The organism is Pararhizobium arenae, assembly GCF_001931685.1.
GTDB lineage: Bacteria > Pseudomonadota > Alphaproteobacteria > Rhizobiales > Rhizobiaceae > Pararhizobium > Pararhizobium arenae.
This window is the reverse complement of the sequence record NZ_MOOY01000008.1, coordinates 285,030-333,581: the sequence shown is the minus strand read 5'-3', so window position 1 is coordinate 333,581 and position 48,552 is coordinate 285,030. Positions and strand designations below refer to the sequence as shown.

Annotated in this window: 36 protein-coding genes and 1 tRNA gene (1 of these 37 cut by a window edge); 12 read left to right on the top strand and 25 right to left on the bottom strand. The window is 60.7% G+C overall.

Annotated elements, in window-relative coordinates; translation table 11 throughout:
• Nucleotides 1-118 precede the first annotated feature (118 nt).
• The 5 genes from BLX89_RS19255 to BLX89_RS19235 all read right to left on the bottom strand — a co-directional run bounded on the left by BLX89_RS19255 (nucleotide 119) and on the right by BLX89_RS19235 (nucleotide 5,398).
• Nucleotides 119-946 (bottom strand): dipeptide ABC transporter ATP-binding protein, encoded by an 828-nt coding sequence (locus tag BLX89_RS19255; RefSeq protein WP_075292559.1) that lies wholly within the window; start codon nucleotides 944-946, stop codon nucleotides 119-121.
• Nucleotides 943-1,797, bottom strand: a complete 855-nt coding sequence (locus BLX89_RS19250) for an ABC transporter ATP-binding protein (RefSeq protein WP_075292558.1) — start codon at nucleotides 1,795-1,797, stop codon at nucleotides 943-945. Before BLX89_RS19250 ends, BLX89_RS19255 begins: the two co-directional genes overlap by 4 nt.
• Nucleotides 1,797-2,687 (bottom strand): ABC transporter permease subunit, encoded by an 891-nt coding sequence (locus tag BLX89_RS19245; RefSeq protein ID WP_075292557.1) that lies wholly within the window; start codon nucleotides 2,685-2,687, stop codon nucleotides 1,797-1,799. The genes BLX89_RS19250 and BLX89_RS19245 overlap by 1 nt, the downstream gene beginning before the upstream one ends.
• A gap of 9 nt (nucleotides 2,688-2,696) precedes the next feature.
• Nucleotides 2,697-3,701: an ABC transporter permease subunit gene (locus BLX89_RS19240; RefSeq protein WP_075292596.1), complete on the bottom strand. Its 1,005-nt coding sequence runs from the start codon at nucleotides 3,699-3,701 to the stop codon at nucleotides 2,697-2,699.
• Between the two features lie 101 nt (nucleotides 3,702-3,802).
• Nucleotides 3,803-5,398, bottom strand: a complete 1,596-nt coding sequence (locus tag BLX89_RS19235) for an ABC transporter substrate-binding protein (RefSeq protein WP_075292595.1) — start codon at nucleotides 5,396-5,398, stop codon at nucleotides 3,803-3,805.
• Nucleotides 5,399-5,880: 482 nt separating this feature from the next.
• Here BLX89_RS19235 and BLX89_RS19230 point away from each other — a divergent pair, with 482 nt between their 5' ends.
• Nucleotides 5,881-6,591: a helix-turn-helix transcriptional regulator gene (locus tag BLX89_RS19230; RefSeq protein ID WP_075292556.1), complete on the top strand. Its 711-nt coding sequence runs from the start codon at nucleotides 5,881-5,883 to the stop codon at nucleotides 6,589-6,591.
• A 99-nt stretch (nucleotides 6,592-6,690) separates the two neighbouring features.
• Nucleotides 6,691-7,059, top strand: coding sequence for a response regulator (locus BLX89_RS19225; protein WP_083637693.1), 369 nt, complete (start codon nucleotides 6,691-6,693; stop codon nucleotides 7,057-7,059).
• Between the two features lie 69 nt (nucleotides 7,060-7,128).
• Here BLX89_RS19225 and rirA read toward each other — a convergent pair whose 3' ends face one another.
• On the bottom strand, nucleotides 7,129-7,593 hold the full coding sequence (rirA, locus tag BLX89_RS19220) for an iron-responsive transcriptional regulator RirA (protein WP_075292554.1): 465 nt from the start codon (nucleotides 7,591-7,593) through the stop codon (nucleotides 7,129-7,131).
• 262 nt (nucleotides 7,594-7,855) lie between these two features.
• Here rirA and BLX89_RS19215 point away from each other — a divergent pair, with 262 nt between their 5' ends.
• Nucleotides 7,856-8,890, top strand: coding sequence for a Fe(3+) ABC transporter substrate-binding protein (locus BLX89_RS19215; protein WP_075292553.1), 1,035 nt, complete (start codon nucleotides 7,856-7,858; stop codon nucleotides 8,888-8,890).
• 136 nt (nucleotides 8,891-9,026) lie between these two features.
• Here BLX89_RS19215 and BLX89_RS19210 read toward each other — a convergent pair whose 3' ends face one another.
• Entirely contained in the window at nucleotides 9,027-10,523 is a 1,497-nt protein-coding gene (locus BLX89_RS19210) for a CoA-acylating methylmalonate-semialdehyde dehydrogenase (protein ID WP_075292552.1), read from the bottom strand.
• A 107-nt stretch (nucleotides 10,524-10,630) separates the two neighbouring features.
• Between BLX89_RS19210 and BLX89_RS19205 the strand changes: the two genes are divergently transcribed.
• Nucleotides 10,631-10,966 carry a putative quinol monooxygenase gene (locus BLX89_RS19205; protein ID WP_075292551.1) on the top strand — a complete coding sequence of 112 codons (336 nt, stop codon included), beginning with the start codon at nucleotides 10,631-10,633 and terminating at the stop codon, nucleotides 10,964-10,966.
• Nucleotides 10,967-10,975: 9 nt separating this feature from the next.
• Nucleotides 10,976-11,857, top strand: a complete 882-nt coding sequence (locus tag BLX89_RS19200) for a LysR family transcriptional regulator (RefSeq protein WP_075292550.1) — start codon at nucleotides 10,976-10,978, stop codon at nucleotides 11,855-11,857.
• A gap of 2 nt (nucleotides 11,858-11,859) precedes the next feature.
• Here the strand turns inward: BLX89_RS19200 and bcsN are convergent, their stop codons facing one another.
• From bcsN to BLX89_RS19165, 7 genes are all read right to left on the bottom strand, one after another.
• Nucleotides 11,860-12,819: a cellulose biosynthesis protein BcsN gene (gene bcsN, locus BLX89_RS19195; RefSeq protein ID WP_075292549.1), complete on the bottom strand. Its 960-nt coding sequence runs from the start codon at nucleotides 12,817-12,819 to the stop codon at nucleotides 11,860-11,862.
• Nucleotides 12,816-14,921, bottom strand: a complete 2,106-nt coding sequence (locus tag BLX89_RS19190) for a tetratricopeptide repeat protein (RefSeq protein WP_075292548.1) — start codon at nucleotides 14,919-14,921, stop codon at nucleotides 12,816-12,818. The genes bcsN and BLX89_RS19190 overlap by 4 nt, the downstream gene beginning before the upstream one ends.
• Nucleotides 14,914-17,253 carry a cellulose biosynthesis cyclic di-GMP-binding regulatory protein BcsB gene (locus tag BLX89_RS19185; protein WP_075292547.1) on the bottom strand — a complete coding sequence of 780 codons (2,340 nt, stop codon included), beginning with the start codon at nucleotides 17,251-17,253 and terminating at the stop codon, nucleotides 14,914-14,916. The genes BLX89_RS19190 and BLX89_RS19185 overlap by 8 nt, the downstream gene beginning before the upstream one ends.
• On the bottom strand, nucleotides 17,246-19,510 hold the full coding sequence (gene bcsA, locus BLX89_RS19180) for a UDP-forming cellulose synthase catalytic subunit (RefSeq protein WP_083637691.1): 2,265 nt from the start codon (nucleotides 19,508-19,510) through the stop codon (nucleotides 17,246-17,248). Before bcsA ends, BLX89_RS19185 begins: the two co-directional genes overlap by 8 nt.
• A 225-nt stretch (nucleotides 19,511-19,735) precedes the next feature.
• Nucleotides 19,736-20,641 carry a GGDEF domain-containing protein gene (locus tag BLX89_RS19175; RefSeq protein ID WP_075292546.1) on the bottom strand — a complete coding sequence of 302 codons (906 nt, stop codon included), beginning with the start codon at nucleotides 20,639-20,641 and terminating at the stop codon, nucleotides 19,736-19,738.
• Between the two features lie 173 nt (nucleotides 20,642-20,814).
• Nucleotides 20,815-20,891: transfer RNA gene (locus BLX89_RS19170), tRNA-His, on the bottom strand.
• Nucleotides 20,892-21,060: 169 nt separating this feature from the next.
• Nucleotides 21,061-21,507: a phasin gene (locus tag BLX89_RS19165; RefSeq protein WP_075292545.1), complete on the bottom strand. Its 447-nt coding sequence runs from the start codon at nucleotides 21,505-21,507 to the stop codon at nucleotides 21,061-21,063.
• 244 nt (nucleotides 21,508-21,751) lie between these two features.
• Here BLX89_RS19165 and BLX89_RS19160 point away from each other — a divergent pair, with 244 nt between their 5' ends.
• Together BLX89_RS19160 and BLX89_RS19155 are read left to right on the top strand one after the other, a co-directional pair.
• Nucleotides 21,752-25,450, top strand: a complete 3,699-nt coding sequence (locus BLX89_RS19160) for a sensor histidine kinase (RefSeq protein ID WP_075292544.1) — start codon at nucleotides 21,752-21,754, stop codon at nucleotides 25,448-25,450.
• Nucleotides 25,451-25,593: 143 nt separating this feature from the next.
• Nucleotides 25,594-27,228 carry an ABC transporter permease gene (locus tag BLX89_RS19155; RefSeq protein ID WP_075292594.1) on the top strand — a complete coding sequence of 545 codons (1,635 nt, stop codon included), beginning with the start codon at nucleotides 25,594-25,596 and terminating at the stop codon, nucleotides 27,226-27,228.
• 292 nt (nucleotides 27,229-27,520) lie between these two features.
• Here BLX89_RS19155 and BLX89_RS19150 read toward each other — a convergent pair whose 3' ends face one another.
• Nucleotides 27,521-29,473: an acetoacetate--CoA ligase gene (locus BLX89_RS19150; protein ID WP_075292543.1), complete on the bottom strand. Its 1,953-nt coding sequence runs from the start codon at nucleotides 29,471-29,473 to the stop codon at nucleotides 27,521-27,523.
• A 172-nt stretch (nucleotides 29,474-29,645) separates the two neighbouring features.
• Between BLX89_RS19150 and BLX89_RS19145 the strand changes: the two genes are divergently transcribed.
• Complete coding sequence (locus BLX89_RS19145; RefSeq protein ID WP_083637688.1) at nucleotides 29,646-31,475, top strand: AsmA family protein; 1,830 nt, start codon at nucleotides 29,646-29,648, stop codon at nucleotides 31,473-31,475.
• Nucleotides 31,476-31,478: 3 nt separating this feature from the next.
• On the opposite strand, the gene BLX89_RS19140 is transcribed toward BLX89_RS19145, so the two are convergent.
• The 4 genes from BLX89_RS19140 to BLX89_RS19125 form a co-directional block, all read right to left on the bottom strand.
• The gene (locus BLX89_RS19140) at nucleotides 31,479-32,297 is read right to left on the bottom strand and encodes an ABC transporter permease (protein WP_198935173.1); all 819 of its coding nucleotides are present in this window, start codon (nucleotides 32,295-32,297) and stop codon (nucleotides 31,479-31,481) included.
• Entirely contained in the window at nucleotides 32,294-33,205 is a 912-nt protein-coding gene (locus BLX89_RS19135) for an ABC transporter permease subunit (protein WP_075292540.1), read from the bottom strand. The genes BLX89_RS19140 and BLX89_RS19135 overlap by 4 nt, the downstream gene beginning before the upstream one ends.
• Nucleotides 33,206-33,209: 4 nt before the next feature.
• The gene (locus tag BLX89_RS19130) at nucleotides 33,210-34,352 is read right to left on the bottom strand and encodes an ABC transporter ATP-binding protein (protein ID WP_075292539.1); all 1,143 of its coding nucleotides are present in this window, start codon (nucleotides 34,350-34,352) and stop codon (nucleotides 33,210-33,212) included.
• Nucleotides 34,353-34,447: 95 nt separating this feature from the next.
• The gene (locus BLX89_RS19125; RefSeq protein ID WP_075292538.1) at nucleotides 34,448-35,542 is read right to left on the bottom strand and encodes a polyamine ABC transporter substrate-binding protein; all 1,095 of its coding nucleotides are present in this window, start codon (nucleotides 35,540-35,542) and stop codon (nucleotides 34,448-34,450) included.
• Nucleotides 35,543-35,887: 345 nt separating this feature from the next.
• On the opposite strand from BLX89_RS19125, the gene BLX89_RS19120 reads away from it, so the two are divergent.
• A complete protein-coding gene (locus tag BLX89_RS19120; protein ID WP_075292537.1) occupies nucleotides 35,888-36,841 on the top strand; it encodes a fatty acid desaturase in 954 nt (317 codons plus the stop codon).
• On the opposite strand, the gene BLX89_RS19115 is transcribed toward BLX89_RS19120, so the two are convergent.
• Complete coding sequence (locus tag BLX89_RS19115; protein ID WP_075292536.1) at nucleotides 36,835-38,244, bottom strand: helix-turn-helix domain-containing protein; 1,410 nt, start codon at nucleotides 38,242-38,244, stop codon at nucleotides 36,835-36,837. The genes BLX89_RS19120 and BLX89_RS19115 overlap by 7 nt on opposite strands.
• A 230-nt stretch (nucleotides 38,245-38,474) precedes the next feature.
• Between BLX89_RS19115 and aceA the strand changes: the two genes are divergently transcribed.
• Nucleotides 38,475-39,764 (top strand): isocitrate lyase, encoded by a 1,290-nt coding sequence (gene aceA / locus BLX89_RS19110; protein WP_075292535.1) that lies wholly within the window; start codon nucleotides 38,475-38,477, stop codon nucleotides 39,762-39,764.
• A 223-nt stretch (nucleotides 39,765-39,987) separates the two neighbouring features.
• A complete protein-coding gene (locus BLX89_RS19105; RefSeq protein WP_075292534.1) occupies nucleotides 39,988-40,239 on the top strand; it encodes an SMc00767 family acetate metabolism repressor in 252 nt (83 codons plus the stop codon).
• A gap of 85 nt (nucleotides 40,240-40,324) precedes the next feature.
• Here BLX89_RS19105 and BLX89_RS19100 read toward each other — a convergent pair whose 3' ends face one another.
• Both BLX89_RS19100 and BLX89_RS19095 read right to left on the bottom strand, forming a co-directional pair.
• Nucleotides 40,325-41,650 carry a calcium-binding protein gene (locus tag BLX89_RS19100; protein WP_075292533.1) on the bottom strand — a complete coding sequence of 442 codons (1,326 nt, stop codon included), beginning with the start codon at nucleotides 41,648-41,650 and terminating at the stop codon, nucleotides 40,325-40,327.
• A 74-nt stretch (nucleotides 41,651-41,724) separates the two neighbouring features.
• On the bottom strand, nucleotides 41,725-42,600 hold the full coding sequence (locus BLX89_RS19095; RefSeq protein WP_075292532.1) for a LysR family transcriptional regulator: 876 nt from the start codon (nucleotides 42,598-42,600) through the stop codon (nucleotides 41,725-41,727).
• A 112-nt stretch (nucleotides 42,601-42,712) separates the two neighbouring features.
• Between BLX89_RS19095 and BLX89_RS24665 the strand changes: the two genes are divergently transcribed.
• The gene (locus BLX89_RS24665; RefSeq protein ID WP_158025969.1) at nucleotides 42,713-42,865 is read left to right on the top strand and encodes a hypothetical protein; all 153 of its coding nucleotides are present in this window, start codon (nucleotides 42,713-42,715) and stop codon (nucleotides 42,863-42,865) included.
• Nucleotides 42,866-42,934: 69 nt separating this feature from the next.
• On the opposite strand, the gene BLX89_RS19090 is transcribed toward BLX89_RS24665, so the two are convergent.
• The 3 genes from BLX89_RS19090 to BLX89_RS19080 all read right to left on the bottom strand — a co-directional run.
• Nucleotides 42,935-44,782 (bottom strand): methyl-accepting chemotaxis protein, encoded by a 1,848-nt coding sequence (locus tag BLX89_RS19090; RefSeq protein ID WP_075292531.1) that lies wholly within the window; start codon nucleotides 44,780-44,782, stop codon nucleotides 42,935-42,937.
• Nucleotides 44,783-44,928: 146 nt separating this feature from the next.
• The gene (locus BLX89_RS19085; RefSeq protein ID WP_075292530.1) at nucleotides 44,929-47,457 is read right to left on the bottom strand and encodes a methyl-accepting chemotaxis protein; all 2,529 of its coding nucleotides are present in this window, start codon (nucleotides 47,455-47,457) and stop codon (nucleotides 44,929-44,931) included.
• 393 nt (nucleotides 47,458-47,850) lie between these two features.
• A protein-coding gene (locus BLX89_RS19080) for a BaiN/RdsA family NAD(P)/FAD-dependent oxidoreductase (RefSeq protein ID WP_075292529.1) crosses the window boundary here: on the bottom strand, nucleotides 47,851-48,552 show its 3' portion. It continues 483 nt past the right edge of the window; only the last 702 of its 1,185 coding nucleotides appear in the window; its start codon lies beyond the right edge, outside the window; its stop codon occupies nucleotides 47,851-47,853.

Genomic DNA, 48,552 nt, shown 5'->3' with positions numbered 1-48,552 from the left:
GCTGAGAAGGTGACGATCCGACAACCAGCTGCCGGGCGGGTGGCCGCCCGCCCGGCAGAAACAACTATCTCATAGTTTGATCATCCAAGAAGGGACGACCTCTTCCCATTCCAGCAGCTTATGCTGCGTTCTTCTTCGCAAGCCGCGCCTTGATACTCTCGACATCGGCGCGCGGCGTCGCGGCAAACAGCGTCTTGGTGTAGCTGTGCTTGGGGTCTGCGAAGACCTCTTCGCGGCTGCCGTACTCGACCGCTTCGCCGTAGTACATGACCATCACGTCATCGGCGATGTAGCGCACCACCGAAAGGTCGTGGCTGATGAAGACGTAGGTCAGTTGGAACTCGTCCTGCAGGTCGGCGAGCAGGTTGAGAACCTGTGCCTGCACCGAAAGATCGAGCGCCGAAACGGGTTCGTCCAGAACCAGAAGCCGCGGATTGAGCATCAGCGCGCGGGCGATCGCCACACGCTGGCGCTGGCCGCCGGAAAACATATGCGGGTAGCGCCCGTAATGCTTCTCCTCCAGCCCGACCTTCTTCAGCATGGCCATCGCCTTGTCCTGACGATCAGCCGCCTTCATGTCGGTGTTGATGATCAGCGGCTCGGTCAAGATATCGCCGATCTTCTTGCGCGGATTGAGCGTGCCGTAGGGGTTCTGAAACACGATCTGAACCTTGCGGCGCATGTCGGACGTCAGCGTCTCGCGCGCGATGTCCACCTTCTGGCCGTCGATCAGCATGTCGCCCGAGGTTGCCGGATCGATCATGGTGACGATACGGGCAAGCGTGGACTTGCCGCAGCCGCTTTCGCCGACGATGGCAAGGGTCTTGCCCTGTTCTACGGAGAAGCTGACGCCCTTGACGGCGTGCACGGTGCGGGCCTTTTTGAACAGGCTGCCGGGGATGTGATAATCGCGCTTGAGGTTGCGCGCTTCGAGCACGGGGGTCATCGCACGGCTCCTTCAAAGATCTGCTGGTCGGTGAGGAACTCCGCAATCGTCGGCAGGCGGTCGCCGGTCGCATTGTCCGGCAATGCCGAAAGCAGCGCCTTGGTATAGGCGCTCTTCGGGCTTTCGAACAGCGACAGAACGTCTGCCTCTTCGATCTTGCGGCCCTTGTACTGCACGATGACACGATCTGCGGTTTCCGCCACCACGCCCATGTTGTGGGTGATGATGATCAGGCCCATGTTGTGCTCGGCCTGCAGCCTCATCAGCAGATCAAGAATCTGCTTCTGGATTGTCACGTCGAGCGCGGTCGTCGGCTCATCGGCGATCAGGAGCTTCGGATTGCAGGCAAGCGCAGTCGCGATCATCACGCGCTGGCATTGACCGCCCGACATCTGGTGCGGGTAATGGCCGAGGCGCTCTTCCGGGTTCGGAATGCCGACAGCATTGAACAGTTCGATGGCGCGATCGCGCCGCGCCTTCTTGCCGAGATCGGTGTGGAAGCGCAGAACCTCCTCGATCTGGAAGCCGACCGTGAAGCACGGGTTGAGGCTCGCGACCGGCTCCTGAAAAATCATGGCGATATCCTTGCCGATGATCTTGCGCCGGTCGTTGTCGGACATGGCCAGCATGTCGCGACCGTTGAAGGTCAGCTTGTCGGCCGTCACCTTCGCGGTCCAGGGCAGAAGGCCCATGGCGGCGAGCATGGAGACGGACTTGCCCGAACCGGATTCGCCGACGATCGCCAGAACTTCGCCAGCGTTCACCTTGAGCGAGACGCCATCGACGGCGCGGAAGGGGCCAGAGGCCGTCTGGAATTCGACGACCAGGTTTTCAACTTCGAGAAGGGACATCACGACCTCTTCAGCTTGGGATCGAGCGCGTCGCGCAGGCCGTCGCCCATCAGGTTGATGGCGAGAACGGTGATGAGAATGGCCAGACCGGGGAAGGTCACCACCCACCAGGCGCGCTGGATGAATTCACGGGCTTCGGCGAGCATGGTTCCCCATTCCGGCGTCGGCGGCTGGGCGCCCATGCCGAGGAAGCCAAGAGCCGCCGCATCGAGGATCGCCGCGGAGAAGGCGAGCGTTGCCTGGACGATCAGCGGTGCAAGGCAATTGGGCAGGATGGTGAGGAACATCAGGCGAAGCGTGCCGGCACCGGCAACCTTGGACGCGATGACGTAGTCCTTGGCGCGCTCCGTCATGACGGCGGCGCGCGTCAGGCGCACGAAATGCGGCAGGTTGACGAGCGAGATCGCGATCATCGCATTGACGAGGCCCGGGCCGAGAACGGCAACCAGCACCAGCGCCAGCAGCAGCGACGGAAACGCCAGGATGATATCCATGACGCGCATGATCACGGTATCGACCTTGCCGCGGAAATAGCCGGCGACGAGACCGACCAGAACGCCCGAAATGACCGACAAAGTGACGACGATCACGCCGATGAACAGCGAAAAGCGCGCGCCGTAGATCAGGCGGGAGAAGATGTCACGGCCGACGGCATCCGTACCGAGCAAGTAGCTCGCTTGCCCGCCTTCGGACAAAACCGGCGGCAGCAGCAGCATCTCGCGGTTCTGGATGCTGGGATCATGCGGCGCCACGAAGGGCGCAAAGACCGCCATGAAAAGGATGATCAGAAAGACCGCAAGACCGATCACCGCACCCTTGTTGCGGGAGAAATAGAACCAGAACTCGGCAATGCCGGTCGGCGGGTTTTTCGTTGTTTCGACAACAGTCATGTGCGCCTCCTAGTGCCGGATACGCGGATTGACGAGCCCGTAGAGCACATCAACGAGAAGATTGACCAGCATGATCATGCCGGCGATGAGCATCAGGCCGCCCTGTACGACCGCGTAGTCGCGCTTGAAGACGCTATCGACCATCCACTTGCCGATACCCGGCCAGGAGAAGATCGTTTCCGTCAGGATCGCGCCGGCAAGCAGGACGCCGACCTGCAGGCCGATGGTGGTGATGACCGGGATCAGCGCATTGCGCAGTGCATGGACGCCGATGACGCGGAAGGGCGACATGCCCTTGGCGCGCGCGGTTCGGACATAATCCTCGCCGAGCACCTCGAGCATCGCCGAGCGGGTCTGGCGGGCGATGACCGCCAGCGGAATGGTCGCCAGCACGATGGTCGGCAGGATGAGATAGGTAAGCGCCGATTTGAACGCTCCCGCCTGCCCCGAGATCAGGCTGTCGATCAGCATGAAACCGGTCACCTGCGGGAAGAAATACATGAGCGAGATGCGGCCCGAAACAGGGGTCCAGCCGAGGTAGCCGGAGAAGAAGATGATGAGCAGCAGCCCCCACCAGAAGATCGGCATCGAATAGCCGACCAGTGCCGAGCCCATGATCGTCTGATCGAGCCAGGTACCGCGCTTGACAGCTGCGAGAACGCCGGCCGGAATGCCGAGGGCGACGGCAAGGATGATCGCACAGAGCGACAGTTCCAGCGTTGCCGGGAAAAGGTTTACGAAGTCATCGAGCACGGGCCGTTTGGTGACGATCGACGAGCCGAAGTCGCCGGTCAGGAGACCGCCGAGATAATCGAAATACTGGACATACATCGGGCGATCGAGACCAAGCTGGTTCATCAGCTCGGTATGGCGTTCCGGTGACATGACGCGCTCGCCCGACATCAGCATGACCGGATCGCCGGGCAGAAGTCGGATGAAGGAGAACGCGATCAGCGAGACCCCGAGGAACGTGGGGATCAGGACGGCGAGCCGTCCGAAGATAAAGCGCAACATGGGAGCCAATCCCTTCTTTCTTTGAAAAACCGGCGGCCCGAATGTCTTCGAGCCGCCGGTCATGACACGCTCTTTGCGGCGTGCCTTTTTCGTCGTTAGTTTTACTCGGCGATATCCACGCCTTCGAACACGAAGTCACCCAGCGGCGACTGAACGAAGCCGGAAACCTTCTTGCTCATCGGAACGACGGCAAGCGAGTGGTCCAGCGTGTTCCACGGCGCTTCGCGCTTGAAGACGACCTGCGCCTGTTCATAGAGCTTGGTGCGCTCGGCGATATCGGACGTTTCCTTCGCCTTGGTCACCAGCTCGTCGAACTCCTGGTTGCACCACTGCGCGCGGTTGTTGCCGCCTACGGCATCGCAGCCGAGCAGGGTGTCGAGGAAGTTGTCCGGATCGCCGTTGTCGCCCGTCCAGCCGAGGATAGCCGCGCCGTCGCGGTCCTTGGCGGACGACAGCTTCAGGTACTCGGCCCATTCGTAGGAGACGATCTCGACGGTGACGCCGATCTTGGCAAGGTCGGCCTGCATCAGTTCAGCTGCACGGCGCGCGTTCAGCATGTACGGACGGGCAACCGGCATGGCCCAGATCTTCATCTTGAGATCGGAGACGCCAGCGTCGGCGAGCATCTTCTTGGCCGCTTCCGGATCGAACTTGTCATCTACGACGGCGTCGTTATACGACCACATTGTCGGCGGGATCGGGTTCTTGGCAACGGTGGCCGCACCCTGGAAGACCGCATCGACGATCGCCTGACGATTGATCGCCATGTTGAGGGCCTTGCGGACTTCAACCTTGTCGAACGGAGCAATCGTCGTGTTGTAGGCGAGGTAAGCAACGTTCAGACCGGCCTGCTCGGAAACCTGCAGGTTCGGATCAGCCTTCAGTTCAGCAACGTCGGCAGCGTTCGGATAGGACATCAGGTGGCATTCGCCGGCCTTCAGCTTCTGGGCGCGAACGGCAGCATCCGTGGTGATTGCGAAGACCAGATCGTCGATCGCCTGCTTGCCACCCCAATAGTCCGGGTTGGCCTTGTAGCGGATGGCCGCATCCGGCTGATAGGCGACGAAGGTGAACGGACCGGTGCCCAGCGGCTGCTGGTTCATCAGTTCCATCTTGCCATCAGCCTGCAGCTTGTCGGCATATTCCTTGGAAACGATCGAGATGAACGGCATGCCGAGGTTGGCGAGCAGCGGCGCTTCCGGGCGCTTCAGGGTGATCTTGACCGTCAGGTCATCGATCTTCTCGATCTTGTCGAGAACGTCCGGCAGGCCCATGCCCGAGAAATACTCCCAGGACGCGCCCGGAACATACTTGTTCCACGGATTGTCGGCCTTGTACTGGCGCTCGAACGAGAAGATGACGTCGTCTGCATTCAGTTCGCGGGTCGGGGTGAAATAGTCGGTCGTCTGGAATTTCACGCCCGGGCGCAGCTTGAAGGTGTATTCCTTGCCGTCAGCGGAGATTTCCCAGCTCTCGGCCAGCGCAGGCTCGATTTCGGTCGTGCCGCGCTTGAATTCCACCAGACGGTTGTAAACCGTGTGGGCAGCCGCGTCGAAGGTCTGGCCGCCGGTGTAGAGACCGGGATCGAAGCCTTCCGGCGACGCTTCCGAGCAATAAACGAAGGTCTTAGACCAGGCGGCTGTCGCCATCAGCGAGGCAAGCGCCGTCGCCGCGATCAGAGTAGTCAGCTTTTTCATAGTGAGCTTCCCAGCTTTGTTCTTTGTTCTCGTGTTTTTTTGACGCTGAACGACGTTGCGTCCGGTCAAGGCCGGATGGAACGACATTTAACGACCCTTTGCAATAAGGCTCTCAGATTATTTGTCCAGTTGGAAAATTCTTCTCAAAACGACTTGATCGACGCTATACACGACTTTTTGCCGTGAACGTAAGCGGGAGAAAACCGAATCGATGAAAACTTGATTTAAAAGTCAATCCCAAACTACACGGATGGAGCGGAAATGCCGGTTGTGACATAAGCATTCTCGCGGGGCCGGGAGGACTGGCCGGCTTGCACGTACCAGGCGGGGAACTTGCAAACCTTCTACAACGGTCCTCCCACTCCCTCTCCCGCACCTCCTGCAAGATTCACCTTCTGGTTTAACCCCATGAAGCAGTTGCATATGGCTGATCGCAAGCTAAACTGGCTCTGAGAATTACGGGCTGGGGGAGCTTTCGATTCGTGGCAAATCTGGTGAAAAACCATCGGCGTTACGACTTCGACAGCGATCTTGAGAAGGCGCTGAACCGCGTCGATTTTTTCCGAATATTTCACACCATGACGCTGCGGTTCGGTTTCGAGCATTTCGGCATCCTGCAGTTGGGAAGCGAAGCGGATGCCTGCATGCTCTCCAACCGCCTCGTCCTGCACGATCTGCCCTCCGGGCTTGCGGAGGAATACGACAAGCGTCACCGGTTCGGCGATTCCGTCGTGTTTCGTAGCCTGCATAAATCGGTCATTTCTTCCGTCTGGCGTGCGGATGACCCGCATCTCGGCAATGGCAGCAATCTGCTGGCTCAACTTGGCTTCGACATATTGCTGTGCGTGGCGGTCCACGGGACCAACGGAGCGCGATATGCGGTGCTATTCCTCGGCGACATCGAGGACATTTCCCGCCAGGAGCATTTTGAACTCTGTTACGACGCAACCTGCGCCTTCGACTACTTTTACCGGCAGGTGCTGTCGAACAAGACGGGACTTGGGCTCACGCCGCGCGAAACCGAAATTCTTCGCTGGATTTCCCATGGCAAGACCGCAAGCGAAATCGCACTGATCGTTTCCGTCTCCGAACACACGGTCAATTCGCACACGGCGACCATTTTGAAGAAACTCGATGTCGTCAACCGCACCCAGATGGTCGCGAAGGCGATCCGGGAACAGATTATTCAATAATCGAGAGCCGCGAGGCCTAAAACCCGACACAAAGCTTAGATTTCAGATTCGTCAGCAACCCCGAACAGTCAAGATCAGATGTTAGAACCAATTCACATATTGCTCGTAGACGATGATCCGGCTGAAAATCTTATCCTGCGTGGTTTGATCAGGAAGATCACCGGCCTGAAAATCGAGTTGCACTACTGCGAAACGATCGACGATGCGCTGGCTTTCATCACATCCGGCAAGACCGTGTCGATGGTCTTGATGGACAACCGGCTTCAGCCGCAACGTGATTTTCGCGAGACAGTTCCGGCGATGCGCCAAAGCGGCTTCATCGGCCCGATCGGCGTCATCTCGTCCTCGCTCGCTGATCCCTACTTCCAGAAATTCGAGGATTACGGGGTGGACTTCCGTCTGGACAAGGCAGAGATGGACCCGACCGCCATCGAATTTATCCTGCGGGAATATCTGACCCGCGCGTAATCAAACTTAGAAACAACAAAGGGCCCGACATTCTCTGCCGGGCCCTTTGTTGTTTTAACCGCGTACCGTTCAGGCCGCTGCGATCTGGGTCTTGGGATTAGGCTCGAGCCCCAGCAGGAAGTTGATCTGCGGACGGGCCTTGACGAGATCGTCGATCGTGTACTGCTGCAGGACTTCGAAAAAGGCGTTGAGCGCCTTGCGCAGGGCCGCATTCAAGCCGCAGCTGTCGACGAGCGGACATTCGATTTCACCGGCCTCGAAGCATTCCGCCATCGCAAAGCTGTCTTCCGTCACCTTGACGATATCAAACAGGGTGATCTGGTCGGCGGGGCGAGGCAGGCGCACGCCGCCGTTACGACCGCGAACGGTTTCCACAAGGCCGGCCTTGTTCAAAGGCTGGAGGATCTTGAAGAGGAAAAGCTCAGAAACACCGTAGGCCCTGGCGATCTCCGGGATGCGGCTCAGGTTGCCGTCGTTGGCGGCACAATACATCAGCATGCGGATTGCGTAGTTCGTCTGCTTCGTCAGGCGCATCATATACTCCGGCTCTGGACGATGATCCCGCCTTAGGCCATGCGCCCGCGGTCACAATCCGTTTTGCTGCTGCGCGCGAGAGGTTTCGGCGCGAAGACCTCCCACACATATAGGGCTTATTGCAGTTTGGAACAATTCCAAAAAACGGCAAAGATCATATTCCCGTGATTCTCCCCCCTTTTCATCTTGACGACAAACGGAGCGCCGGTCAAAAGGTGATTAATTAGGTTAGGTTTAAAAACAACTGGGAGAGGCAACAACCATGAACCCAATTCGCTCCACCATTCTGTCCGTGCTTCTTGCAACGGCCTCCGCCACGGCGGCCTACGCCGATGGCGAGGTCAACATCTATTCCTACCGGCAGCCGGAGCTGATCCAGCCGCTGCTCGACCAGTTCCAGAAGGAAACCGGCATCACGCCGAATGTTCTTTTCCTCGACAAGGGGCTTGTAGAGCGCATCCAGGCAGAGGGTGCCAACTCCCCCGCCGACGTGATCCTCACGGTGGATATCGCCCGCCTCACCGAGGCCAAGGAAGGCGGCGTCACCCAGCCGGTTTCCAGCGAGATCATCAACAAGGACATTCCGGCCACTTATCGCGACCCGGATGGCAACTGGTTCGGGCTGACCACCCGCGGCCGCGTCGTCTACGCCTCCAAGGAGCGTGTGGCCCAGAACGACATCACCTACGAGGAACTTGCCGATCCGAAGTGGAAGGGCAAGATCTGCACCCGCGACGGTCAACACTCCTACAATATCGGCCTGTTTGCCTCGATGATCGCCCATCACGGCGAAGCCTATACCGAAAAGTGGATAACCGATCTGAAGAACAACCTTGCACGCAAGCCGGACGGTGGTGATCGCGACCAGGCCAAGGCCATCTTTGCCGGCGAATGCGATCTCGCGCTCGGCAACTCCTACTATGTGGGTCTGATGATGACCAACGAGAAGGAGCCGGAGCAGAAGGAGTGGGCCGGCGCCATCAAGGTGCTGTTCCCCAACAGCAAGGATCGCGGGACCCACGTCAACATCTCCGGCGTCGCGCTCGCCAAGAACGCTCCGAACAAGGACAACGCCATCAAGCTGATGGAATTCCTCGCGTCCGGCGAAGCACAGAAGATCTATGCCGAACAGGTCTTCGAATATCCGGTAATGCCGGGCTCTGAACCTTCGGAGATCGTGAAGTCCTTCGGCCAGATCAACCCAGACCCGCTTCCGCTCGCCGACATCGCCGGTAACCGGAAGAAGGCGTCCGAGCTGGTGGACAAGGTCGGGTACAACGACGGCCCGGCGATGTAAGCCAAGACATTACCGCTTAAGCAAAAGGCAGCGTCCGCGAGGGCGCTGCCTTTTTTGTTTAACCGTTCCTTGAATGCTCAGGCCGGCTTGAGGCATTGGCGTTCCTACTCCCCGCGCGCGGGGAGTAGGAAACAGCTTACTTCATCGTCGGCATGACAAACTCGGCGCCGTCCTTGATGCCGGACGGCCAGCGGCTGGTGACCGTCTTGGTGCGGGTCCAGAACTTGATCGAATCCGTGCCGTGCTGGTTGAGGTCGCCGAAGGACGAGGACTTCCAGCCGCCGAAGGAGTGATAGGCGAGCGGAACCGGGATCGGAACGTTGACACCGACCATGCCGATGTTGATGCGGCTGGCGAAGTCACGGGCAGCGTCACCGTCGCGGGTGTAGATCGCAACGCCGTTGCCGTATTCATGCTTCATCGGCAGATCCAGCGCTTCCTCGTAGTTCTTCGCGCGAACGACGGAGAGAACCGGGCCGAAGATTTCGGTCTTGTAGATGTCCATGTCCGGCGTGACGTTATCGAACAGGCAGCCGCCGACGAAGTGGCCGTTTTCATAACCCTGTAGCTTGAAATCGCGACCGTCAACGACGAGGTTTGCGCCCTCTTCCACACCCTTGTTGATGAGGCCGAGAATACGCTCCTTGGCTTCCTTGGTGACGACCGGGCCCATGTCGGCCTTTTCGTCCGTATAGGGACCGATACGCAGGCTTTCGACCATTGGCGTCAGCTTGGCGATCAGGCGATCGGCGGTTTCCTGGCCGACCGGAACGGCAACCGAGATTGCCATGCAGCGCTCGCCTGCCGAACCGTAACCGGCACCCATCAGAGCGTTTGCCGCCTGATCGAGATCGGCATCCGGCATGATGATCATGTGGTTCTTGGCGCCACCGAAGCACTGGGCGCGCTTGCCGTTCATCGCCGCCGTGCCATAGACATAGCGGGCAATCGGCGTCGAACCGACGAAGGAGACGGCGGAGATATCGGGATGCGTCAGGATCGCATCGACCGCGCCCTTGTCGCCGTTGACGACGTTGAGGATACCGGCAGGCAGGCCCGCTTCAATCATCAGTTCGGCAAGGCGCATCGGAACGGACGGGTCGCGCTCGGAGGGCTTCAGGATGAACGCATTGCCGCAGGCGATGGCCGGCGCAAACATCCACATCGGGATCATGGCCGGGAAGTTGAACGGCGTGATGCCGGCACCGACGCCGACGGCCTGGCGGATCGAATACATATCGATGTTCGGGCCGGCGCCTTCGGTGAACTCGCTCTTGGCGAGATGCGGAATGCCGATGACGAATTCGCAGACTTCGAGGCCGCGAATGATATCACCCTTGGAATCCTCGATGGTCTTGCCGTGCTCGCGGGAGAGGATTTCGGCAAGCTCATTCATGTTGTCGTTCAAGAGCTGAACGAACTTCATGAACACACGGGCGCGGCGCTGCGGGTTGGTAGCGGCCCAGGCCGGCTGTGCGGCCTTGGCATTGGCAACGGCAGATGCGAGTTCCGCGTCGCTGGCCAGCGCAACCGTGCCCTGCACGTCACCGGTTGCCGGATTGTAGATATTGCTGGTGCGTCCGCTCGTGCCGGCAACGCGCTTGCCGCCGATGAAATGACCGATCTCGTACATGGGTGTTCCTCCGTGTTGTTGGCGCGGATTTTACGCTTCAATTTGCACAAAGCAATGGAATGGAATAAGCATCCGTTGTGCAGAAATTAAAGTCACGAGGCGCGATAATGGGTGATCAGGTCGTCAGAATTGCGGAACTGGACATCGACGTTTCACAACTCGACGCCTACCGCACAATGCTTACGGAAGAAATCGAGGCATCCGTCGACACCGAGCCGGGCGTGCTGATGCTGCATGCTGTATCGGACAGGGATCGCCCCGAGCATATCCGCATCCTCGAAGTCTATGCAGACCGGGCAGCCTATGAAGCCCACCTACAGACGCCGCATTTCCTGAAATACAAGACGGGCACGGCTGAGATGGTGAAGGCGCTGAAGCTTGTGGAGGTCGATCCGGTGATGATGCGCGGCAAGGCCTTGGACCGGCTCACATCCTTCTTCTGAGACATTACCATGAACTGGGATGACGTCCGCATCTTTCTCGCCGTTGCCCGCTCCGGGCAAATACTCGCTGCCTCGAAACGGCTCGGCGTCAATCACGCTACCCTCTCCCGCCGGCTGACGGCACTGGAAGAGGCGCTGGCGACACGGCTTTTCGTGCGCCGCACCAATGGCTGCGAGCTGACGGCGGAAGGCGAAGTTTTTCTCGGTTCGGCAGAGCGCATGGAAACGGAGATGCTGGCGGTGCAGGCCAATCTCGGCCGCACGGACACGGCCATTGCCGGCACCGTGCGGATCGGCGCACCCGACGGCTTCGGCGTGTCGTTTCTTGCCCCACGGCTGGGCAAACTCACGGAGCGCTATCCCGAACTGCGCATTCAGCTCGTTCCCGTCCCCCGCTCCTTCTCGCTGTCGCAGAGAGAAGCCGATATCGCGATCACGCTGGAACGGCCGGAACAGGGCCGGCTCGTTTCTTCGAAACTCACGGACTACACGCTCGGCCTCTATGCCTCACGCAGCTACCTTGCGGAAAACGGAACGCCTGAAACCGTGGAAGACCTGAAGGTGCATCGACGGATCGGCTATGTCGAGGACCTGATCTTCACTGCCTCGCTCAATTTTACCGGCGAGGTCATGCGCAGTTGGGATGCGAGCTTCGAAATCTCAAGCGCCACCGGCCAGACCGAGGCCGTTCGGTCCAGCGCCGGGATCGGCATCCTGCACGACTATATCGCCCGGCAGGCCCCGGAACTTACCCGTGTCCTGCCGGACATCAAAATCCGCCGCGCCTACTGGACGACCTATCACGAAAGCGCCCGCGATCTCGTCCGCGTCCGCACCGTCGCCGATTTCATCCAGGAACTGGTGGCGGCGGAACACGCGATGTTCTTGTAGCTCTATTTGGTCGTCGCAATCAGCAGCTTGCCGGGTAAGGGCACCTGCGCGCTTTCCACAACCTCGGCCGACGGCGGGCTGCTTTCGTCCTCTGCTTCAGCAAGGGCCGCTGCATCTCCCGGCATCGGAACCTTCACCGGGTTGGCAACGACCACAGGCTTTTCAGCCGGTTGCTCGACAGCAGCCGCTTTGGTTTCCATCGGCTTCGGTTCGTGGACGATGGCCGTGACCGGCGTGGCCGCCTCCTCCTCGACAACAGCCGCACGAGCAATCTCCCGGCGTGCGCCACGCGGAGGTACGGGCGTTTCAGCCGCAAACATCTCGATATCGCCGATACCGGTTCCGGCTGCCATCTGCAGGCCATCAATGGTGTCGGCGTCGATCGATCTGAGGCGCAAGCCGCGCATCAGGCCGACGATCTTTTCTTCCGAACTGGCCGTGCTGCAATATCTCAGGCGGATGCTTGCGGCGCGTTCGCTGCTCGACAGGGAGGGTTTTGCCCGCTGCGGCGTCACCTGCCAGGCATAGAGGCAGCTGCCATTGCCCGGCAAGACACCGGTGGCATAGCCGAAGACGCCATAGCTGTTTTCACCGATGGCCGGATTGATGGACATGCGCACGCCCGGCAAGACCTTGCGCATCTCGGCCATCAGCACATCGCGCGACGGGGCACGGCGCGCCTTGGCTGACGATCCGGCTGAAACCGTAAGCAGGTTTTCACCCGGGATGGTCGTGGCGTTCGGATAGACGATGAGTTGTTCCGCCTCGCCGTCCCGCACGGTCTGGCGCACTGCAGAAGCTCCGCCGGCAACCGGCAGCGAGGCAAGTGCGACCTCCCGCGACGCTGACGTCGAAAGAGCAGGCCCTCCCGCGCTGGGAGCAGTGGCGTTCAGGAAAGGATCATCGACGCTGGTGCAGCCAATCAGAACCAGTAGCAGCAGGCCGGAATAGAGGTGTTTCATTGGCCGCGTTCTCCCGTCCTGCTGGTTGCGGCGAGACCGCGGGCCACGCCCGCATCCGCCATATGCTCGCTCAGGCGGCGGAACACCTGATTGGCGACACCGCGATTTCCGAGATGATAATAGGCCCAGCCCCGCAACTGGCTGAGATCGGCAGGTTCGGCGATCAAGCTCGCACGGGCATTCAGCGCATCCAGTGTCTTCTGATACTGTTTGCTGTCGAAAGCCGCGCGGGCACGCTGCACGTAGATTTCCGCACGAACTTCACGATCCCGTGCCGGGGTCATCTGATAGGTCGCAAGGATGGCATCGGCATCATCCGTCAGCTTGGCGCGCAGCAGCGTCAGCGCCGTGCCGTAAGCCGCATCGGCCTCCGCCTTGCCTCCGCTTTTCAGCGCGACGCCGAAGGAGGCGCGCGCTTCGCTGAGACGATCGAGGCTCAGATAGCACCAGCCGCCGATCAGGGCAGCATCGGGCGTCAGCTGGCCACGCGCCTGCAGGTTCATGATATCGGCCACGCAATCGCCGTAGCGCTTGGCCTGGAAGTTGCGCAGATAATTTGCCTGGATGACGGCGCGCGGGCGCGTGACATCCGCCGCCTGACGGCCCTTGGGTGGTACCGCCACCTTGATCTCGGCCCAGATATCGGGATAGGCGGCGGCGTATTTTTCCTGAAGCGCCGCATAGTCCTTCTTTTCCGAAAGCCGGAGATAGGAAAGCGCCAGCCCCTTCACACGCGCAGCGGCCGGCTTCCAGTCCAGCGACTTCTGGAACCAGGCGGCGGACGCTTCGTACTGCTTCGAATTATAGGCATACCAGGCGAGGATTTCGGCATGATCGGCATTCAGTGTCTGGAGAATGGTCGTCGAATAGGAGGCGACGATCTTCTCATCGATCGCCGCCGTATCCGGCTTCGCGAACCGCAGCGACAGCGCATTCATCAGGAACTCGGGATCGGCCGAGAGGTCCTGCAGATGCCTGGCAGCGACCTCATAGGCCTCTTCCTCGAGATTCTGCCCGGCGAGGCTGAGATACAGCCCCTTGGCGTTTTCCGCATCGGCCTTCTTGTCGAGCGCCTTCTGAAACCAGTCGGCAGCGACTGCAGGCTGCTTGATCTTCAGGTAGTACCAGCCGAGCAGCGCCATGTCCTCGCTGCGCGGAGCCTTGTCCGTTGCTTCGACGAGTGGAGCCAGCACATCCTCGGCAAGCGGCTTGGTCTGATCCGCATCGGCGTTGAAATCGGCGACCGACTTGCGCAGGAGATCGAAGGAAACAGGCTGCAACGCGATCTGTAGCGACGGCGTGGTCGCGAGGCGATCGATGACAGCCTTGACCTCCGCCGCTGGAAAGTCCCGCACGGCCTTCTGCAGCGTCGTGACCAGCACGGCATCGGGCAGCCGCGCCTCGTCGCTGCGCAGCAGGATACCGCGGTAGACGTCGGCAAGCTGCTTCTTCATGCCGGTTGCCGCATAGGCATCGATCAGGGTCCAGAGAAGGTCGATTTCCGTTTCGCTTGCCGGATCGATGGCCGCGCCGGCGTTGATAACCCCCGTCCAATTCTTCTGCCCTGCCGCTTCCGTCATCAGCACCCGCTGCTTTTTGCGGGCAAGCTTTGACGAAAAATCGGTCGTCGGCTCCCAGTCGGGGGTTGCGGTCTTGCGGCGGATCATCTCCGCGTCGATGCCGGTGAAATCGCCCTTATCGTAGAGCGCCCACAGGGAGCTTTCGTCCGTGCCGCGCGCCGCCTTCGGCAGAAAGACATCTTCGGGAAGCTCGAAGCTCGGATACTTGAAGCGCAGGCGTTCCGTCTCCGCCGTTACCCTCTCCTGCTGGCCTTCATCCGCGTAATAATAGAGAGCCGCAAGCTCCACTTCGTCCGGCTGCGTCGGATCGTCCGTGACGGCCGGTTCGGAAGAAGCCTGATCGGGCTCGCGCTCAATGGAGCCGGAGGTGGCGGTATCGATGGCCTGATCGACAAGGCGAAACGAGCCGGCAGCCTCGGTCAGGAGAGCCGTGGAATCTGCCGCCCGTGCCGTCATCGGCACCAGCAGGCTCGCGGCGGAGAGCAAGACGAGCAGATGAGCAGCCTGTCTGGACTTAGTCATTGTCGGACTGCGCTCCCTTGCGCGGAATGAGCCAGCCGAGCCAGAGGGCGAAGAGCCCCATCGCGGCAACGATCAGCAGGACGTAGAACTGGAAATTATCGGAGAACCATGCGGCTGCGAGGCGGCGCAGATTGCCGGGGCTACGATCATCGACACCGGTGATGAAGCGGGTTGCCGCCGGCAGCGCGCGGACATCGAGGCTCGCCGTTTCGACTGCGACCGAGCCTCCATCCAGCCCGTTCCAGACCGACGGATCGACCAGACGTTGGACACCGGCTGCGAGATCGGACGGCGAAGGTGCGCGCAACACCGTCCAGGTTGCCTCCCCTGTCGTCGAAGGCTGCTGCGACAGGGTGACGAGATCATCCGTCGCGCCGTGGGAGGCGAGCGAATTGTCATTGTCCTGATAATTGAGCCAGGTGCCGAAGCGGCTGGCAGCACGCGCCGCCCATTCGCCAACCAGTGTCGTAGCAGAGCGTTCGCTGCTCGGCACCGCCGTCGACTTGTGGAAGGCATCGAGCAACTCGGATGAATTGTCGGTGCTGTCAGTGGCTGAAGCGATGGTCTCGGAGGTATCGTCAGCGATCGCCGCTGTTCGGAACGGATCAAGTCCCGTCTCATCGAAGTTTTCCGAAAACGCAGTCTTGCCGGACGCGCCGAGATCGGCAAAGGCGTTGTCAGTCGTAATCAGAAGGGCGTTACGCGATGGCGAAGCCTTGCCCTTGCCCATCTGCATATCCGCCGACAGCGGGCTGCCGGCAGCAACAGCCAGCCGCGACAGCACGGTCAAGGCAGCGCCGACGGATTGGCCATCCGGCCGCTCGATCACGACATCAAACGGCTTTCCTTCCGCGAAGGGATAACCATTGCCGGTGAGGGCTGCGATATCCGGGAGCCTGCCGACACGGGCGAGCGCCGGCACCGTGATTTCCGTCTTGTCGAGAAGAACGAAACGCGGCTGGTCATCCTTGCGCGCATCCGGTGCACAGGCCGCATCCGCCTCGATCGGCAATTCGGCGATAAGTTCGACCTTGTTGATGCCCGGCCGGAAGGCGCGCAGCGGCAGTTCGATCAGCTTGCCATCAAACTGCTCACCCTCCGACTTGCGGAACGGATAGCTGGTGACGACACGGTCATTCACCCGCACGAGGAACTGGGCGGTGTAGTTGAGGCCCGGCGATGTCGCCGCATGCAGTTTCAGCCCAATGGTCGCATAATCGCCCGGATAGAAATCGGACGGCATGACCATGTCGAAACCGGTGCGCGACAGGCGGCCGGCGAAGACACGGCTTTCATAACCGGCATCGGCGAGACGATAGGTGGTCGATGGTTGAACGGTGATGCGTCCATGGTTCGCGGCTTTCAGGCTGCCATCAAGGCTTGCCTTCATCGGACCACGGATGGCGGCGAGCAGGCGGCTTTCCATATCGGCATGGGTTGCGCCGTGAAGGGTCACTGATGCGCGGCCGGGCTCGGCAGCCTTGCCAACGAAGAAACCGTAACCGAGCGAGCGGGTCGCCTCCGGCATCAGCCGGCGATTGCGATCTGAAAAAGCGTAGAGATCGATGCCCGGGCCTGTGCCCGGCTTGTCGGAGATGGTGACGGCAATATCGTCACGTCCAAGGAACAGCGCCAATGTCTGCAGCATCGGCGCTGCATCATTGAGGATTTCGGCGTTCAACGTCTGCGGTACGACCAGACGGATATCCGTACGGCCCTGGGCATTGCGCGATACGGTCAGGAGATCGTCCGGTGTCTTGAAGCTAGGCGCGCCGCTGGCAACAAAACCGGTTTGAACAGGCGAAAACTCGGTCCAGAGTTCGTAGGTCGCCTCCAGCGAGCAATCGACGCGGTGATGTTGGCGTGCCCGGATATCGACCTGATTGCGCCCAGCGACCAGCATCTGCGGATCGAGCGCGATGTCGTTGCGCTTGAAGCCATTGGGCGCTGCGATCGGGAAACTTCCAGCCGGCTTTCCATTGACGGTAATATCCACGACGGAGCTATCCGGCAGCACAGAAACGGCGTTGCGATAGGAAAGCGCCAGCTTACCACCCGCGGCGGCCTGTGGCTGCGACAGGAAGAAGGTGAAACGGCCGTTGTCATCCTCGCCCGAGAGCTTGAAGGATGCCGAGGATTGCTCGAAAGGGACGAGACCGGGCTGGCGCTGGTCTGCGACCGGAGATGCCGCCGGGCGTGTCGAGAGAATGCTTTCGCTCTCCCCCGGCTGGGCACCAACGGCAATCGGCGCGTCATCCAGCAGGCTCTGTGCCTGAGCCGAGACACTGGCGAGCAGCGACAGGGCCATGACGGTGGTGATGAGCTTAGCCATAGAGCTGGCCTCCCTGAAGAACGGGTGCCGTTTCTTCCGGCCGGGGTGCCGGGGGCAAGGGCATGACCTTGTTGTCGTTCAGCACCAGCGGCGCATCCTCGAAGGACTTCACCATAGTCTCGCGGACGAGGCCGGCGCTGTACTGGATGGCGCGCAGCGATTCCGTGATGCTCCAGAGGGCGAAGCGGCTGGTGCCCCAGAAGAAGTTGCGACGGATCTGGCGGCGCACGAGGCGATCCTGCAGCACCGATTGATCGGAATACATCAGCTCTGCAATGGCCATGACGGTCTTCGGTGTGCGCTCGCTATAGGCAAAGCCGGCAACCGTCGTTCCGTTCGTCACCCGGCGCGAGCGGCAGACGACATCGAACAGAATGGCCTGGCCGCCGCGACGCAGCTCCACCTTCGCTTTGGTGGCAGCGGAAGCGTCCAGCTTCGGCGTGCCATCGACGAACTCGACGGAGATGCCGCCGCTGGAAGCATCCTGAATGATGACGGTGTGGTGCTCTTCGCCGATATGCATCAGCGCGTGGCGCTTGACCGGCAGGCGCTGGTTCCGGCGCAATTCGCGACGCTCTGCAATCGCGCCAAGCGCTGCACCGGCAAGGCCGAGATTGATGAGGTTCCACATGGCGACGATCATCAAAAGCTCGCCTGCTACCGGCTCCGTCAGCAGCCGGTAGCCGGAATAGAGGGCGGCGGCGAGCAGCAGGAAGAAGATCGCGAAATAAGGGGCGGCCAGCGGCGACAGCATGCTCTTGTCCAGCGTCTGGCCTTTGGCGGTGACATTGAAGGTCGGCTTGCGCGGGTTTCTGACCACGCTGATGATGCTGCCGAACAGGAAGACGGCCTGCACATACTCATAAAGTTCGGAAATCCACGGCCAGCGCACCCGGCCATAGAGATAGCTCTGCATGGCGAACGAGCTGATCAGATAGGTCACCGCATAGGAGGCGAACTCCAGGATGTTGGCGCGGTAAATTTCCAGCGAGAAGAAGATGTAGAGCAGCGGCGAGAACATGAAGGCCAGCCGCGAGATCGGGAACAGCCAGAACATGTTGATGCCGGCATAGCAGATACGCTGCGGGATCGTCAGGCCCTTCGCAAGGAACGGCCGCTTCAGGATGAGGATCTGCAGCATGCCCTGGCACCAGCGAGCGCGCTGGCCGATGAAGGAAACGAAGGTTTCCGGCTGCAGGCCGGCGATCAGAGGCTTGTCGACGTAAACGCTGTGCCAGCCCTGGCAATGCAGCGACAACGCTGTCTCGCAATCCTCGGTGATCGACTGGCCGGAGAAACCATCCGTCGTTTCCAGCGCCGAGCGACGCAGAACGGCAGCGGAACCGCAGAAGAACGAGGCGTTCCATTTGTCGAGCCCGCGCTGCAGGATCGAGTAGAACATCTCGTTTTCCGACGGCATGCGCGCGAAGGTCTTGAGGTTCTTTTCCAGCGGATCGGGATTGAGGAAGTAGTGCGGCGTCTGGACGAGGAACAGTTTTTCGTCCTTGGCGAAGAAGCCGACGGTCTCGCGCAGGAAGTCGCGCACCGGCGCATGGTCCGCATCGAAGACGACCACGAGTTCGCCGGTCGAGATCTTAAGGCCCTCGTTGAGGTTGCCGGCCTTGGCGTGATCGTTCCGCTGGCGGGCATGGTAGGTCACGCCCATGGCATTGCAGAGCGCTTTCAGCTGCTCATGGCGGCGGATCGCGGCGACGGAAACGCGCGGGTCCTTGTGATTGCGCTTGGCATCGGTGCCGCCATCGTCCAGCAGGAAGATGTTCAGCTTGTCCTTGGGATAGGCCATCGACTTCGCGGCGGCGAGCGTGATGGCGAGAAGCTCGGCATCCTCGTTATAGCTCGGGATGAAGACATCGACGGTCGGCAGGCTGGACGCCTCGCCCATGTCCGGCGTCTTGCGCTTGACCGGCTCGATGACCATGAAAAAGCTGATCGCCAGCATCGCCAGGCAATACATTTCCGCGAGATACAACAGGAAGCCCGGAATGAAGTTCAGCGGCTCGGAAATGTCCGGCAGCGTTTCGGTCGTGCGCCAGAAGCCGTAGCGCAGCGCGATGATGCCAGCGAAGACGAGCGTGACGACGCGGAAGGTTGCGCTCTCGGGACGGGTCATGCCGATAAACATGACACCCAGCACGGCGCAGCTGAGCATGAGCTGGGCCTGCAAACTCATCGGCAGCAAAATAAGCAGCAAGCCGAGTGCTCCGGCGGGAACCGCCAGAAATTTGATGCACTTCATGTGCCCTATTCCCCATAGTCATGTCAGGCGGCGCTTCATCGAGCCGGTTCTACATCGAACAGCCTGAACCTAGGGGCCAAGGGTCAACAGAATCCTAATGGCGAGTGCATGTGCGAAAAGCACACAGGATGAGGTAAATATAAGGTTTACAACCCGCTTCAAGATTTGAGGGGTTCAGGAGACTATTTTCAGCCTCTTTCCCCTGAAAATCCGGGGTTGTCCACCTCACCGCTGATTGCGAAGCGATCCATCCTTGGGATTGGCGGTACCCCAGAAGACGGTATTGCGCCCGGCTTTCTTGGCGGCATAAAGCTGCTTGTCGGCAGCCGCCATCATGTCCTCCAGCGTCTCGTTGCGGGCATCGCCGCAATAGACGCCGAAACTTGCCGTGACCCTCCCCGCCGCCAGCGGCGGCACGGTCTGAATGGCGAGGCTGAGGCGCAGGCGATCCGCGATCGCAACCGCATCTCTCGCTGGCGTCCGTGGCAGCAGCACACAGAACTCCTCGCCACCGATCCGGGCGGCCGCATCATAGGGCCGCAGGTTCTGTTCGATAACGGCGCCGGCTGCGATCAGCACACGATCCCCGACCTCGTGACCGAACTCGTCATTGATGGACTTGAAATGATCGAGATCGAAGACAATCAGGGATACGACCTGATTTTCCCTGGCGGCGCGCACCACTTCGAGCGTGCCGATCTCCTTGAACCAGCGGCGGTTGCCAAGGCCGGTCAGCGTGTCTGTCGAAGCCTGGACGCGCAGTTGCGCAAGCGTGCCGTCGAGATCGGCGATCAACTTGGTGACGCCGTTGGCGACGACGCCGACTTCATCCTTGCGCCTGCTCGACAATTGCGGAATGGCGCCGACCGCGCGATATTTCTGCACGGCTTCCGAGACATCATGCAGCGGTCTCAGCATCAGCCAGAGCGTGACGAGGCAGAAGATCGTGCCGATCAGGGTCGCGGCAAGAATGATTCCAAGCACGGGTGCCGGATTGCTATCGAACCCGAGCAGCAGGAAGACCACAAGGGCGATCAGGGGAATGTGGGTGGAGGCGAAGCATACCGCGAAAATCTTGAAGGTGAGAGACGATAAAAGCCGGGTCTTGGTCGCCGAAATTTTAGAGCTCATAACATTTCCCTTGCAGTCTTGCCGCCAGACACTCACCAACCAGAACGAAAATTTCCCTAAATTTTTCCGCGGGATTTTAACGAATACAAGCTGGAGTAGATGCCTATGGGTAAGATGGAGCATCCAGGGTCGAATTCCACGCCCAAAGGCAGGGATTTTCTTTCAGGGAGAAATGGTACGGTTGGGGGGTCTCGAACCTCCGACCTCAGGTGCCACAAACCTGCGCTCTAACCAACTGAGCTACAACCGCACGATCGAAAAACGCAATGCGCTTTCGGGGGGTGAAATAGAAGCAGTCCGGATTTTTTGCAAGCCTTAACTTGCACGGGACTGTGAAAAACCTGACGGCAAGCGTCCTCACAAACGTCAAAGGCCGTCGCGGAGAGCGACGGCCGTGAATTTCAATCCCTGGGGAAGGCTTACTTCTTGAAGTTCGCCATTGCCTTTTCGGCGGCTTCCTTGCTGGGCTTTGCGACGTTTTCAGCGACCTTCTTGGTCGCTTCCTGCATCGACTTCGCCTGCTCCATGGCAAGCTCGGCCTGCTTGCGGATGAACGCGGTCTGCAGTTCGAAGAGTTCGGACAGCGACTTGACGCCAAGAAGCGCTTCCATGTGGGACAGCGAGCTTTCGGCATTGGTGCGGAGCGCGTCGATCGCCTTCAAGCTGATTTCGACCGTGCCGGACTGGGCGCTTTCAAGCGTCGCTTCAACGGTCTTGGTTGCATCTTCGGCAGCGGTTTTCATCTTGGCGTACGCTTCCTTGGACTGAACGGCGCCCTTCTCCGCGAACTCGCGGAATGCGTCGCTGATCTTTGCGGGGTCGAAGGCATTGAGGGAAAATGCGTCTTCGGTCTTCTTGATAGCCATGTCTGCGCTCCTTGGTGCTTGGCCTCGTTCGAGGCTCCTGTTTCGTTGATGGCTAAGATATAATATAAAATATTGTGCAATGCAACATTTTGTGCATTGCACAATATGCAAGGCAGCCACGTTAACCTTGCGGGACGAAAGGCTGTGCCGGGCGGCCGGAAAGCTGGACCCTACCCCCGCCTGCCGCTATTAATACACTGTTAACAATCCCGGCCAAAGGACGGCTCCGCCGACAGGTTTGCTGATGCCCGCGAAGTTTTATCCTTTTATCGATATCGCCGTCCATGAACGGGTGCGGGAGCATTTCACCCGCGGGGATGCAGCCGTGCTCTTCTCGCCGGATATGAGCAGCATTCTGTGGTCGAATGGCGCGGGGGCTACTCTTTTCGGCTTCAATTCCGTCTATGATTTCATCGATCTCGGCGCCGAACGCGGCGACGTCGCCTTCCGACAGCTCACGGCCGCGGCCCGGCAACTCGGCCGCAGCGGCGATCGCAGGACCTTCCTGATGCGGCTTGCCTCCGGCTTTCGCAGTGTGCCGGTGAATGCCGCCGTCGAAATGATCACCGTGCAACCGGGGGAGACAGCCGTCCTCTTCTCCGCCCCCAGCATCGGCAAACGCCTGTCCCTCGCCGAAAGCGCAAGCCGAATGATCTCAGGGCTGGATGATCCCGATACCCATATGGCGGTGCTGGACGCCGACGGTGCCGTGCTTGCCGCCTCGGCGGGCTTCGCGGACCTCGCCATGACGACGCAGACCTGCCAGTCATTGGTCTCCGCCGTCTCGCGCGATCCCGATTGGCTGATCAAGCGCCCGGTGGCGACCGGCAAGGGCCACCTGCCGGCGGCGATCGGCAAGCTTTCCGACAATCCCGCCCTGCACCTGCTTTTCGCGGTCGAGACGATCCTCGGCAATCTCGATCCGGAAGATCGGGGTGAGCCGGCGGCTGCGGCAACGGCCGTTCCCATCGTGGTGGAAGAACCGACCGTTCACGCCGACGACGTCCCGGAAACGGCAGAGTATGCGCCCGAGGCGGAGATTGCCGTCGAAGCAGAGGTTGCCGAAACACCGGACGTCGCTGTGGCCGTAGCGGAAGCGATCACGGAAACGGAATCCGATCCGGAACTCTTCGAGCTGCCGGAGGCCGAAGCCGCGATCGGTGAAGCCCCCTCTGAGCCAGATGCCGAAGGCGAAGACGCGCAGAATGTCCCGGACGAGACGGAATCCGCCGAGATCCCATCCGAGGAGACCGCTTCAGACCTTCCGCCTCCCGAGGAATCGATTGCAGACACGCCGGCTGATGAAGGCGAACCGCATCCGGAGACCGATCTGGCCGAAACGTCCGAAGCCGCCGCAGATGTCCCGCTGATTGCCGATACGGAGCCAGGCGTCGATACCGACCCGCTCGCCGATGACCTCCTCAGCGAAGAGCAGCAGCCGGAAGCCGCCTTGGATCTCAGCTCCACGACGGAGATCGAGACCAACCCGGCGGACGTCGACACCGCGGATGAAGCTTTTCACTTCGACAGCAAGGGACGCGCAATTCGCTTTGTCTGGAAGATCGATGCCGATGGGGTTTTCAACGAAATCTCCGAGGAGTTCGCCAGTGCGGTCGGACCACGCTCGGCCAACGTGGTGGGCAGGCGCTTTGCCGACCTTGCCGAACGCTACGGGCTTGATCCGGAAAACACGATCACCGATCTTCTGAAGCGGCGCGACACTTGGTCCGGGAAAACCGTTTTCTGGCCGGTCGAGGGGGAGGCTCTGGTGGTGCCGGTCGATCTGGCGGCGCTGCCGACCTATTCGCGCAACCGTTCGTTCGACGGATTCCGGGGTTTCGGCATCGTGCGCGTTGCCGATGCCGTCGCCAGCGATCGCGTGATCGACCGGGATATTCCTACGATCCGCGAGGGCAGCACCGAGCTACCGGACACAAGTGGCGAGGCGCCGTTCGCACCCGATACGCCGGAGGCGGAAACCATGCCGACGCCGGTGGACACCCGGCAATCCGAGCGCGGCAATGGCGATCTTTTTGCAGACCTGAGCGCCCCCCCTGCCGAGGAACCGTCAATCGAGGACCCGTTCCGCGGGGAATTGCCTGCTCTCAGGATTGTCGACACGCCCGGTCGCCGCGAGAGCGACAAGATCGTTGTGCTCGACTCCCACCGCAAATCGCCATCCGAGGCGCTGACCCGCAATGAGCAGGCCGCCTTCCGGGAAATCGCCCGCCAACTCGGGGAAGGATTGGAAGCCGCCAACACGGAACAGGAGCCGACCACGGCCGACACCGCTGAGACGGATCCCTTCACCGGCATGGAAAAGCCGGTGAGCCCGCGGATCGATTCCGACGAATTTGCCGGTATCGACGATCATACCGCCGTGATCGAGGACGACGAAGCGGAAGACGCCCCCATCCCGGAACCTCCCCTCGTCGTGACCCAGACCGGGGAGAGCGGTGGGCTGACCCCGGATTTCGTCGATTCGCTTCCTGTGGCGCTTCTTATTCACAGCGGCGACACGCTTTACCATGCCAATCCGGAGTTCCTGGCGCTGACCGGTTACGACAGTCTGGCTGCGCTGGATGCCGAGGGCGGTATCGACGCCCTGTTTGCGGGTGATGACGAGGGCTTTTCCGATCTTCCGGCCGGCACCATGATGCTGCTGCGCAACGACGGGCGCCTTGTGAACGTGACCGCCCGCCTGCAATCCGTACGCTGGCAGGACAAGAGCGCCCTGATGCTGGCGCTCGCCCAGGCTTCGCCTCTTCCGGCGCCGGTCGAGGAGCCTGTCGATGCGGAGAAAGCGCTGCCGGAAACCGCGGCGCTGCACATGCAGATCGAGGAATTGCAATCCATTCTGGAGACCGCGACCGACGGTGTCGTGGTGATCGGCGCTGACAACGAAATCCGCTCGCTGAACCGCTCGGCCAGCGCGCTCTTCAATTATGATGACGAGGAAATCCGCGGCAAACCTTTTGCCTCACTCTTTGCCCATGAAAGCCAAAAGGCGGTTCTGGATTATCTCGCCGGCCTCTCCGGCCATGGCGTCGCCAGCGTCCTGAACGACGGTCGTGAGGTGATCGGCCGCGAAGCATCCGGCGGATTCATCCCGTTGTTCATGACCATGGGCAGGCTGGCGTCGTCCAACGGTTACTGCGCCGTCATCCGCGACATCACCCAGTGGAAGCGGACCGAGGAAGAACTGCGAAGCGCCAAGCGCGCCGCCGAAACGGCCAACGCCCACAAGACGGAATCGCTTGCCCGCATCAGCCACGAAATCCGCACCCCGCTCAACGCGATCATCGGTTTCTCTGACATGATGGCGTCGGAACATTTCGGACCGATCGGCAATCCGCGCTATGTCGAATATGCGAGCGACATAGGTCGCTCCGGCCGCCATGTGCTCGATATCGTCAACGACCTGCTGGACATCTCCAAGATCGAAGCGGGCGAGATGGAGCTTGAATTCAGCGCCGTCGAGATCAATGAAGCGATCTCCGAGGCGGTATCGCTGGTGCAGCCGCAGGCCAACAGCCAGCGGGTGATCATCCGCACCTCGCTGTCGACCGCCGTGCCGAACGTCGTTGCCGACAGCCGCTCGATCAAGCAGATGGCGCTCAACATCCTCTCCAATGCCATCCGCTTTACCCCGGCAGGCGGCCAGATCGTCGTTTCCACGGCTTATGAAGCCAATGGCTGCGTGATCCTGCGCATTCGCGATACCGGCATCGGCATGACCCGCAGCGAGCTTGAGCAGGCGATGAAGCCGTTCCGGCAGGTAACGACAGGCGTGCGCAAGCGCGGAGACGGCACCGGCCTCGGACTGCCCCTGACTAAGGCAATGGCTGAAGCCAACAGGGCGCAGTTTTCCATCAGCTCGACACCGAACGAAGGCACGCTGGTGGAAGTCAGCTTCCCTCCGCAGCGCGTTCTGGCGAACTGACACCGCAGGTAGCGTTGCCTTTCCCTCTCTTTAGGACTAGAGCGCTTCTATCTGGAAACGCTTGGCGCCGGAGAAGACGCGCAGTGCAGACATCGGCAGCGGCAAGCGCGCATCCCCTCAAGCGCAAATTCAGGTCCCGGGGCATGGCCGGCGGCCATCCGGGGCTGGCGACCGGGGCGATCCTGGCCTGTGCTATCGTTCTGGTGCCGATCGTCGCGATCATCTGGCTGGCGATCAGCGGCGGCGGTGCCGACTGGCCGCACCTGATCTCCAACGTCATCCCGCGCGCCACGGCCCGGACCATGCTGCTGATCATCATGACCGGCATGGCGACCTGCCTTGTCGGCATCACCACCGCATGGCTGGTGGCAAGCTGCGATTTTCCGGGCCGGCGGATCCTTTCGGCGGCGCTGGTTCTGCCGCTCGCCATACCGGCCTATCTCTCGGCCTACGCATTCGGCGAGCTCTTTACCTTCACAGGACCGATCCAGTCGCTGATCCGCTTTCTCTTCGGCTTCACGACGAGCCGCGACTACTGGTTCCCCGATATCCGCTCCCTTGGAGGCGCGGTGCTCATCCTGAGTTCCGTGCTCTATCCATATATCTACCTTGCCTGCCGATCCATGTTCCTGATGCAGGGGCGCGCCGCAGCCGATGTCGCGCGCACGCTCGGCGCGAGCCCTCTGCGGGTCTTCCTGAAAATCCAGGTGCCGATGGCGCGACCGGCGATCATGGTCGGCCTGACGCTGGTCGCCATGGAAACTCTCAACGACATCGGCGCCGTCGAGTTTCTGGGCGTGCAGACGCTGACCTTCTCGATTTACGATACCTGGCTCAATCGCGGCAGCCTGGCCGGCGCGGCCCAGATTGCCTGCATCATGCTCGTGTTCGTCGTCGGCCTGATGGTGATGGAGCGCGTAGCGCGCCGCCGTCAGCGTTTCGCCAGCCAGAAGACCACGACGGCCGTGCACGACGCCACGCGCCTGCATCTGACGGGATGGCGCAAGTGGATGGCGACCGCAGCCTGCACGCTTCCGATCCTCTTGGGGTTCGCCGTACCCTTCCTGGTTCTGGGAGATTATGCGCTCAAGCGGCTGCACCAGCTTCTGGAACCGCGCCTTTTGAAAGCGCTGCTGAACAGCATCATGGTTTCGGCCACGGCCGCCCTCCTCACCGTCGTTCTCGGGTTTGTCCTGGCTTACGCAGCCCGCAGCAGCCGTTCGCGCCTGATCACGATTGCCGGTCGCCTGTCCTCCATCGGCTATGGCGTGCCGGGAACCGTGCTGGCGATCGGCGTCCTCTTTCCGCTCGCAGGTTTCGACAACGGGGTGGATGCGATACTGCGGCAATATGCCGGCATTTCGACAGGCCTCCTGCTTTCTGGAACCGGTTTTGCGATCATCTATGCCTGCACGGTTCGTTTCCTCACCATGGCGGAGGGCTCGATCGAAGCGGGCTTCCAAAAACTTTCCCCACACCTTGACATGGCAGCGCGCACGCTTGGCCGCAACGGCACGCAAACGCTCTGGAGCGTGCTCATCCCGATGATGCGCCCCGCCGTTCTTTCGGCCGCACTGCTCGTCTTTATCGAATCGATGAAGGAGCTTTCCGCAACGATCATGCTACGGCCCTTCAACTTCAATACTCTGGCAACGCTGGTCTACGAGCAGGCATCCCGCGCCAAGGTCGAGGATGCCTCGGTCGCCGCGATGATCATCGTGCTGACCGGCATGATCCCGGTGATCCTGGTGTCGCGATCACTCGATCGCGGACGATAAGGCACCGATTTCCATCTTCAGATGCTGAGCCTGCGCAAAAAAAAGCAGCCAAACGGCTGCTTTGAAATTTAATGCTAAACAGAAGCTCGAGGGGAATAGACATCATGTCCGGCGGCAGAAGCCGCAAGCCAACCCCGCATTGGTCAGCCTCAAGTTGAACTCAAAATGCGCTGCCAACCGTAAACAAAACCTTTCCAGACGATCCGTCATTTCTTGCCCTTTTCGGCAAGCTTTGCGAAGTGGTTAACACGCGAGGCCCGAAAAGATTAACAAAACTGCGGCGCTTTAACCGCTATACTTTCAACTCGGCAAGTCCCGCGTAAAGATCGAGCGCTTCCGGATTGGCAAGCGCTTCCTTGTTCTTGACCGGGCGCCCATGGACCACCTCGCGAACCGCAAGTTCAACGATCTTTCCGGATTTGGTCCGCGGAATATCCGTCACGGCAATGATCTTTGCCGGCACATGGCGCGGCGAAGCGCCGGTGCGGATTTTCGTCTTGATCCTGCCGACAAGCTCGTCGCTCAACGTTTGCCCGGCGGCGAGACGAACGAAGAGCACGACGCGAACGTCGTCATCCCAATCCTGACCGATGCAAAGCGCTTCCGCCACCTCCTCGAGCTGCTCGACCTGGTTGTAGATCTCGGCCGTGCCGATACGGACACCGCCAGGATTGAGCGTCGCATCCGAGCGGCCATGAATGATGATGCCGCCATGATCCGTCCATTCGGCAAAATCGCCATGACACCAGACGTTATCGAAACGCTCGAAATAGGCCGCGCGATACTTCTTGCCGTCGGGATCGTTCCAGAACATGACCGGCATCGATGGAAAGGCCTTGGTGCACACGAGCTCGCCTTTTTCGCCACGAACGGAATGACCTTCATCATCCCAGACGTCCATGGCGAGGCCGAGCCCCGGCCCCTGGATTTCGCCACGCCAGACGGGTTTCAACGGATTGCCGAGCACGAAACAGGACACGATATCCGTTCCGCCGGAAATCGAGGCGAGCTGGACATCCGGCTTGATGCCTTCATAGACGAAGCTGAAACCTTCCGGCGACAAGGGTGAACCCGTCGAGGTCATCAGGCGAAGCGACGACAGGTCGTGGGTGGAAACCGGTGTAAAGCCGCCCTTGCGCACGGCATCGATGTACTTTGCCGAGGTGCCGAAAACGGCAAAGCCCTCTTCCTGCGCGTAGTCAAACAGCACATTGCCGCTGGGGTGAAACGGAGAGCCGTCGAAAAGGCAGAGCGTGGCGCCGACCGCAAGCCCGGAGGCAAGCCAGTTCCACATCATCCAGCCGCAGGTGGTGAAATAGAACAGCCTGTCGCCCTGCCCCAGGCCGCAATGGAAGCGATGCTCTTTCAGATGCTGCAGCAGCGTGCCGCCCGCCGAATGCACGATGCATTTCGGAATGCCGGTCGTGCCCGAGGAGAAGAGAATGTAGAGGGGATGGGAAAACGGGAGCTGGAGATACGACATGGACTGCGCTTGGAAAGGCGCGATGAAATCGTCGAGCGTGCGGGCGTTCTGCAGCGAGGCGGCAAGCTTTTCCGTACCGCCGACATAGGGAACGACGACCGTGGGAACGCCGAGCTTGCTCGTGATCGCGCCGACCTTGGCAGACACATCCTGCAGTTTTCCGGCATACCAGTAGCCGTCGCAGACGATGAACAGGCTGGGCTCGATCTGCCCGAAGCGGTCGAGAACGCCCTGCTCGCCGAAGTCCGGGGAGCAGGACGACCATATCGCGCCGATCGACGCGGCTGCCAGCATGCAGGCAATGGTTTCCGGCATGTTTGGCATCATGGCGGCGATGCGATCGCCCTTGCCGATACCCGCAGCAACCAACGCCTGCTGGAGGCGGGACACCAGAGCACGAAGCTCGTCCCAGGACATCCGACGCTTCACCTTGTCTTCACCCCAGAAAACCAGGGCATCGCCATCGCCCGAAAGCCGCAACAGGTTTTCAGCAAAGTTCAGCGTTGCATCGGGAAAGAAGCGGGCGGAGAGCATATCGTCGCCATCGATCAGCGCACGCGCGCCCCGTTCGCCCCTGACCTCGCAGAAATCCCACACGGCACTCCAGAAATCGGCCCTCTCCTCGACGGACCAGACATGAAATGCACCGACGTCGGCAAATGACAGAGAAAAGCGCTGAGCGCACCAATCCATGAAAATGCTCAAAGGGGTTCCCGCAATGAACTCCTGCGAGGGAACCCACAAGGGTTTGTCTGCTTGCATGCGTATCCTCCACTCCAACCGGCCGCCGTTATAACATGCTGCATCGCAAGATAAAGAGCGAGGCGACGGGACATCTGCCTGGAAGCGACGCACAATCGCCGCGGATTTGATTTCTTCTGGATGAAGGCCTATCAGAAACCGACAACCTCAAGCCAAGGCGACAAGAGCGGAAATGCCGGCATCCCTTCGATCTTTAGCAAAGCGCGACGGATGGGTGCGCCTGCTGCGTTCACCGTTTCTGCGCTGGACGACCGCAGGTCTCGTGCTCTTCCTGCTGTTCGTCAAGATCGCCCTGCCGCTCTTTATTTCGACCCCGCTCATCAAGGACAACATGGAGGCGGCGCTCTCGCGTTGGACGGGCGCACGCGCAACTATCGTCGGCAGCGCCTCCATCAGTTTCTGGCCAGGTCCGGCGCTGACGCTGTCCGACATCCGTTTTGAAACAGAAGAAACAACCGCCCCCTTTGCCACGGCAAAAGCGATCACTGCGGATTTCGATCTGCTCGCCGCCTTGAGCGGAACCCCGGTGTTCTACGACTTCCACCTACTGGAACCCGTGCTGACCGTCCGGCGCGATGCAGAAGGGCGGTCGAACTGGCCCACTCCCCTATGGATGAGCGCGGCCATCATGGAACAATCACGCGCAGGCTCAGCAACACCGCGCGGAGAACCTATCGGTGATATCGTCATCGAGAACGGCTCCATCGATTTCGAGGATGCGCAGACCGGCTACTCCGGCCGGCTCGACAGGATTATCGGCGCGATCGCATGGCGCAGCCCGGAAGCGCGCCTGAACGCCAATCTCGGCGCCATCGTCGGGGGCGAGCCAGTCGACCTGAACCTCTCCGTCGATGCGCCGATGGCCTTTCTTGCCGGGCGAGACAGCCGCCTGAGTGCCGCAATCGGCTCGGGACCTCTGCAGATTGCTTTCGATGGTACAGGCGCAGGCGGACGGTATCCGGGTGTCAACGGCGGCCTGCAATTGAGCGTGCCGTCGCTCTCCGGCCTTGCTCGCTGGTTCGGAAGGGATGCAGGGTCCGCCGTGCAGACATCCTCATTGGCTCTCGAAACGACGATCAGCACGACGGCCAACGAGCTTAAGATGGATGACCTCACGCTGACCATGGACGGCACCAATGCCACCGGCCTGATGGATCTCGCGCGTCGTCCCGGCGAGAGCCACAAGCTCAACGGCAGCCTTGCATTCGACAAGCTGCAGGCGGAAACCTTCGCCGCTTTCTCTCCCTTCCTGCTGAGCAAGGACGACGCATCGCAGCAGGGCATTGCGCTGCTGGAAAGGCTCGACGTCGATCTGCGGCTTTCCGCCCAGACCGCGAGCTATGGCCAGATCGTCCTGACCGATCTGGCAGCGGGCATCATGAGCAGTGGCGAGCGAACCTCCATCGACATCGGCGACAGCGGTTTTGCCGGCGGGTCTTTGAATGGCCGCATCAGCATGGTCGACGGTGGAACCAAGGGTGCGGAAATGCAGGTTTCGCTGAAGAACCCGGACTTCGGCGCTCTGGTGCAAAATCTCGGGATCGATGGCCCGACACTGCGGGGCGAAGGCACATTGAGCCTGGATCTTGCGACCGCCACCCCTCTGAATGCCGCCACGATCAATGACTTTGCAGGCGATATCCGTTTCAGAGGCGGACGCGGGACACTGACACGCTTCGATATCGACACCTTCCGGAGCCTCATCGCCCAAGGGCGCTTCTTCGATTCCGCGGCAGCTTCCGACGGCGCGTTTCCAACGCAATCATCCGAGATCGAGGCCATGCTCAAGGACGGCGTTGCAACACTGGAAAAGGCGGAGATCCGTGGCGAAGAGAATACGCTGGTCCTGACCGGCGTCATCCCCTTCCACAGCAACGGCCTGGCATTGGCGGGATCGCTGACGGCAAACGACAACTCGGCTCCGGCCGTCCGCTTCTTCGCGGGCGGGTCGTGGCCGAATGCGGTGATCTCTCCGCTTTCGGCCCTGCCGGCTCAACCGTAACCCCTACTGGGCGAAGGCTGCCCGCTCGTCTGCAACGCGCTGGGCTTCGCGGCGGCGAGAGACGACCGAAGCAATCAGCACGCCGACCGCGACGATGCCGATCAGGATCGTGCAGATCGCATTGATCTCAGGCGTCACGCCGAGGCGCACCTGGCTGTAAATCTTCATCGGCAGTGTGGTGGCACCCGGACCCGACGTGAAGCTTGAGATCACGAGGTCGTCGAGCGACAGCGTCAGCGCCAGCACCCAGCCGGAGAAGACGGCCGGCGCGATGACCGGAAGCGTGACCTGCAGGAAGGTGGAGACCGGCGTTGCCCCGAGATCCATGGCCGCCTCCTCGATCGAGCGATCGAAGGACAGAAGTCGCGACTGCACGACGACGGCGACGAAGCACATCGTAAACGTGATGTGGGCGAGCGTCAGCGTCCAGAAGCCGCGATCAAAGCCGATGGCGACGAAGAGCAGCAGCATGGAGAGACCGGTGATGACTTCCGGCATGACCAGCGGCGCATAGATCATGCCGGAAAACAGCATGCGGCCGCGGAAGCGCGTGTAGCGCGTCATGGCAAGCGCCGCGAACGTGCCAAGCACGGTAGCGACCGTCGCAGAGATCAGCGCCACGCGGATCGTCACCCAGGCAGCATCCAAGAGCGCCTGATTCTGGAAAAGCTGCACATACCAGCGCGTCGAAAAGCCCGCCCAGACCGTGACCAGCTTCGATTCGTTGAACGAGAAGATCACGAGCAGCACGATCGGCAGGTAAAGGAAGGCAAAGCCGACGATGATCGAAACGATGTTGAAACGGGACCAGGTCGACATCAGCGGCCCTCCCCGTCAGCCTTGGTCTGGGCATGCTGGAAGAACATGATCGGCACCACCAGAATGAGCAGCAGGATCGTTGCCACGGCGGCAGAGACCGGCCAGTCGCGGTTGGCGTTGAATTCGTTCCACAGGGTCTTGCCGATCATCAGTGTTTCCGAACCGCCGAGCAGGTCGGGGATGACGAATTCGCCAACGGCAGGAATGAAGACCAGCAGGCAGCCGGCGACCACGCCCGGAATGGAAAGCGGGAACGTGACGCGCCAGAAGGCCGAGATCGGCGTGCAGCCGAGGTCAAGTGCCGCTTCCGTCAGGCTGTGATCCATCTTTTCCAGCGCCGAATAGAGCGGCAGCACCATGAAGGGCAGATAGGAATAGACGATACCGATATAGATCGCCCAATTGGTGTTGAGGATGATCAGCGGTTCACTGATGACGCCGATCGACATGAGGAACTGGTTGAGCAGACCTTCCGGTTTCAGGATCGCGATCCAGGCGTAGACGCGGATCAGAAAGCTCGTCCAGAAGGGCAGTATCACGAGCATCAGCAGCGTCGGGCGAATGCCGCTTGGCGCCCGCGCCATGCCATAGGCGATAGGATAGGCGATCAGCAGCGTCAGGATCGTCGAGATGAACGCGATGATGACGCTCGACATATAGGCCTTGGCGTAGAGCGCGTCTTCCGTCAGCCAGATGTAATTGTCGAAGGAGAACTCCTTCACGCCCGCGATGATGCCGGAGATTCCCTCGGCGAGATCGAAGACCGGCGTGTAGGGCGGCATCGCCACGGCCGTCGTGGACAGCGAGATGCGCAACACGATGACGAAGGGAATGAGGAAGAAGAACAGCAGCCAGGCGTAAGGGATGATGATCACGAGGCGGTTGAAGATGGCCGAACCGATCCTGCTCATGGGCTCAATCCTTCAGCACGACGCCGGCATCCTCGGCGAAGGATATCCAGACTTCCTGCTCGTAGCCCAACGGGTCCTCGACGGCACGCACCGCATTGAGCGATGACGCCTTGACGACCTTGCCATCGGGCAGCCGGACATGGAACACAGTCATGTCGCCGAGATAGCCGATATCCCAGATCTCGCCGCGCATGGCGTTGGTTCCGAACGAAACCGGCTCTTCGCGGCTGACCTTGATCTTTTCAGGGCGAACCGCAAACCCGGCCTTGGCGCCAACTGCAGGTGCATCTGTCGCTGCGACACGGATGGGAAAACCGGACTCGGTCTCGATCTGTAGCTTGCCATCCTCGCTCGACGAAACTGTGCCATCGAAGATATTCACGTCACCGATGAAATCCGCCACGAAGCGCGAGTTCGGAGCCTCGTAGATTTCGGCCGGGGTCGAGACCTGGATGACCTTGCCATGCGCCATCAGCGCGATGCGGTCTGCCATGGTCATCGCTTCTTCCTGATCGTGGGTGACGATGACGAAGGTGAGGCCGAGTTCCTGTTGCAGGTCCATCAGTTCGAACTGGGTTTCCTCGCGCAGCTTCTTGTCGAGCGCGCCGAGCGGCTCGTCGAGCAACAGGACCTTCGGCCGCTTGGCGAGCGAGCGGGCAAGCGCCACGCGCTGGCGCTGGCCGCCGGAAAGCTGATGCGGCTTGCGCTTGGCAAACTTCTCAAGCTTCACCAGCTTCAGCATCTGATCGACGCGCTCGGCGATCTGCGGCTTCGGCATGCCGTCCTGCTTCAGGCCGAAGGCGATGTTGGTCTCAACGGACATATGCGGAAAGAGCGCATAGGACTGGAACATCATGTTGACGGGCCGCTTGTAGGGCGGGATGCCGGCAAGGCTCTGGCCGTCCAGAATGATTTCGCCAGAGGTCGGCTGCTCGAAGCCGGCGAGCATGCGCAGCAGCGTCGATTTTCCGCAGCCGGACGCGCCCAGAAGAGCGAAAAACTCACGGGTATAGATGTTGAGCGAAAGGTCATCGACGGCGACGAAATCACCGAACTTCTTCGTAACATTTTTAAAGGAAATGAATGGCTTGGACGTCGGATCGGTCCAAGGAGCAAAGGAACGCCGGATACTGCCGAGTGACTTCATCATCTATCCCCGAATGATGTGATCTTTATGCGGGGCCTATGGCCCTTATAAAACTGCCCGGATTTGAGGTCCGGGCAGTTTCTTTGGTGTTTGGATTACTGGCCGGTGGCGACCTTGGTCCACATCCGCGTCAGCACCCGCTGTTCCTTGGCGTCGAAGGGCGTGGTGGTGAAGAGCTTCTTCATGACGTCTTCCGGCGGATAGATCGCGGTGTCGCCGATCACGTCCTTGCTGATGAACTGCTGCGATGCCTTGTTGCCATTGGCGTAAAAGACATAATCGCTGGCCTTTGCGATGACTTCCGGCTTCATCATGTAGTTAATGAAGGCGTGCGCTTCCTCGGGGTGCGGCGCATCCGCGGGGATCGCCATCACGTCGAACCACATCTGGGCGCCTGTCGGCGGGATCGAGAAATCGACCTTCACGCCGGCATCCGCTTCGGCAGCACGGTCACGCGCCTGGAAGACGTCGCCCGAATAGCCGATGGCCAGGCAGATATCGCCGTTGGCGAGTGCGTTGATATACTCGGAGGAGTGGAACTTGCGCACAAACGGGCGAACCTTGAGAAGCGCCTCTTCAACCTTGGCCAGATCCTCAGGCGCGTGGCTGTCCGGGTTCAGGCCGAGATAGAGCAGAACGGACGGCACCACATCGGTCGGGGAGTCGAGGATGTGGATGCCGCAATCCTTGAACTTGGCGGCGACGTCGGGATTGAACAGCACATCCCAGGTCGGCTTTTCATCCGTACCGAGGATCGCCTTCACCTTTTCGACGTTATAGCCGATGCCGGTCGTGCCCCACATGTAGTCCACGGCATATTCGTTGCCGGGATCGTAGGTGGCGATGCGGTTGGTGATCTCGTCCCACATATTTGTGATGTTCGGCAGCTTCGTCTTGTCGAGCTTCTGGAACACGCCGGCCGCGATCTGGCGCTGCAGGAAGGTCGCCGTCGGAACGACGACGTCGTAACCCGAGCCGCCGGCCAGCAGCTTGGTTTCAAGAATTTCGTTGGAATCGAAGACGTCATAGACGACCTTGATGCCGGTTTCCTTGGTGAAATCTTCGAGAATGCTGGCGTCGATATAATCGGACCAGTTGAAAACGTTGACGACGCGCTCCTGCGCGCTGGCAATGGATGCCGACCCGGCAAGGATCAGCGCAGCAAAAGCTGAAACAATCTTACGCGACATAAAATTCCCCTTGGTTTTTTTGGCCCGCGTCCGGTGGTCTGGCGTCAGTCGCCGGGCGGCCCACTCTATGCGCAAGGTGAGGTTAGGCATGTTTTCACACAACCACAAGCGCTTTTCGGCGCTTCCTCGAAGTCTTCAAACACGCTCCCGATTTTAGCAAGCTCTTCAAAAAACGTGTTTTTCAGGAATCCGCCCGCGATGCACACAGGATCAGAGGCAGCCAGACAAACAGGGTTAACCATAAGTTTATATCAATCTTTAACGGCCGTGTTTACGATTGATTAACCCTGATCGCGATGGCACCCTGCCGCCGTCTCCAGTGTCTTGCGTTTCGGAGTGACAGTCATGGCAACGAAATCTCCGCGGATCGATCCGCGCGAGCTGAAGCGGCTTTCCGTGCTTCAGCCCCACAGAACCCTTCTTGCGATCGCCTTCGACTGGGCCCTGATCGCCGCGGCCATCGCCTTCAGCAAATATATGCAGCACCCGCTCGCCTATCTCGCGGCCGTGATGGTCATTGCCGGTCGCATGCACGCCTTCGGCTGCCTCATGCACGAGGCAGCCCACTACCGCATCATCAAGAACCGCAAGGTCAGCGACTGGCTGAGCGACCTGCTGCTCGCATGGCCGATCCTCGCCACCGTCGATGGCTACCGGATGAACCACCTCGCCCACCACCAGCACACCAACACCGAGGACGACCCCGACTGGTCGGCCAAGCTCGGCATGGCGCAGTTCACCTTCCCGCAGAAGGTCTGGCGCGGTCTTGTGCAGCTGGCAGGCTATCTCTTCGTGGTGAATTCGATCCGCGACATCATCCACGTCTCCAAGCGCATCGGCGAGCACGATCGCTCGACCCGCACCTACAAGGCGCTGCGCATCGGATTTTATGTGCTGGCCGGCGTGATCTTCTCGGTCTTCGGGCTCTGGAACGATTTTGCCGCCTACTGGGTCGTGCCGTTCCTTACCTTCTTCTGCATGTTCCTCTATGTCCGCAGCGTGGCGGAGCATTTCGGCAGCATGGATTATTCAGACGAACTCGGCAGCTCGCGCACGGTCTATCCCTATCACTGGGAAAAGCTGTTCTTCGCGCCCCACAACATCAACTATCACCTCGAGCATCACCTCTATCCCGGCGTGCCCTATTACAACCTGCCGGAACTGCATGCCGTGCTGATGAAGAACCCGGTCTATGCCTCGCGCGCCCATATCACCCGCGGCTACACGACCGGGCTTGCTTCGGAATGCTTCGCAACCGAAGCGCCGCTGCTGCCGAGCCACCATCCGGTCAGCTACTGAAAATCAAAGGCGCTGAAGCCGGTCACCATCTCATCCAAACCGAGCGGCCGGGTCACCGGCGGCTCGGCCCGCGCCAGGCAGCCCTGCCGCTCGCAGAGCCGGCAGGCCGTGCCCGCCGCGACCGTCGCGAGCGGGCTTTCGCCGTAGACCGTTTCTGCCGCATGGCTGGCATCGCAGCCGATCAGCAGCGCGGTGCGTCGAACGCGCTCGCCGAAACCGGCTTGCGGCCCCTCGACCGTGCGGGAGACGACGAGAAACTCGCCGCCACCAAAAATCTCCGCCCGCTCCGCCAGCACCTGCCCCGGCTGCGCGAAGGCGGAATAGATATTGAGCTTGGGACAGCTGCCGCCGAAGCGGGCTTTCGGAAATCCCTGTGCGCCCGAAAGCCGGAGGCGGTTTCCGGCACTGTCGATTTCCATCAGGAAAAAAGGGATCGTTGCCGCACCCGGCCGCTGCAGCGTGGCGAGCCGGCTTGCCGCCTGCTCGAACGACACGCGGAAACGGGCGGCGAGCGCCGAAAGATCATATTTCAACCGCTGCGCCGCCGCGAGGAAAGCGCCATAGGGCATCATCAAGGCCAGCGCCGCATACCGCGCAAGCTCGAAGCGGGCGATACGTCGCGCTTCACTGGTCGAAAGCGACAGGCGATCGAGCTCACTCGACAACGCCTCGTGCAAGACTATCTGCGCGGTCTCCATGGCGATCTCGCGCAACTGATCCTGCAGGGATAGCCGCTCGGACAGAAAAAGCCGCATGGAATGGCGATCGAAACGACGGCGCAGGCCGGGCATCACATGCACCGGCAACGTCCGGATCGTCATGCCATGGTTCTTGCGCAGCCACTCCTTCAAGGCGCCGCCGAGATCGTCCGCCGGGGCAAGCGCCGTGTGAAAGGCTTCCGCAGCGACCTCGATATCTTCGAAATAAGAAGGCCGCGCCTCCAGAACGTCGCGCACCTCATCCGCCGGCAAACGGGCGCCGGAAAGGGCGGCGACATGCCCCTCCTCCGCCAGCAGCCCGCTCAGATCCTTCAGCCGCAAGGATTGCTCACGGTAGGCGCGGTAGAGCTTTAGGATACCGCTCGCGACATTCGGCGCGGCCTCCGCCACCTCGATCAGCTCCTGATCGCCCGGCAGCTCGCCGGACAGCAGCGGATCGGAAAACATCGCGCGCAGCTCGGCGATGTTGTCGGAGGTTTCGCCGCGCAGTTCCTCAAGGTCCAGCTTGTAGACGGAGGCGAGCTTCAGGAGCAGCTGGACGGTCAGGGGCCGCTGGTTGCGCTCGATCAGGTTCAGATAGGACGGCGAAATGCCGAGCGCATCGGCCATGGCCGTCTGCGTGAGCCCCTGCGCATTGCGGATACGCCGGACGCGGGGGCCGGCAAAGATCTTGTTTTCCGCCACTGTCACAACCTTTTACAAAATCGACTTCCGAAGAAGATTTTACATTTTTTACAAAATTACAAACCCACCCTGTCACAGATTACACATCATAACCCCTTTTTAAGCAACAATAAATCCATTTTTCTCGCATCTGCGAAGCGTTCACTGTAAATAAAATGACAGATCCGGAGGGGCTATGAGCCTGACCTTCAACGAAAGTCGGAGGCGATGCAGACAATGAGGAGAAAGCTATGACTGATTTTTACAATCTCGTTCCCGGCGCACCGGAAGGCCGCTTCGACGGCATCGAGCGTCCCTATTCGCCAGAAGACGTCCTCAAGCTGCGCGGCTCGGTCCAGATCAGGCAGACGCTGGCGGAAATGGGCGCCAATCGCCTCTGGAAGCTCATCCACGAAGAAGATTTCGTCAACGCGCTCGGCGCGCTTTCCGGCAACCAGGCCATGCAGATGGTTCGCGCCGGCCTGAAGGCAATCTATCTCTCGGGCTGGCAGGTTGCTGCGGATGCCAACACGGCGTCTGCCATGTATCCCGACCAGTCGCTCTATCCGGCCAATGCTGCACCGGAGCTTGCCAAGCGCATCAACCGCACCCTGCAGCGCGCCGATCAGATCGAGACCTCCGAAGGCAAGGGCCTGTCGGTCGACACCTGGTTCGCGCCGATCGTCGCCGACGCGGAAGCCGGCTTCGGCGGGCCGCTCAACGCCTTCGAGATCATGAAGGCCTTCATCGAGGCCGGTGTCGCCGGCGTTCACTTCGAGGACCAGCTGGCATCTGAAAAGAAGTGCGGCCATCTCGGCGGCAAGGTTCTGATCCCGACCGCGGCCCATATCCGCAACCTCAATGCCGCGCGGCTTGCCGCCGACGTCATGGGCACGCCGACGCTGATCGTTGCCCGCACCGACGCGGAAGCCGCAAAGCTCCTGACCTCCGATATCGACGAGCGCGACCAGCCCTTCGTCGACAAGGACAAGGGCCGCACGGTCGAGGGCTTCTACAACGTCAAGAACGGCATCGAGCCCTGCATCGCCCGCGCCATCGCCTATGCGCCGCATTGCGACCTGATCTGGATGGAAACCGGCAAGCCGGACCTTGAACAGGCCCGCAAGTTTGCCGAGGCCGTGCACAAGGCGCATCCGGGCAAGCTGCTCGCCTATAACTGCTCGCCGTCGTTCAACTGGAAGAAGAACCTCGACGACGCAACGATCGCCAAGTTCCAGCGCGAGCTGGGCGCGATGGGCTACAAGTTCCAGTTCATCACGCTCGCCGGCTTCCACCAGTTGAACTTCGGCATGTTCGAACTGGCGCGCGGCTACAAGGAACGCCAGATGGCGGCCTATTCAGAGCTGCAGGAAGCGGAATTCGCAGCCGAAATCAACGGCTACACCGCAACCAAGCACCAGCGCGAAGTCGGCACCGGCTATTTCGACGCCGTCTCCATGGCGATCACCGGCGGCCAGTCGTCGACGACCGCGATGCATGAATCGACCGAGCACGAACAGTTCCGCCCGGCTGCGGAGTAACTCTATCGTCCCCTCTCCCCGCGTGCGGGGAGAGGGCTAGGGTGAGGGGCAAAAGCTTCGGCATTCACTGTTGTTGTGACCCCGCCCCTCATCCGGCCTGTCGGCCACCTTATCCCCGCACGCGGGGAGAAGGGAGATGCCGCATCACCGTCTACCCTTCCCAGCAATCGGGGAGGCCTGAAACACCACATTCAAAAACCCCGAAGAGAAGAGGAGAAATGCCATGACAGTCCAGGCCCCCATCAAGACCCAGGTGAAGGAACGCGCCGAAGAACAGGCTTCCGCCATGACCCCCGAGCAGCAGGCAATGATCCGCACTGTCGCCAACGATCTGCACCGGCTGAACCATGCCGTCATGAAGGCGGTCGAGGCTGGCGTCTCCGTCGAACTCGTCCGCTCCGCCCGCCACCATGGCGGCGCCGGCAACTGGGGTGATCTCTTGATCCCCGTCATCGTTACGCAGGGCCGGGGCTGACAGGCTGTCCCCTTACAGGCTTCCGGCCAGAACCCTCGGCGCGCCCTGCCCCGCCGAGGGTTTTTCGTTTGCGGAACCAGATCGATCAGAGAATGAAATCCGCCGCCGTCAGCTGAAACTTGCCCTTCAGGACGATCTCCATGTCCAAGACAAAGCTGCCTTCGATGTCTGCGACCGTCGACACAACTGTGTTGTTGCCCACGATCTTCGCGCTGAGCGTACCGATGGCCCCCGACCCTGTGGCATCGAAGATGAAGGCCTGATTGCCGCCGATATTCGTATTGGCGTCGATATCCGAGAGATCGATGATATCGACGGCGCGGTTGAAGTCGCTGATGGTTGCGCGGGCTGCATATTGCGACCAGCTTTCGAACTGGAACGTGTCGGCTCCCGATCCGCCGATCAACGTATCCTCACCAACGTTGGTGCGCAGCAGATCGTTGCCGGCACCGCCGTCCATATGGTCATCGCCGGGGCCATCGATCAGTTCGTCGCGACCGCTTTCGCCGAACATGCGATCACCGCCGTAACCAGCTTCCAGCTCGTCGTCGCCAGAGCCGCCGTAAAGCCTGTCCGAGCCGTCACCGCCTTCGAGCCAGTCACGACCGGCGCCACCGCGAAGAATGTCATTGCCGCCGCCGCCGATCAGATGGTCACGGCCGAAACCGGCCTCGACTGTGAAGGATTCTCTGGAAAATGCGCCGACATGAATATAATCGTCGAAATCGGTGCCGATGATCTTCTCTGCAATCGCGCTGGCCCGCCGTGCATCAAAGCCTTCGGCAATAGCGCGCGAAGCGCTGTACCCAGCCGCAATGCCATAGCCAAGGTTTGAGAAATCGGCCGTATCATAGCCAATCCCGCCGTTCGCGCTGTTCTCCGACGACATGATGATCATGAGATCGTTGCCTGCGTCGCCTTCGAGTTGGGAAGCGCCCGTGCCGCCTTTCAATGTGTCATTGCCTTTGTCGCCATAGATGGTCTGGTTGGTTCCGGCGATCATGATATCGTTGAAGTTGGAGCCGTGAACTTCTTCGATACCAGTGATCCTGTCGCCCTTTGCGGCGGAGTCATTGTTGCCGGAGCCTGTGCCACTGCGCAGGTCGATCGTGACCGAGGAACGGCTGTAGCGATAATCGAGCGTATCACGGCCAGAACCGCCATCGATCTTGTCGCTGCCCCAACCGGCGAAGATCAGGTCGTCGCCCGATCCACCGTTGATCGTGTCGTCGCTGCCGAGCCAGATGTCCTCTCTGTGGGCGCCATCCTTGTCCCAGATCACGTCATCGCCGGCGCGACCATATACGGTGTCATTGCCGAAACCGATCTCGATCATGTCGGCAGCAGAGGTGCCTTCGATGGTGTCCCACCAGATGCTGTCTTTCATGGTATGAAGCAGACTGAAGCGCATGGGACCATCTCCTTGAACCGATGTAAAGGTTGTAGAGACAATTCCGCCGATGCGCTGTTTCCTTTGGAACGCCGTCAGAGCGCCCGGCTCGGGCGCTTGCCGGCAAAGATATCGGCGTGGCTTTTGAGCAGCTTGGTCATGCGGTCAGCCACCGTGCGGATATCGCGGCGATGGCGGTCGTCATTGTTCATGACGATCCACTGGCGATGGGCAAGCTCCGGGATGTCTTCGCCCGCCCGCTCGAGTTCGGGATCGAGATCGCCGACAAAACAGGGAAGCACGCCCTTCCCCGCCCCCGCGCGGACCAGATCGAGCAAAGAGCGCGGCCGGTTGGCAAATGCGACGATACGATCCGCAGCATTCTGGTGCGGCCATCGCAGGTAGGCGGAGAGAGCATCCTCCTCGCTGACCGCAACGAAGCGCCCCGGTTTTTCTTCAGGCGCGTTGCGGCGCTGGTAGAGGGCATAGGCGACGAGACCGACCGGGCGGGCGGCGAGGTTCGGCTCCTCCGGCTCGAAGGCGCGGATGCCGATATCGACCTCCCGATAGGCGAGGTTAGCCCTTGTTTCACCAATATGCAGATCGATGCGAAAGGCATCCCGTTCCGTCCGGATCGCCGGAAAGTTCTCCGAAAGCAGCCAGGCAATCCAGGTGCCGGCGGCGATGCGCACCGTCGTCTGCCCCTCGGCTTCACGGTGCCAGTGGTCGAGCTTGCGGGCGGCCGCCTCCATGTCCTGCAACTGATCGAACAGGAAACGGCCATCGGCGGTCAACGTATACCCCGTCTGGCTGCGGTTGAAGAGAGAACGCCCGGTGTGTTGCTCAAGCTCCAGCATCCGCCGCCCGATCGTGGCGGAGCTGAGACCCGTGACCTGAGCGGCGCCGGTGAGGCCATTGCCCCGCGCTACGGTCAGGAAACATTTGTAGACGTCCCAATCGATGTCTTTCATAATTGAAAAATGTCTACGCAATTATGGTCTATGTAAAGCATTTTTTGAAAGATATTTTCAGTCTGTCCGAATTGCCCGGCCCCCATAGGCCGAACGGAAGGAGTTGAAGACCATGAACGACCTGATGACCATGGCCATCCTGGCCAACGAGCTTTCAAAACATCAAGACGAGCGCAAGAGGCGCCGGCCACAGCCGCCGGCGGCGCGGATACGCCTGATGCGCGCGGTGCATTCTCTCAGGCAGCTGTTTCGCACAGCGTCATAAGCCCAAACGGCAAAGGCCCGGACGAAACCGGGCCTTTGCAAATTTCTGTTGTTTTCCGGCTGAAGACGCCTATGCGGCTCGCGCCCGCTGGTGTCCCCGTTCGGCGCCGTTTTTCTCCAGCCTGAACTGCTCGACCATCGACATCAGCGTATCGGCCTCGGCGGCAAGCGCGCGGGCGGCAGCCGTCGTTTCAGCCACCATAGATGCGTTCTGTTGGGTCATCTGGTCCATCTGGTTGACGGAGCCATTGACCTCCTGCAGCGCCGCAGACTGGTCGGCGCTTGCGGTCGCAATCGTATTGACGTGGCCGCTGATCGCGACGATCTGCTGGCTGATCGCCGCCAGCACAGCGCCCGTTTCCTGAACCAGTGCCGAACCGTTTGCGACTTCGTCCGTGGATTTATCGATCAGGCTCTTGATCTGGCGGGCGGCATCGGCCGAACGCTGGGCAAGTTCGCGGACTTCCTGCGCCACGACGGCAAAGCCCTTGCCGGCCTCGCCTGCCCGCGCGGCCTCGATGCCGGCGTTAAGGGCCAGCAGGTTGGTCTGGAAGGCGATATCGTCGATCACCTCGATGATCTGCTCGATCTGGCGGGAAGCGTCTTCGATACGTGCCATGGCGGCGATGGCATTCGAAACCACGGATGCGGAATTGTCCGCACTCTTCTTGGTTTCGGCAACGGCACGGTTGGTCTCCTGCGCACGGCCGGCGGAGGATCTGACCGTGACCGTGATTTCCTCGACAGCCGCGGCGGTTTCCTCAAGCGACGCAGCCTGCGCTTCCGTGCGGCGCGACAACGCGTCAGCAGAGCCCATGAGCTGGCCGCTGTTGCTCTGGATCACATGCGCATTGTTGCGGATGCCGGAAAGCGTTTCCCGCAGGCGGGTGAGCGAGCCGTTGAAATCGAGGCGCAACTGCTCGAGACGGCCGGAGAAGGGAATGTCGATCTGCTGCGAAAGATCGCCCTGCGACAGCCTGCCAAGGCCGGCGGCGAGCGCATCCACAGCGATCTCGATATTGCGATCAGTTTCCCGCTTTTCGAGGTCGCGGCGGCTGCGCTCTTCCTCGGTTTCAATCCTGCGGCTCTCGCTTTCGGCCTCCATGCGCTGCTTGGAAAGCGCGTTCTCGCGGAACACGCCAAGCGCACGGGCGATGCCGCCGAACTCGTTCTGACGATCGATGAAGGGAACAGTCGTATCGAGCTTTCCGGCGGAGATGCTCTCGACGCAACCGGTAAGCACACCGAGCGGGCGCAGCGAGGCACGCACCGCCAAATAGGTCATCAGTCCGACAACCGCCATGACCAGCGCGCCGATGCCGAGCGTCAGCGCCTGCAGATAGTTGATCTTGCTGAAATAGACTTCCGTCGGAATACCGATGAACAGCATGCCGACATTGGCGCCGGCAGCATTCTTGACCGGGAAATAGCCGGTGATGTAGTCGCGACCGAACAGCACGGCCGGACCATAATAGGCTTCGCCGCGGGCAAGAGCAGCCTGGGCCGGATGGTCGGCGGCAAGCTTGGTGCCGACTGCGCGATCACCATTTTCCTTTTTCACGTTCGTCGAGATGCGCACATAGTCGCTGCCCTGCTTCTCGAAGATCGTCGCCACGCCGCCGATCGTTTCGGCCGTGCGGTCGACGAGATCATGATCGGCGAGCGTTGCCATCTTCTCTTCCGTGACAGCGGAGAGCTGGCCATCCTTCAAGGTGACGCCCACGTCATCGATCTTCATGCTGTAGAGAAGGGCCATTGCCCGGCTCGCATCCCGCGCATCCTGCGTCGCGTCCTGCATCACGTAAGTCCGCAGATTGTAGTGCATCGCGCCGACGATTGTCGCGGCGCTGACGAACATCAACCCAAGCGTGAGGGCAACGAGCCGGGAGACGACGGATGCGGGCAGGAAACGAGACATGAAAAAGACCCTACAATACGATTATCTGCATCCTTTATGATTTAGAAACCTTAACAACGAATGAGGCTTCAACCCTTATTTTCTGGGGTTTTCACGCAAAAACGCCCGGCAGTGAACCGGGCGTTGCACGTTTATGAAGTAATATATCAGGCTGCGCGAATATAACTCTGAGAACCAGCTTCCGGCTCCAGCCGGAACTGCTCGACCAGCATCATCAGCGTGTCGGCCTGATTGGCAAGCTGGCGGCTGGCGCTCGTCTGCTGATCGACCATTGTCGCGTTCTGCTGGGTCATCTGGTCCATCTGGTTGACGGAGCCGTTGACCTCGGCAAGCGCTGCCGCCTGATCGCGGCTGGCGGTCGCCATCATCTCGACATGGTGGCTGACGGTAACGATCTGCTGGCTGATCGAGGCGAGCACGGCGCCTGTCTCCTGAACCAGATGCGAGCCGGCACTGACCTCCTGGGTCGACTTGTTGATGAGCCCCTTGATCTCGCGGGCGGCATCGGCAGACCGCTGGGCCAGTTCGCGAACCTCCTGGGCAACGACGGCAAAGCCCTTGCCCGCCTCGCCGGCACGCGCGGCTTCGATGCCGGCATTGAGCGCCAGAAGGTTGGTCTGGAAGGCGATGTCATCGATGACTTCGATGATCTGCTCGATCTGGCGTGAAGCCCCTTCGATACGGGTCATGGCCTCGATCGCATTCGAAACGACGGCCGCCGAACTGTCGGCGCTTCGCTTCGTCTGCACCACGACGGCATTGGCTTCGTGGGCACGCTCGGCAGAGGAGCGAACCGTCGTCGTGATCTCGTCGACGGCGGCTGCGGTCTCCTCGAGCGAGGCGGCCTGCGCTTCGGTGCGCTTGGAGAGCTGGTCTGCGGATGCGCTCATCTCTGCGCCGCTGCGCTGGATGGAAAGTGCGTTGCCGCGGATCTGTCCGAGTGTGTCCTGCAGGCGAACCAGCGAGACGTTGAAGTCCTGGCGCAACTGCTCGAGACGCCCGTTGAACGGGGTTTCGATCTGCTGCGAGACATCGCCCGCAGCGAGACGACCGAGGCCGGCGGCCAACGCATCGACGGCGAAGTTGATCTGGCGGTCGATTTCGCGCTTTTCGGCGTCGTTGCGGGCGCGTTCGCTTTCGGCAGCGGCACGCTGCTCTTCGCTTTCCGCCTCGATGCGGATCTTCGAAAGAGCATTTTCCTTGAAGACGCCAAGGGCGCGGGCCATGTCGCCGATTTCGTCGCGGCGGGCTTCGCCGGAGATGGTGGTATCGACGAAACCATCGGCCAGCTTGCGCATGACGGAGGTGATCTGGCCGATCGGACCCTTGAGCGTCAGGACGAGAGCACCACCGGCAACCAGGGCGATGACGATACCGAGCACGGTGGCAAGGACCGAAACCTGGTTTGCCTTGTCGCGCTCGACACTGGCGCTGGTCTTCTGTTCATCAGCAAATTCGCTGAGCTGGTTCCAGATGAGATCGATGGCAGTGCCCGCAGCGGCAAATTCCTGAGAACGCTTGGCGCTGATCTCGACGAGCGCCGCGCTATCCTCGTCCATCTTCTTCAGGACGGGAACGAGAGCTTCGGCAACCTCATCGAAGAAGGTGAGGCCGCTGGCGCTGCCGCGCAGCGCGTCCATGTCGCTCTGCACGATCGACAGTTCACTGAGGAGCTTCTTGCGGTTTTCGTCCGAGGTCTGGCCAAGGAAGCGGGCGGAGGCGATCTGGATGGAATAGATCGAGTTCACCAGCTTGCGGGTGGCAAGAAGGATGGCTTCCGAGCGGATGATCGGCTCGTCGAGTTCGCCGAAGATGCGGGTCGCCTCGCGCATCTTCTCGCCGGCGGCGCCGGCCAGCTGGATTGAAACCTGACGGAAGCGGGACACGCGGCGTGTGATTTCCGGCACGGTGATATCAGGGGCATCCGTGGAGGAGACGAAACCGGAAAGTTCGGTCGCTGTCTTCTTGATCGTTTCGGCCACGACCTTCTGCGACTTCGGCAGCACAGTGGCGATCGAGCGCTCGGTCTTGTTGATGAGCGGGAAACGCTCCTTGACGAGCTTCAGCTTGGCTTCCGGCGCGGTTGCCTTTGCGTAATCGCTGCCGAAATCGGCGAAGAACTTGCTGGCATTGGTCAGACGATCGGCTTCGCGCAACATGCTTTTCGCGGAGTTTTCGTCCTGCCGCACGGCGCGCTGCATCTTGGTTGCTTCTTCGAGGATCTTGACCTGTTCGCCGCCCAGGAAGTTCAGGCTCTTGCCCATGGCATCGCGCAAGCCGACTTCGCCGACATAAAGCTGCCAGAGACCGTCAATGCGCGCTTCGACATCCTGCGTCTTTGCCTGGGCGTCTTCCAGCTTGGTCTTGTCAGCCGCGGGATCGAGACCGTCCATGGTGTCAGCCAGCACTTCCTTCTGGGCAGCAAGCTTGGCGTAGACGTCATCCCGGCTTTCCTGCGTCGTGTGCTGGAGGAACTGGCTCATGCCGGCATAGACATCCTTGAAGCCATTGAGCGATTGCAGAACGCTGTTGGAAATCTCCATGCGTCCCTGCAGCAGGCCCGAAGCATAAAGTCCGGTGATGCCGACGGCACAGATGCTGACGACGAAGGGAAATATGAAGAGCAGAACCTTCGTCTGGATTTTGAAACGGGCAAGAACTCTATCAATGAACATGGCGCACCCCGGCGTTCAGCCTGCTCCCGCCCCTCCCCACCCTCTCGCAAGGGCTCTTTTTCGTGGCTGGCAAACTGGTGGTTAAGCTCGAAACATGCGGGGATATCCGCCAGTCCGTCGGGGCATTCATTGCTTGGCGATGCAACTCACATGTTGCCCGCCACCGTAGACTCCTGATGAGAACAGTTTTCAACGACAACGATTAATTTTTACATAAATGCGCAATTAAATCGTTTGATGTCGCACTTATCGCGAAAGATCGACCGATAAGAAGAATATTCTTCTCGGCCATGCAGAACCGGATAGGTCCGGACCTGAAACCGGCCGGTCGATCCTGCCGGCAGAAGGTCAGGTTCCCGCATATCCCTTAAGATTGGCTGAAGACCGCAGGCTTTATGCGACTTGCCCTGCAGAGAAGCCCGAAGCCCAGGCCCACTGGAAGTTATAGCCACCGAGCCAGCCGGTGACATCGACGCACTCGCCGATGAAATAGAGGCCTTCGACCGAGCGGGCCTGCATGGTGCGGGAATCGAGGCCCGCCGTATCGATGCCGCCGAGCGTGACTTCGGCCGTGCGATATCCTTCAGAGCCGGCCGGCTTGATGCGCCAGTCGGCGAGGCCAGCGCAAAAACCATCGATTGCCTTGTCGGAGAGATCGGCGAGGCTCTTCACCTGCAAACCGGCACTCTCGACAAGGAACTGGGCGAGCCGTTTCGGCAGATGTTCCGACAATATAGTTTGCGGAGCCTGCTTGCCCTGCCCTTTCCGCGCATCTTTCAAAGCCTGCGCGATATCGAAAGACGGCAGCAGCCGGATGCTTATCTCGCCGCCCTCACGCCAATAGGACGATATCTGCAGGATGCAGGGCCCGCTCAGGCCGCGATGGGTGATGAGCAGCGCTTCCTCGAAACCCGTCTTGCCGACACTGGCGCGGGCATCCACGGCGACGCCGGAGAGCGGGGCAAGCTTGTCGAGCTCCGTGGGATCGAGCGTCAGAGGCACGAGGCCCGGGCGTGTCTCTATCAGAGAAAGTCCGAACTGCTCCGCGATCTTGTAGGCAAAGCCGGTGGCGCCCATTTTCGGAATAGACTTCCC

Coding starts and splice junctions, on each gene's coding strand:
- BLX89_RS19255 (WP_075292559.1), bottom strand. CDS start 946: ATGACCCCCGTGCTCGAAGCGCGCAACCTCAAGCGCGATTATCACATC.
- BLX89_RS19250 (WP_075292558.1), bottom strand. CDS start 1,797: ATGTCCCTTCTCGAAGTTGAAAACCTGGTCGTCGAATTCCAGACGGCC.
- BLX89_RS19245 (WP_075292557.1), bottom strand. CDS start 2,687: ATGACTGTTGTCGAAACAACGAAAAACCCGCCGACCGGCATTGCCGAG.
- BLX89_RS19240 (WP_075292596.1), bottom strand. CDS start 3,701: ATGTTGCGCTTTATCTTCGGACGGCTCGCCGTCCTGATCCCCACGTTC.
- BLX89_RS19235 (WP_075292595.1), bottom strand. CDS start 5,398: ATGAAAAAGCTGACTACTCTGATCGCGGCGACGGCGCTTGCCTCGCTG.
- rirA (WP_075292554.1), bottom strand. CDS start 7,593: ATGCGCCTGACGAAGCAGACGAACTACGCAATCCGCATGCTGATGTAT.
- BLX89_RS19215 (WP_075292553.1), top strand. CDS start 7,856: ATGAACCCAATTCGCTCCACCATTCTGTCCGTGCTTCTTGCAACGGCC.
- BLX89_RS19210 (WP_075292552.1), bottom strand. CDS start 10,523: ATGTACGAGATCGGTCATTTCATCGGCGGCAAGCGCGTTGCCGGCACG.
- BLX89_RS19205 (WP_075292551.1), top strand. CDS start 10,631: ATGGGTGATCAGGTCGTCAGAATTGCGGAACTGGACATCGACGTTTCA.
- BLX89_RS19200 (WP_075292550.1), top strand. CDS start 10,976: ATGAACTGGGATGACGTCCGCATCTTTCTCGCCGTTGCCCGCTCCGGG.
- bcsN (WP_075292549.1), bottom strand. CDS start 12,819: ATGAAACACCTCTATTCCGGCCTGCTGCTACTGGTTCTGATTGGCTGC.
- BLX89_RS19190 (WP_075292548.1), bottom strand. CDS start 14,921: ATGACTAAGTCCAGACAGGCTGCTCATCTGCTCGTCTTGCTCTCCGCC.
- BLX89_RS19185 (WP_075292547.1), bottom strand. CDS start 17,253: ATGGCTAAGCTCATCACCACCGTCATGGCCCTGTCGCTGCTCGCCAGT.
- bcsA (WP_083637691.1), bottom strand. CDS start 19,510: ATGAAGTGCATCAAATTTCTGGCGGTTCCCGCCGGAGCACTCGGCTTG.
- BLX89_RS19175 (WP_075292546.1), bottom strand. CDS start 20,641: ATGAGCTCTAAAATTTCGGCGACCAAGACCCGGCTTTTATCGTCTCTC.
- BLX89_RS19165 (WP_075292545.1), bottom strand. CDS start 21,507: ATGGCTATCAAGAAGACCGAAGACGCATTTTCCCTCAATGCCTTCGAC.
- BLX89_RS19160 (WP_075292544.1), top strand. CDS start 21,752: ATGCCCGCGAAGTTTTATCCTTTTATCGATATCGCCGTCCATGAACGG.
- BLX89_RS19155 (WP_075292594.1), top strand. CDS start 25,594: ATGGCCGGCGGCCATCCGGGGCTGGCGACCGGGGCGATCCTGGCCTGT.
- BLX89_RS19150 (WP_075292543.1), bottom strand. CDS start 29,473: ATGCAAGCAGACAAACCCTTGTGGGTTCCCTCGCAGGAGTTCATTGCG.
- BLX89_RS19145 (WP_083637688.1), top strand. CDS start 29,646: ATGCCGGCATCCCTTCGATCTTTAGCAAAGCGCGACGGATGGGTGCGC.
- BLX89_RS19135 (WP_075292540.1), bottom strand. CDS start 33,205: ATGAGCAGGATCGGTTCGGCCATCTTCAACCGCCTCGTGATCATCATC.
- BLX89_RS19130 (WP_075292539.1), bottom strand. CDS start 34,352: ATGAAGTCACTCGGCAGTATCCGGCGTTCCTTTGCTCCTTGGACCGAT.
- BLX89_RS19125 (WP_075292538.1), bottom strand. CDS start 35,542: ATGTCGCGTAAGATTGTTTCAGCTTTTGCTGCGCTGATCCTTGCCGGG.
- BLX89_RS19120 (WP_075292537.1), top strand. CDS start 35,888: ATGGCAACGAAATCTCCGCGGATCGATCCGCGCGAGCTGAAGCGGCTT.
- aceA (WP_075292535.1), top strand. CDS start 38,475: ATGACTGATTTTTACAATCTCGTTCCCGGCGCACCGGAAGGCCGCTTC.
- BLX89_RS19105 (WP_075292534.1), top strand. CDS start 39,988: ATGACAGTCCAGGCCCCCATCAAGACCCAGGTGAAGGAACGCGCCGAA.
- BLX89_RS19100 (WP_075292533.1), bottom strand. CDS start 41,650: ATGCGCTTCAGTCTGCTTCATACCATGAAAGACAGCATCTGGTGGGAC.
- BLX89_RS19095 (WP_075292532.1), bottom strand. CDS start 42,600: ATGAAAGACATCGATTGGGACGTCTACAAATGTTTCCTGACCGTAGCG.
- BLX89_RS24665 (WP_158025969.1), top strand. CDS start 42,713: ATGAACGACCTGATGACCATGGCCATCCTGGCCAACGAGCTTTCAAAA.
- BLX89_RS19090 (WP_075292531.1), bottom strand. CDS start 44,782: ATGTCTCGTTTCCTGCCCGCATCCGTCGTCTCCCGGCTCGTTGCCCTC.
- BLX89_RS19085 (WP_075292530.1), bottom strand. CDS start 47,457: ATGTTCATTGATAGAGTTCTTGCCCGTTTCAAAATCCAGACGAAGGTT.